The following is a 57671-nucleotide window of genomic DNA, read 5'->3' on the forward strand; positions in this document are numbered from 1 at the left end:
CGGCTATCGAATCCGCGCGCATTCTTCCCAAGTGGTTCTGGGCGACCATCGTCATTGATTTTCACGGGGAAGAGTTTGCGCTTGCCGGGTTGACGAGAAAAAATGCGTCCGCCCTGGTGAAGTCTGCGGCCAATCTCGAGCAGCAGCGGAAAACCGGTCTTGAAAGAGAGCTGCGAAGAAAATATGCGGAAGTTCTTCCGCATATGAGGGCACTCGACTCTGAACTCACAATTCTCACCCAGCGAAACCGCTATATCCGTGACTATGATGTGCACGTGCTTCTCGATACCGTTCGTTTACACGTGGCACATCTTCCGGTCACGTCAGCACTACTCGACAAATGGCCCTTCGCTGACGACGTCCGATACGACAAAACCAGGTCACGAGTTCTTGAAATTTCGGAGATGGTCAAACCACCGCACACGGGCGTCCATAAGTGGAACGCCGACTATGTCAAGCGCGAAATGGCCGATCCGCATTGGATCGACTTTTTCCAGCAGGTGGAGAAATCGGAACTAACAGAGGAACAGCAGGAGGCCGTGGTCATTCACGAGGATCGTAACCGGCTGGTGGCGGCCGCAGGTTCCGGCAAGAGCTCAACACTTGTCGCGAAGGTCGGATATGCGATACAAAAAGGCTATGTTGATTCGCAGGAAGTGCTCGCCCTTGCATTCAATGACAAAGCGGCGGAGGAGATCCGGATTCGACTCGCAGACCGGCTTGGTATTTCGATCAGGGCACAGACGTTCCACAGCCTTGGAAATTCGATTATTCGCGATGTGACCGGGCAGAAGACCCGTCCTGAAGTCGGTTCGCGGCAACTCATGCAAAAAGTGGTCACCGAACTCAGGACTAGCGACAGTTCGTTTCTGTCGCGCTGGCTCCTGTTCAAGGCAGTCCATTGGGAATCGGAGCCGGAGATGGAGTTCGACGATGTCGAATCCTATGAAGCCTTCATTCGAAGCAAGGGAAGGAACGAAGGTGAGCCGGAAAAATGGGGCATTCCGACGCTTCAGGGAGACCCTGTAAAGTCGTTCGAGGAACTCTCGATCGCTAACTGGCTTTACGTCCATGGGGTGCAGTACCGCTACGAATCGCCGTACGAACACAGCGTTACCGAGCATGGCTGGAGAAAATACGAGCCGGACTTCATGTATGTCCTGCCTGATGGCCGTCGGCTTTATCACGAGCATTTCGCGTTACGAGGGGACGGAACATCGCCGTTCGGCGAATCCTATGTCAGGTCGTCGGCAAGCAAGCGCCAATTGCACGCTGCTTGCGGAACCATTCTGATCGAAACGTCGAGCGCACAATTCAAGGATGGTTCCATATTCACGTATCTGCACGATACGCTCAGTTCATATGGGGTGGTTTTTTCGCCAAGATCGAGTGAAGAATTGCAGCAACGTCTGAAAGATCGCAATGATCTGGATTTGATAAAGCTTATGCTGACAATTATCTCGCACTCCAAGGAAAGCGGGCACAGCGAAGGTCACATAAAGAGGCAAGCGAAACACCAGACTAATCTGGTTCGCGCACTTGCATTTGTGGATCTGCTCGTTCCAGTTTGGCAAGCCTATGATTCCCGCCTTCACGATGAGCTTAACTCGATCGATTTCGCAGACATGATCGGCATGGCCGCAACTTACGTTGAAGAAAAGCGCTACCCGTCACGGGCGAAGCTCATTTTGGTGGATGAATTTCAGGACATCTCCCCCGGACGAGCAAGGCTGGTCAAGGCCTTGTTAGCCCAGCATCCTGATTCTGTCCTTTTTGCCGTAGGAGATGACTGGCAAGCGATTAACCGCTTTGCTGGTTCGGACCTGTCCATCATGCGTTCGTTTGATGAGCATTTCGGAAAGACTGAAACCCGTTATCTCAGCAAGACTTTTCGAAGCAATCAGGGAATCAGCACAGTAGCAGCGCGATTCGTGGCGAAAAATCTGACGCAGATTCCGAAGAAGGTGTTGGCGGACAACAAAGAAAGCCGGGGCGTGATCCGGATCGTCGAATATTCGGGCGACGCTGGCTTGCTGGAGTGTATCGAGACCAAGATTCGCGAACTTGCCGCACTTGCGGTTGAGCGCAAGCAGGTCATCACAATTCTTTTGCTCGGTCGCTACAGGTATGAAACAACTGGCCCGGTTACCGAAGCACAAGTAGATAAATGGAATCAGCAGTACAGCGGACGCATCGAGATAAAAAAGAAACTAACGAACAAGGAAAAGCCATCGGAGCCGCTTGATACAGTTCACAAGTCGAAGGGGCTCGAAGCCGATTTCGTCATTGTTCATAGTTTGCAGGCAAAGTGGTACGCGTTTCCTTCAGAGATGGAAGACGATCCACTTTTGGGCCTGTCTTTCACGGGCCGCGAGACTTTCGAATACGCGGAGGAGCGCAGACTGTTTTACGTGGCCCTCACACGGGCTCGCGAGCAGGTGACCTTGCTGATGTCATCGAAGGAGCCTTCGAGATTCGTGCTTGAGTTGCTCGACAAAGAGTATGACGGTGCCGTCGTTTTCGAGGGAAAGCATGACAAGCCCAGAAGATGTGACGTCTGCAAACAGGGCTACATGACACCGAGAATCGGGCGGCGGGGCCCATTCTTCGGTTGTACAAGATTTAGCTCGGCACAATGCTTCAATACGGCGGACACGATTTACTAAGCAATGCACACATATTCGTAGGATTCGCCGGAGCATCATACAAGGGCCGTGCAGTTGGTGACTGCCCTGCGGCCCGATGGCACCGATATTGTCCTTGATCAGTTGCATCTCGGCCTTGGCGACGGCCCGGGCACGTTTATGGTCCGTGGCGTCCGCGAAAGTGATCGCGTGCTTGTTATCTCGACCGAGCAATATGTCCGAAGGGGATACGAGCGGCAGGGGTCTGTCGAGTGTGGATGGCCGAAGGTTGGTTGCCAGGATCAAGGCGTCGCGCGCGGGGCGGACCTACGAAGGCAAATACCCATGCATTCGATAGTTGTCTGCCCCGCCGCAATGGCGCTACAGCAGCACCAGCGAACTACCAATGGGCGCCCGGGGTTCCATTATCGTCTTGGAGTAGCAGGTGACCGGGAAGCGGAGGCTGAGCTGAGTGCTCGCCGATCAGGTAAGTCGCTGTCGTCTCACTCATGGCTTGAGACTCGTTGCTGCTATTGGTATGCTCGGGGCGCATATAGTTTCCGTAGACCCACCTCAATTGCTTGCCCTTCGGGTCGAACGTCAGCATCTCCCGGTGATTGAGCATATGGCGCACGTCGTCAACAGCGTTGCCGCCAAACGATTCGTACCCTACGTGTACTACCGCAGGACAGTCTTCGGGAATTTGCTCGCATGCATCGGCAACGACCGATTTGAAATGACGGGCCTTACCCAGCTGCGCCTGCTTTGAAAGACTCATCCAGCAAACAACGCTCGCCTGATTCATTGCCGTGGCGAACAACGGTCTGTTCGGTGCGGGGTCCCATTGTGCGGCCACGCTATAGTCGGCATCAGGCGTGTGGTCTCCAAGGAGTAACTCGACCATTCTGCTCGATCCAAAGAACACATCGTCACTCTCGAGGACGGCTCGTGTGGCGCGTAGGTCGATGTCCTGAACGAAGCCGTTTGATATGCCGTCGTCCCACTGGAATGATGAAGGTTCCCGAAGAAATGCGTGCGCTTTCTCGACCAGATAGTCGTCCGGCACCTTTGACAATTCGACCTCGTAGCCAACGCCCACCACGAGAGAGCGCTCTCTGGCGCTACACAGTTCGTGCACCGGAGCCGCGAGCCGCTGGGCGTCCTTGTACTCCCTCGCCTCATAGCCGGCACCCGAGCGATTGATGCGCTTGCACTCTACGGCCCATTGGTTCTTTCCGGTCCCCACGAACAGGTCATGGCTTTTCTTGGTGCCGGGACTCTCCGGGTGAAAGCGGACATCGGACCATCCGCGCGTCTTGTAGGCGCCCGCGACAAGCAGTTCGAACAGGGCGTCATCGGCTTTGACCTGGCCGGTCGTCATCATCGCCTTGACGCGGTCCATCACACCGTCGATTTGCTCAAGCTGGGGAACGAGCTCGCCGATCCGATGAAATATCGGCGTAATTCTGAAGGCTTCTGGTTCGAACCAGTCATGGCGCTCCTCGGGCTTTGCATAGGCGTTCGCTTGGAAGATGTACCAGTCGATCAGATCGCGAGGCGCGAAGCGGGTAGTGAAATCGCCCTGACGCCAATCATGCTTTTCTGCTTCGAACTTGTCTTTCACAGCCTGGACGCGACGCGACCACGTGGAGCTGTCCATGACTGATGTCAAGAATTCAATTGCGCGAACGGTGTAATCATCGCGCCAGGATTGCACTCGCCGGTTGGCTAACCAAAATGCCTGACTTGAAGCCATTGATAGGAACTCGTCTTCAGGAGGGAGGAGATGGGTCATCCTAACACCGAGACGACGCGCACTTGAGGTTTGCACGCCTTATATTGTCAGTCGCGACTAGCTCGTCTTTGAATGCCCCCCGCGGAAGCATGGTAGTGCCCGCTCATGCCGACACAGGCAAGTCCAGCATGAGACACTGGGCTCCCTGCGCGCGAGTAACGTCGACGCGTTACCGAAAACGTTTTGGCGTCGAGCGTCTGCCGTGTGGAGCCCGTTTATGAGGTGGCGACCGCATCGGGGAACAGAGAATTTCTGGGACATGGGAATTTACCGTTCACGCGACGTGGCCTACTTCATGCAAGCCAGACTGGCAAGCCGTGTGCCTCGAGTTTTTCGTGGAAGGCGCGATTTTGTTCGAGACGTTCGATATGTCCGATATCGGGCACCAGATTCGAGACCGGGCAAGGAACGCTGTCGGCCGTGCCGACAAAGTGATGCAGAATCGCCGCATCGTCCGAACCGCACGTTACTGGGAAACGTTCAGCGCCGGCTACCAACAGCCAGATGGTGCGTGTGATTCCATTCGTGAAGCTAATGTATGGCTGTCGTTCTGGCTCGAGAGCGGTCGGTGTCCTACGTGGAAAAGCTCGCCAGATCCATCGTACAAAGCGGCCGGAAGCGGTAATGTGCTGATCCTGTACGCCGTCGATCCAATATCCTGCATTGACCTCGGCGAGAGGAACGGGATTCGACCAGCCTGGCCTGAATCCGTCCTCGGCCTGATGAAATTTGTAGTCGTTTTTCCAACCCGCCTTGTCCAAGTGGGCGATTTCCGGATGACTGCTCTTGGGGCCGCGCCAGGCATCAAGGAAGCGCTTCGCGTCGACCTCGACAACCGACCGCTGACGCTCGGATTCTGCTACCCGCATCCACACATCCCCACGTCCCTTTGTTGTCACACGGAAGATGGCGTAACGTCTCAGGCCACCCATAGTTTCGAGATGGGAAAAGGTTTTCATATCGGTTTGGCTTGGGGTTACCCGCCTACTCTTCGAGGTAGAAGGTTGCTCAGTTGAGCGGAAAATGGCGTCAATCGGTGCCTTGTAACCTCAGTTCTGCGGCGTAAAAGCAAGGCACGGGATCGTCGCGTTCGAAAATCTCACCTGAATGACTGGCCGCGAAAAGCGAGGAGGGTGATAGTTTCGCGAGATGCTAGCGTACGATATTTCCCGAACTCTGAAGCGACCGTTTGATGAGGAAACATGCCGATTGATCCAAAGAAACTTGCGGTTAGCCGTCTGGCTCAGCATCTGGCAGACGGTTACTATTCCTTTTTGACAGCGCACTATGTCGCGGTCAATCCTGTGTCGATCAACGCGCTGCCGCCCGTTGAGACCAAGGTTATCGGCCAGAATCCCGTAACAGTTGTTGGCCATGCTCCCACGGGCGAAATCAAGCGAAAGGACGGCACCGTACACACGATCGACCTCAGGCACTATCTCGACCTGCTGCGCGAGGATCAGAGCCTGCAAGACCGCTTCATCCGCAACTGGGCGATCGCCGCGCTCCTGACGCTTGGCGATGAACTCAACAGGAAGAGTAACAAGTATTTTGACCGGGCACCGATCCTTGAGTTCGTCTATCACCTGCGTAACGGCGTCGCTCATGGCAATCGATTCAACATCACCAAGGAGGGCCGCCAACGTCTGTCGAAATACCCAGCCCACAACCGAGACGCGGCCGTAAAGAGCACTCTTGGGACGGTGTTTGAGATTACGGCTGACCAGACGGGCACGGTCCTTTTTGATTTTATTGGTGCTGCCGACGTAATCGACGTTTTGCAGTCGGTGGAAATCCATCTATCGCAATAGTATCCCGTGCGACCAACCGATTTCGCCGCGCCACCCATGCGCTGTGCGTGGGCAAACCATCCGGCTAAGCGCACATCTGACACATTGTCGAATGACGCACGCCGGATTCGAAGAACTGCTCGATGAATTTGCGAGAACACTCAATGCATTACGCGCGCCGGGAGTCGATGCCCCCGCTGCGGTGCAGGCCGTCAGGCAACATGCTGCGCGTGTCAATCAGGCGTGGGATCTGTGCGCCGAGCATGCAGCACTGGCGACGCACTTTATGGACCGGTTCATTTTCAACCCGTGGCCAAACTTTTTTCACAGGTTGAGGATGAAGCTATGTCGGAACGATCTGGACAAGCGCTCGGCCTACCTTCTCAAAACCGGCTCGTTGCTGACGCCTCCCAACACAGGTGTGGCTCAGCTCGAAGAAGAAGATCCGGTGTGAACGATTCACGAACCGCGCCAGACGCCTTACGATGACGGAAACACAAGCAAGCTGGCGAAAGTGCCTGGAGTTGACATGAACAACGGTATCGCGCAATCCGTTGCGGTCAAGGCCGCGGACGATCTGATCAGCATCTGGAACAGGGTCTTCGGAACATTGGCGCTTGGCGATTGCGCTATTCTGGATAATTCGCTTCGGGACATTGCAGCGCGAGCCAATCGTGAGTTCGAGGCCTGCGGGGCACTGACCGACAGTCGCCGGCAGATGTTGTCCGACGCTCTCAGTGAGCTCGTAACTGCGCGTGAGGCGTCGAACAGACAGGACCTGATGAACATGACGAGCGCATTGAGAAGGGCCACTGGCCGCATCAATGCTCTGATCGTTGATGTCATGACAAATCTCGGATGACGCGCGGGGGGAGACGTCACACACGGATGTTGTGGGCACCTCTCGTTGTCGGCGTATGGCTCGGGTTGGAGCGTTTCATGGCATGGCGGACGGGGCAAGCCCTTCTCTCGTGAGCCCGATTGGCCGATGACATCGGCGCCGCTCATCAGCCTGGGTAGAATATTTCAATTATCAGCGCAGCGAAGAGGTGAGGGCACTGAAATGGGCTGCTCGGGCCTACGTCGTTGTTCGCTTGTTTTCAAGCACCGCGATTTGCTGACTGGAGATTGTCGTATGCCACAGGTTTCTGATGCCTTACGTAGTGTTTGGGCAGCGATTCAACACCCACAATGCGGCCGGACAATGCCGCAAGCAGTTGCCGATACGCGTCCATTTGCAGACAGGCGCGCCTTGGCGATCCTGCTTGCAGTTCCAAACCATCCGGAAGCGAGCGTCGAGCATAAACAGGACGCGGCTACGCTGCTTGCCACCTGGCAGCAAAAGTGCGGGCATTGGAAACTCGACCCGCTGAATGCTCACAACGCGTCGCCGGAGCTACCGTCCGGCTACCGGGAGTGGCAACCTTACCTCGACATCGCACTGAAGAGCGCTGACCACTAGTCAAAGCGCACGCGCGTCCAAAGGGAGAGTGAAGCCGACGAGTCGGATACCGCTGTATCCGTGAACCTGCCGCATGCGAGATCCAGCATTTTCACCGTGAAAACGCTGCTTGCCTTTGCGAATCGTTGATCAAGCATGCCAACGATGCGAAATCACGACTCAAGCAGTTGATTGAGCGCCGCCACGTACCAGCTCACATCCATAAATTGTCCGACGGGAAAGGTCCCCCGGATCATCATTCCGGCAAGGGCGAAAGTCGGTCCTTCGGGCCTCTTCCAGTGGAGGAAAACTGGCGCACCGCTCATACCATCCAGGTCCGACGGCTGGGTTTGCGCGTTATCGAATTCTATGCGCCAAGTGTGTGGATAGTCGCCCCGCCCCGTCACTCTTCCTCCGATTTTTACGCGCCCTAGCTCTACGTCTCCAGTTTCATAGTCGATTGAAGTGCCCTCGCAGGATCGTGGAAATCCGACTGCGACCAATCCTGCAATCTCTCCCTCACCGTTGGCAACAAACACCTGTTCAAGCCACTCGCCGGTTGGCGGTAACTTTGCTGACCGTGCCAGCAGCGATCTTGTAATTCGATCGTCCACGGCGGACACTTTCAGCACCGCCAGATCAAGATCACCATCGTTGAAGAAGGCTTCGTGGTTCCAGTTCACTCTGGGGATGGCGTACGTGTCGAATTTGACCCAGTCGCGGATTGAGCGCCCCACGGGCCGGTTGACGCCATGACGGGGAATTGCCAGCTGTCGCAGAACTTCGTGGTAGTCAGCGTCCGGCGCGCCAAGGCAATGCCTGCAGGTCACGAACGCTACGCTGCGTTGCCTGCGTACAAAGAAGCCAGTACCGTGGAGACCAGGTAGAGGTCGACGATCCGCGCCTTCAATCCAGGAGACCATAGCGTTGACGCAATCTGGAATACCTGAATGCCAAAAAGATGCCCGTTCGACCATCTCGGTTCCCCCCGTAACTTTAGACCGATGACCCATCGCTTCCAGTACCGACACTCGATCGTTTTACCTCAAAGGCCACGCGGGAGGCGTCACATCCGCCGGCAATTCCTGGCGGGAGATGCGACCAGCTCGCACGCTAGCTAGCCCCGGCGGTGCAGTCAAGTCCATAGCTGTTTTGCGAAGTGATTGGCTCATACGACCGTGGTGCAATTGATTGCATCTGCTGTAGCTCCGCGAGATCGGAAGCAGGTATGCTGTCCGTCCCAGACACCACCGAGCAGCAGCACAGGCTGCCCGTCGCGAGATGGCAAAATACGACTCCCTCGAAACTCACCTGCGCGAACTACCCGGTGATTCAGCCCGACTCACATTTGCAGAGATCAACCGTAGACCACATTAAAAGTGTCACCGACCAGACCTCGGAACATCGGGCCGCCGCGCCGTTGCAGTGACAGTTTTGCTTGCAGTCCGAACGAAATAAAAGCGTCAATTCGCATAAGTCCGAATTAAATTTGTCACTTCGCGTCCTACACTTCGAATCCCGTCCGTAAGGCATTGATCTTATGGAAAATTCCCTGCACATCACGGAGCCGGTCGCGCTTGTCCGTCCGCGTGGCGCGCACCGGTTCGAAGCCTTCAGCCCGAAGCTGGCCCGACGGCTAACGTTATACAGGCGCGCCTTGCTTGAGCAGTGGTTTCTGCTCGAAGCGGATCCCGCGGTGACCACCTTCTGCGAGCGGCCCGGCTATGTGCATGTCGAGGGGCTGCAGCGACTTGCCGACTTTTGGGTCCGTTATGCTGATCGGCAAGAGTTAGTTATCCTTGATGATTCACATGCTGATGAAAAGATGCCTAAACCCCACCGCGCTCTCGATGGAGCAGCGCTGCCCATCCGGAGCGTGTCTCCGGCTGACCTCGCGGCCGCACGGGTGTGGATCGACAACTGGCAGCGTATGCTTCCGTGCATTGTGGCCAACCGGGGTCTTGTTTCACCGTCCCTGCCACGAGCGATCGAGCGCGTCCTGACCCATCCCCAGAAGTTGCTTGCGATCGAGCGGGAGTTTTCGACCGGAGATCCGGTTCTGGTCCGCACGGCTGTATTCGGCCTGTTGCATGCCGGGCGGATCAGTGCGCCGGATCTGCACACGCAGGCGCTATCCCTGCTCACGTCGTTTGTCGCCACGGAGGCAATCTCATGAGCCGCCGCAAGCCGGAGTTTCAGGCAATCGATGTGGCGACGTGGCCTGACGTTGCTTACACCGAATTCGATCACGAAGCGCAGCGCGCGTTTGAAGCGCGCATGCAGGCGCTGGTACGCTACGCGCGCGGCGAATCGCTCAAACACATCGAACGGTCTACTGGTTTCAATCGACGCCAGTTGTATCGCTGGCTTGAACGGGCCTTGTCGCCGCATCCGGACGGGCGGCCTTTTGGGTTCCGCGCCCTGGTCAGCTATGTGCGGATCGCCGAGTATGTTCGTCTGAGTCCGGTGCAAATATGTGGTGAGCGCGGCAGTTGCGGCGCCGCGGGCGCGCTGTCGCAGCTTTTCGAGCGTTACCCGACGCTCGCCGCGTGGCTGCTGCTGCAGGTCAGACAGCGTCGCGTGCTGCTCGAACAGATCAATACCGATGGGCGATTGCGGACCCGCCTGCGAGGGCTGCAGCCGCTGCATGACGAATTCCTCCGCCAGTGTCGCGCGGTGGGCCTGACGGCAGCGGACTACCCATTCAACACGGCAGGACGTGCGATCCGTTCGCTGTCGCAGCGGCTGAAGGCAGAAATGCTGCGCAGTTTCGGTGCCGCCGCGCGCTCGGCGGGCGCTTCGCACCTGAAGGGGTTGCCGCGCCGGGATGACGGCGTGGAAAGTCCTGCGGCGACACGTCCCTATCAGGTGGTGGAGTTCGACGGTCACCGGCTCGATATCCGGTTAAAAGTGGTCGTGCGCGATCCGCTTGGCTTTGAACACGAATTCGAAATGGAGCGGGTGTGGCTGCTGGTGATCATCGACGTGTGCACGCGCGTCGTGCTGGCCTACCATCTCGTGCTGGCGCGTGAGTACAGTCGCTACGACGTGATCAAGAGCATCGAAAAGGCGCTGGAGCCGCATCGGACCCGCTCTTTTAGCATAGAGGGGCTCGGCTACGGACCGCAGGATGGTTTTGCATCGCAGCGGTTGCCGGAACTGGCGTACGTGACCTGGGAGTGGATGAAGCTCGACAACGCGAAAGCGAACCTCGCGAATGAAACGTTGACGGCGCTATGTGAATTCGTCGGCTGTCTCGCCGACGCGGGACCAAGGTACAGCCCGGATGAGCGGCCGTACATCGAGCGCTTCTTCGGTACGATCGCAAGCCGCCTGTCTTCGCGCCTGCCGGGCTACACGGGTTCGCATCCGCGCGATTTGCGCCGGGCGCTGGCCGATCCAAAGGGCAACCTGCGTCTGTATGTGTCGCTCGATGAACTGGAGGAGCTTGTCGAGTATGCGATTGCGGGCTACAACGGCACGCCGCATAGCGGTTTGAACAACGCCACGCCGCTCGAAGCGATGGAGTATTTCATCCGCGGCAAACAGATGGTGGTGACGTGGCTTGCCGAACATCATCGCCGCACGTTGTGTCTGATGCAATCGGCGCGCCGCTGCCCCGTGCGGGCCTACCTCGACCAGGGCGTGCGTCCCCACATCAATCTGCATGGTGTGCGCTATACAAACGACGTGCTGGCGACCAGCACGCACCTGATCGGCAAGCACCTGCTCGTCTACATGAATGCGGACGACCTGCGTTGTGTGCGGGGTTTCCTTTCTGACGGCACCGAACTGGGCGTGCTCGATGCACAAGGGGCGTGGCGTGTGGTGCCGCACAACCTCAAACTGCGCCAGGAAATTCGCAAGCATCAGGGCAAGCGCCGTAGCCGCACGGTGGTCGGCGCCAATCCGATCGAGGCTTACGTTCAGACGAAGCTTGCACAGGCGAAGAAGACCCGCAAGGCTGCCACGGAACTCGCGCACGCAGTGAAGCTGCTGGCGTCAGCACCGACTGTACGCACCCCAGTCGGTCCGGTACGGCCGGTGGAAACCGGGATGGCAGCGTCCCCAGCAATCCAGGCGGTGCCTGCGACACCGACGGGTACCACTGTCGAGCTTGCACCTCGCACGCCAGTCCGGCCGAAGAAACTCTCTATCGGTACCGGTCAGGTCTTTTAACCCTGTCGTCTGCATGGGAGGCATCATGTCACTTCAGATACCGCGTCCGATTGATCCATCGCTCCATCCGCTGGCAACCGGCAATTATCGGATCGCCACCCCGGCGATCCAGGCGTTCTACGAACTCGTGGTCCGATGTCTGCACTACCGGATCATGGGTGCGCTGATCTACGGACCATCGCGGATCGGCAAGACGCGTGCGATCGAGTACGTGCGGCTGCTGCTCGCCCGCAACCATCCCAGGATGACCAGCTATCACGCGCAGTGCGAGCACAAACCGCGGCACGCCGAAGGCCCGTTCTTTGCCAACCTGCTCGAGGCCGTCGGAGATCCCGATCCGAACGCCGGCTCCAATCCGTCCAAGCGCCTGCGACTGTCGTTGAGGATTCGCGAGGCAGCCGCCCGTGCTGGCAGCGGCACGGTGCTGCTCTTTTGCGACGAAGCGCAGCGCTACAACGAGAATGAATACGAGTGGTTGCGTGACGTGCACGATGCGCTCGACCGGCAGCAGATCAAGCTGTTTACCTTTCTCGTCGGTCAGCAGGAGTTGCTCTCGCAGAAGACCAGTCTGCAGATTGCGGGCAAGACGCAGATCGTGGCCCGCCTGATGGTCGACGAGCTGTCGTTTTACGGGATCCGGAACGCCGAGGATGTGGCGACGTGCCTGAACGGATACGACCAGACCGCCTACCCGGAGGGCAGCGAGTGGAGCTTCACGCGCTTTTATATTCCGCAGGCCTTCGATGCCGGGTATCGGCTGGTCAGCGACGCCGACTTGCTCTGGCATGCATTCGAGGCCGCGCACAACAGGGCCAACCTGCCGGGCCGACTTGAAATTCCGATGGAATCGTTCGCGAGAGTGGTCGAGATCGTCCTGAAGGAAAGCGAACTTAAGGATGGTCTGCAATACAGCCCTGAGCCTGCTTTGTGGGCATACGCCGTGCAGCACTGCGGCTATGTCCAGTCCCGTCATGCAACCGGCCGCGTGCTCGTCGCCGCATAAGGCGCGGCGGGTGATGCCGCCGCGTTTCCCGATCCTGACGCTTGACGAGCGGAAGCTGACACCGGCCCTGGGTTACCTTTTCAGCGCGAAGTGGATCGATCCGTGCGAATCGCTGGTGACGATCCTGTGGAAATTCGAGAAAGCGAACGCCTTGCCGGGCCATGTTGCCGCACTCCTCATGGGTGCGGACATCGATCCCTACGAAGGGGTGGTGCCGCAGGCCAGCGTCATCGACATCCGGCGGCTGCGCGACACGCTCAATGTGCCGCTCAAGATCCTGCACGGCTCGCTTCTGGTCCCGTCGCAACGACGCCGCTACAGCAAACTGTTTCGCTACTGCCGATGCTGTCTGGCGCGCGGGTATCACAGCGTGCTGCATCAGATTGACGGCGTGGATGTGTGCCCGGCGCATCGCCGGCCGCTGGAGACCGCATGCCGGCGATGTGGCTATGAGGCGCCGTACGTCCTGAGCGTGAGTTTTCTGGACGCGCCTTACCGTTGCGCCTATTGCCGCGCGGGCTACAGCCACAAGGTCTTTTCAATCCTGGGTTCGCAGCGGATGAAGAAGGACGAGCGCGTCGCGATGAACCGTCTGTACTTCGAGCGCTATTACGGATGAAGCGGTAGCGGTTCGCGGCTTGCCGACATCGCGTTCGCTCTCATCTTGCGCGAAATGCCGCACTGATCTGCCGCGCCCGTTTCACCTCGTCGCTGTGCAGATAGATCGACGTCGTTGAAATCGACGCGTGGCGCAGATTATCGCGAACAGTTGTGAGTTCCGCGCCGCGTGCCAGTGCATGCGAAGCGTGCGTGTGTCTCAGCCAGTGCGGGGTGGCGTGCCTCAACTTTTCGGCGGCAACCGGGTGGTCCTGCTGAATGATGTCGGCCGCCTGCGAGAAAAAACGTCGCATCACAACGCGCAGTCGCGCCGTGGTAAGACCGACGCCGTCCTCCGCGAGACTGCCGATCAGGGGGATGTCAGGCCGCCAACGTGCCCGTGTGACCGGCAGTCCGCGTTGCACCAGATATTGGGCGAGCGCCGTGCGTGCAAGAGGCGGCAACGCGACCTTGCCGGTCTTGCTGCCTTTGCCCGTCAGATACAGCCAGTGATCACCGTGAGCATCGCTCTGGACGCCGCTGAGGGTCGTGCCAACCAGTTCCCCGGCACGCAGTCCTGTTGCATACGCGAAGTCGAGCAGGAAGCGCAGGCGCTGGGCCGCGGGCGCCTCCCAGCCATACGACCATTCCAGACCGTCCGCCACCGTGCGAACCAGCAGCCACTCGCCTTCGGCGAAACCGCGGGACGCATCGAGCGGTGCTGCGCGCGCACTGCCCCGCACCCTGATGCCGGCAAACGGATTGGCCAGCAAATAGCGTTGCTCGATCAGCCACCTGAACAGTGCGCCGAGCACCGACAGCGCGTACGCCACCGAGCGCGCAGACAGGCCGCGTGCGAAGGGCCGCCATTCGGCAGAAGTGCGCGGCCGGGGCGGACCCACCCAGCGCTCGTGTGGTGTCGGCCGGCGCAGGAAGGCACGATAGGCGATCGCATCGTCCGTGGTGAGCGACGAGAGCGCCCGTTCGCGCTCGACGATGGCCCACAGGATCAGGCGTTCTGCCTCCTTGCGATAGGCCCGTTGCGTTGCCGGTGCTTCGTGCAGCGACAACCACGCCTGAACGGCTGCGTAGTCGTTCGTGGCATCGAGCGTGCATGTCGCTTGCGGCGCGCGGAAGGTGCCCTGCGAGCCGTCGACCTTTTCTGGCAGCCGTAGCGATTCCCACGGGACGACGATTGCCGGTTGGGTCATGGCGACCAGTTGCCGGGCCCGCTCCGTAAGTTGCGGGCAGGCGGCGAAGAAGGTTTCGATCTTCCGGGCGCTGGCGACACCCAGACCGGGAACCGCCACCCACCAGCGGCGCCGGCGCGGAATGCGCACCGTAAGGTCCGCCAGCGTATTGATGCCCTGTGCGCGCAGGGCGCCGACCGCCCGTGGCGGAAACCACCGGCCGACGTCGTCGGTGATGTGCGGCTCGGGTACGGGCTGTGACCGCAGGTACTCGATTGCGTGGCCAACCGCGGTCGCCCGCTTTAACCGCTCAGCAACGGGATGCTGAAACAGGACCGCCAGATCGTCGCGCTGGCGACTGTGCGCGAACGCAACCAGTTGGCGCCGGATTCGACCGAGGATACCGCGCGCGGACTGGCCGTCGCCTCTGGTGGAGGACAGGTAGCGGGCGACAGCCGCGCGGGCTGTCAGGCCAGCGTACCAGGCGCGCAGCGCAGCGAGCGACGCGACATCCGGGAAGTGCGGCGATGCGGGTGCAGTGAGCGCTGGCGCCGGAGACTGACGCGTTTTCATGCATTCCAGTTTAGGTCAGAAACGATGCCATTACGATAAGAATACTTATCGCAATAACATGCTTCTCTTTCTGTCTTGTGCCGCCGGTCGATTTCCTTGGTGACCATGCCACTGCACCGTTGCACCTCAAGCCACCCGCCCGACTACCGAAATCACGTGCCCTTTGCAAAGTTCAAAACTATTGACGCGACGCGCGGTGGCGTCAATTTTTCACCCGGGCACCGCGTGAACTAACAAGGCCCCAACGGTTGGCGCGTTCCGTACCGAAATGTTCGCCTACACGCATACAAGCCGAGATTGCTGAAGCGATGATTCCAGTGCCGGATCAGTTGGATCGGAAGTCACAGATTTTGTCCGAGACGGCTGATGGCAAGCTCGAGCTTTCACGGGATCGTCTGATTGCACGTCGTCAGCCAGAGATCCAACCAGATCAGATACGGAATAACTCGAGGGCTGAGTTAACAATTATAGAACCTCACTTGAAAGCGATGCGATGACAGGAAAATGTCACCCTATGGATGCAATTTGTAATATATACCCCTCTCTAAGGGCTATTGCCTACTTGAAAAATTAATAATTGTCGTATGTACTACGCATCAATATGTAACAAAATGTAATGTATGGTTTTGATTCTGTTTGATGGTTCTTCTTGGCTTGCGAACTGGGTGCAACGGTAAATCGCAATTTTTAGCACTTTCCGGGGATTGTTGGATCGATTGTTTGAGAAAGGCGGGAGTTTGCATCAGTGATACTAGTTCGCGAGTAGGCTAGTAAGAGTTATGGTGGATAGCGTCAGTTGATCTCCATGTCGGCCGGCAAGATATTTATCAATAGAATGTTGATGTGGAAAATAAAATGTTCGAATACGAAAAATTGGCAAAATCTTACGGCATAAAGGTCGATATAGGAAAGGGCCTGCAAATAATTTCAATTCCGACTGAGTCGAACGCTAGGGTGGATATTGGTTTCACCAGCGGTGAGCGAAATATTATTGAAAAATATTTTCCATGTTTTCAAAAATACAAGATTTATAGAAACTTGTCTGTTTATGGAGACTGCGCAAAGCCACTGTCTCAAGTTCTGGCCGACGACTACATTTTTTGCTCGAACCTATGCGTTATTTTTGACTATGCGTATAGCGCTTTATGGTCTGGAAGAGAATTTACGATCCGGATAAATGCACTTTCCCAAGGGTATCCGCAAGAAGATGGTACTGGGGGGGGAACGTTTGTTTGCGAGTCTAAAGAATTTGGCGGACCGCCTGAACGCCATTGATCCGGTCAAGTTGCATGGTCTCATAAATGGTCGTGGCGAGTGGGGGCCTATTAGAATTCGGAAAATTATATTGATATCGGCGGCCGCTTTGCCGGTAGTTTTGGCTTTGTTAATTCGATTTGTTTTGCCAAAATTGGTATCGCATCACTAGTCGTGAGTTTGCGCAAGCATAAGGAAAATATGCTGGCTTTTAAAATGGAGTATTTTGCATAACTAACCAATGATCAACGGGAGATGTCATGGCTGCACCCTTACCCGGATTTTCTATAGGTGCCACGACGCTTATTACGGGCCTCATAGGCGCTGCTGAATCGTACAATAGCTACCTCAACGACACTTCGTCCGCCACACCTTCGTCAACAAGCATTCAGGCGGATCTGACGGGAATTAATAACGGTCTGGCGGGGGCGGTTCAAGGCGCATTAATGATGGGGGGTACCGCGACTGAGGCATTCGCGGACAGTCTGACTCCGTTGGGAATCGCCGCGACTGTAGCGAATCTATCTCAACTCGCTCAGCTTCTTCCCGGGCAGATGGAGGAATTGGAAGCGGCAAGCACGCCGGAAGCTCAAGCCGCGGCGCTACAGGGATTGTTCGATTCTGGTATCGGAGCAGTGCAGGACCTCGGGGCATTGCTTACAGCATTCCCTCCAACTTCGGAAGTTGGACTTACAATTCTCGCAGCATCCACGATAACGCAAGCAATAGTGGATTCACCCGCAGGGTCAGTCGCTGAGAGCGCACTAGCAAACGCGCTCTCCGGTATCGTGCAAGGGTTAGACAACGCGTGGGTGACGATCGCGCCATACGCACAACAGATCGCTGCACTCTTCGGTTACTCTAAGACCGATCCGTTGGTTATCGACCTCTCGGGCAACGGCGTTCAGTTGACCCCACTTGCCCAGTCAGACGCTTACTTCGACCTGTACAACACGGGATATGCGGTCCATACCGGCTGGGTAGGTCCCGAGACTGGAATTCTCGTTGATGATGCGGGTGGTGGTCCGATTGACAGCATTACAAATCTGTTCGGCAGCTCGACCACCGATGGATTTACGGCATTGGAAGCTCTGGATGCAAACCATGATGGGGTAATCAACGCGTCAGATCCGGGCTTCGCAGATCTCGAGGTATGGACAGACACAAACGGCAATGGTGTCGTAGATCCGGGAGAGCTGCATTCGCTGTCAAGCCTCGGAATAGTTTCCATCAGCCTTACAACGGAGAACGTTAACCAATCTGTAGGCGGTAACGAAATCGAGGAAGTCGCAACGTATACGAAGTCGGACGGAACCACTGGCGAGATTGCCGAAGCGTACTTTAACAACAGCCAACTCGATTCGCAATATGAAGGTAACTATCAATTTAACCCTGCTGTTTTGACCTTGCCGAATCTTCGCGGTTACGGGACACTTCCGGATCTGTACGTCGCGATGAGTCTGGATCCAACGTTGCTGCAGATGGTACAGACGTTTTCAACCGAAACCCTCTCTGATGCAGCAAGCTTTGCTGCCCAGACAAAGGCAATACTTTATCAATGGGCAAGCGTCGAGAACGTTGCACCTGATAGTCAGGGTTCCTATATTGACGCCCAGGAGTTGGGTGTGCTCGAAGCGTTTTCGGGCGAGAGCTTTGTTTCCAGCTTCACCGGTGGTTCGGATCCATCGAACTGGCATCAGGGCGAGGTTCTCACGGATGCGTTTAACCAGTTACTGGCGGCTGTCGAAGTCCGCCTCATTGCGCAGGGACCGCTTGCATCACTTCTTCCGGGTGTTTGCTTTGACTACAACGCCGACTCCCTTGTTGGCACCCCGGACCTTTCAACGCTCGTTAGCGGACTGGTCGACGCCGCGCCAACTGGAACCGCGCAGGCAGAGCAATACTGGGCCAACGCGGCACCAGTGATTGGTACGCTCTGTAGCGCTTTGGGCCTGGTGCCTGACGCCTACACGAGCGCACTTCAAACGGCGTTCACTAGTCTCAGCCTCCCCTTTACTGCATCCGAGGCGGTACAAGGCAACGTCCTGGTAGGAGATGGGACCGTCGATCAACTCGTTACAAGCGCTTCGGGTCCACATTACTTTGACGGTGGCCCAAGTGTCAGGTTTGAACAGAGCGATGGCGGTGGCGACGTATTTGTCTTCAATCAGGGCTACGGGCAACTGGAGATCAACGAGTACGACTCCGGCGCGTCGCCGGACAACGTGCTGCAACTGGGAGCAGGTATCACGCCGGATGAAGTGAGCGTGGGTCTCGACAGCAACCAGGACATCATTCTGACTATCGGCACGAACGACGATCAGATCAAGCTCGACAACGAGGCCACAGGGAATCTGGCATATGGCGTTGACGAGGTGCAATTCGCTGATGGCACGGAATGGACACAAAGTCAGCTTATTGCGTGGGCGCGCAATATACAGGGCACTACTGGGAATGACACCCTGTACGGCACGAACGGCCCCGACCTCTTTGACGGTAAGGGAGGTAACGATCTGGAGGTCGGTCTCGGCGGGGGCGACACGTTCATCTTCAATGCCGGTTATGGTCACCTGGAAATCAACGAAGTCGACCACTCCAGTACGCCGGATAACATTCTTCAACTGGGTGCCGGGATCAGCGAGTCGGATGTAACGGTACGTGCGACGAGCGACGGAACAGGCCTCGTGCTGACCGACGGTGTAGCAGGCGATCAGATCACGCTCGACAACATGCTGTCTAATTCGCCCGGGTCTGGATCGACCTCTGGAGTCGAGCAGGTTCAATTCGCGGACGGTACGGTCTGGACCAGCCAGCAGTTAGTCCAGATGGAGACCACAGGTACCACCGGAAACGACACGTTGTATGGAACGCCCGGGCCGGATCTCTTTGATGGTAAGGGAGGTAACGATCTGGAGATCGGTCGCGGCGGAGGCGACACGTTCATCTTCAATGCCGGGTATGGTCACCTGGAAATCAGCGAAATGGACGACTCCAGTACGCCGGATAACATCCTTCAATTGGGTGCCGGAATCAGCGAGTCGGATATAACGGTACAAGCGACGAGCGACGGAACAGGACTCGTGTTGACCGATGGTGTGGCGGGGGATCAGATTACTCTTGACGGAATGCTGTCTATCCCAGGCTCTGGTGTCCAACAGATGCAGTTTGCAGATGGCACGGTATGGACGGCGCAGCAGCTCGTCGAGATGGAGATGACTGGCACCTCCGGGAACGACACGTTGTATGCTGGGCTGGAACCTGGCGTCTTCGACGGAAAGGGTGGTGATGACTATGAACAGGGTGACGGCAAAGGCGATACATTTATTTTCAATCAGGGTTACGGACACCTGGAGATCGAGGATGAGTACTTTACCGGCGCACCAGACAGTGTCCTGGAACTGGGTGCGGGGATCACGGCTTCGGGAATGGCAGTCACGGTAGATAGCAATCACGACATCCTGCTGACCGAGGGGATGCACCAGATCCAGATCGATGGCATGGCCGATGGATCAGGCGAGAACGGGGTGGGTCAGGTCCAGTTCTCGGACGGAACGATATTGACGGCAAGTCAGATCCTGGCTATGGCGAGCGATGTAACCGGCACGCCAGGCAACGACACGCTATACGGCGTCGTAGGCATGTCAAACATCTTCGATGGAGAGGGTGGCAACGACCTTGAGATCGGATCGGGTGACAACGACACGTTCATTTTCAACCAGGACTATGGCAATCTCGAAATCAACGAGAGCGAACGGTGGGGCGCGACCAACGTATTGCAACTGGGAGCAGGCATTACACCTTCGTCGGTCACGGCAACCACGGACGGTCAAAATAACGTCATCCTGACACTCGGTACGAACGGCGATCAGATCAAGCTTGATGGCATGGCTGACGGACGGGGGGACAAAGGCGTGCAAGAGGTGCAGTTCGCCGATGGGACGGTATGGACTGCAGCCCAGATCATCGCGACCGTAACCAATTTCGAAGGTGCGTCGGGCAATGATACGTTTTATGGAACCAGTGGAGCGGACTATTTCGACGGCAAAGGTGGTAACGACTATGAGGTTGGCAACGGTGGCAATGACACGTTCGTTTTCGACCAGGGATATGGGAAGCTGGAAATAAACGAAAATAACGGATGGTATGCACCCAGGGTCGGCACCCTGCTGTTTGGTGCAGGGATCACGCCTTCATCCGTGTCCGTGATGGCGGATCTCCAGGGCGACGTTCTGCTGACAATCGGCTCGAACGGTGATCAGGTGAAGCTGGACAATATGGACACCGATGAAGCTAGCTTTGGTATCGCGCAGGTGCAATTTGCGGACGGCACCGTGTGGACTGCGAGTCAGATTCTCGCACAAGTGAGCGTGGTCGAAGGGACTGGGGGCAACGACACGCTGCAAAGCTTGAACGATGGGGTCATCTTTGACGGCAAAGGTGGCGACGATGTCGAAACCGGCGACGGTCAAAATGACACGTATATCTACCAGCAGGGTTACGGACAGTTGGAAATAGATGACACGTCCTACCCTTCTTCCGGAGTACTGCTGTTAGGGCCCGGAATCGATCCGTCATCGTTGACCGTGACGGGAACGACCTCCGGCGCCATAGTAATGACCGACGGCGTACCTGGAGACCAGATAACGTTGGACAACGCGCTGCCCTATGGAGGCGGCGTAGGTCAGATCCAGTTTGCCGACGGTACGACCTGGTCCCAGACACAGTTGCTGCAGAGGCTAACGACAACCGGCACGACTGGAAACGACACACTTGTTGGAAGCGAATATGCGGCCGTGTTCGATGGTAAGGGCGGCGACGACTATGAACAGGGCGGCGGTAACGGTGACACGTTTATTTTCAACGCTGGGTATGGCCAACTGGAGGTCAACGAGACCTCATATTCGCGCTCCACTAATGTTCTTGCGTTGGGCGCGGGAATCAGCGAGTCGTCGGTGACCGCTGCAGCGACGAAAAGTGATGGAATCATTTTGACTGACGGCGTGACTGGCGACCAGATCACTCTGGATAACGAATTGGATGGCGGTAGCAATGGGGTTCAACAGATCCAGTTCTCGGATGGTACGACATGGTCTCAGCAGCACCTCATCCAGATGGCAGAGACAACGACTGGCAGTCCGGGCAACGACGTCCTCATCGGCGGATCTGTCGGCAGTGTCTTCGATGGCGAAGGAGGCAACGACTATGAGCAGGGAGGCGGAAACGGGGACACGTTCATATTCAATGCAGGTTACGGCCATCTCGAAATCAACGAGTCCGACAGCGCGGGCGCAACTAATGTACTCGAGCTAGGCGTTGGGATCATTGAATATTCATTAAGCGTCACAGCTACACCAAACGGAGCAGTGGTAATCACCGACGGCACATCCGGCGATCAGATTACTCTGGATGGCGAGCTGTGGGGCAATGGCATCCAGCAGGTCCAGTTCGCTGATGGCACAACCTGGTCAGACCAGCAGCTGCTTGAGCAGTTGACGACGACGGGCACGACCGGAAACGATGTCCTTGTAGGCGGGCAGTACCCAGCCATATTTGACGGCAAGGGGGGCGACGACTATGAACAGGGCGGAGGCAATGGTGATACGTTCATCTTCAACGCCGGATATGGCCACCTCGAGATCAACGAACCCAATTATTCGGGGGCGACCAATGTGCTGGAGCTTGGACCAGGAATCACTGAATCATCGGTGACAGCGTCGGTGGACAGCAATCAGGACATCATCCTGACAATTGGCACGAACGGAGACCAGATCCAGCTGGATCAAATGGGATTTATGACCGAATACGGAGTCGAGGTTCAGTTCGCTGACGGGACGGTTTGGACTCCGAGCCAGATCTTCGCAATGGCGAGCAATCATGTAGGCACGACTGGCAACGACACGCTGTATGGGACGAGCGGTGGCCCGAACACGTTCGATGGCAATGGAGGCAACGATCTCGAGATCGGCGAGGGCGACGATGACACCTTCATTTTTAACCATGGATATGGTCATCTGGAGATCAATGAAACCTATGATCCATCCGATTATCCAGGGGCGCTCAACGTGCTGCAGCTGGGAGCGGGGATTACACCCTCCGCAGTGACGGTGACGGGCGACAGCGGCTCCGACATCCTGTTGACCGATGGCACTGACCAGATCCAGATCGACGGGGAGGACTCCGGGAAAAACGCCCGCGTGCAGCAGGTACGTTTCGCGGACGGGACGGTATGGACAGTGAGTCAGGTCCTCGCCATGGCAGAGGATATTGACGGTACTACGGGAAACGACACGCTGTACGGTACAGCCGGTGCCAACGTCTTCGACGGTAAGGGCGGCAATGACCTCGAGGTTGGAAACGGCGGCGATGACACGTTTATCTTCAATCAGGGTTACGGTCACCTGGAAATCGACGAATCCGACCCAACAAACGGTACGGTGGGTAAAGTCCTGCAACTCGGCGCAGGAATTACGGCATCGGGCATGACCGTTACAGTCGACAGCAATCAGGACATCCTGTTGACTGAGGGAACTGACCAGATCCAGATCGATGGCATGGCTGACGGATCAGGACGGAATGGGGTCGGCGAGGTACAGTTTGCGGACGGGACCGTCTGGACAGCGAACCAGCTCATCGCAATGGCGCGCGACATCACGGGCACGACAGGCAACGATACCCTGTATGGGACAAACGGGGATGATATCTTCGACGGCAAAGGTGGCAACGACCTCGAAATCGGCAACGGCGGCAACGATACCTTCATATTTAACGCCGGTTACGGGAACCTCGAGATCAACGAGACAAACTTTGCTGCCGGCGCAACCAGCGTGTTGCAATTAGGGCAGGGTATCAGCGAGTCGTCGATGACTGTCGCCGGCACGAGCAACGGCGCGCTGGTGCTTACCGATGGGATAACAGGTGATCAGATCACACTGGATAATGGACTCTACGGAGACAACTACGGCGTCCAGCAGGTGCAGTTTGCTGACGGAACGACCTGGTCAGAGCAACAGTTGCTCCAGATGGCGACCACCGGCATCTCTGCGAATGAATCCTTGTACGGTACGCCATTGTCCGACGTGTTCGACAGCCAGGGCGGAGCCGATACAGAGTATGGTAACGGCGGTAACGATATCTATGTCCTGCAACCTGGCTACAGTCCGGTGACCGTCGTGAATGGCATCGCCAGTAACAACGTCGCGGCGGGTGATTTGTCCATCGAAGGAGTCAACCCGGACGACATCTGGCTGCAGCAGGTGGGCAATGACCTGCAGGTCGACATCATTGGTTCGACGACCGAAGCCACCATCAAAAACTGGTTCAGTAACACCTATAGCCAGTTGGGGGAGCTGACAGTAAGCGGCGGAACAGGTGGCAACATGACGCTCGACACGCAGATCAATCAGCTGATCCAGGCGATGGCGACGTTTTCGGCAAACAACCCAGGGTTCGATCCGACATCTTCTGGCAATCCTTTGATTACCGACCCAACGCTGCTGGCCGCAGTTAATTCAGCATGGCACCAGTAAGATTGTTTTTCGGCAGCAGGACCCCGTCACCTCCAGCGTGACGGGGTCTTTGCCGGCGAGTACAACGGGGAAGTTGTAAGGCAATTCAGAATCACAACAGTAGCCGTATAAACCAACAACAAGGCACTACCAGTGACAGCCAGACCAGAAGAGATTGCCGCGGATCCGGGGCTCTCGGCACTCGTCCTGATTGCACGCCTGCATGGCGTCGCAGCGGACGCAAACCAGCTTCGCCATGCGGCGGCGCTCAAGACGGAACGCTTTGGGGAACGGGATCTCATTCTCTCAGCCCGCTCGCTGGGCCTGAAAGCACGCGCCGTCACCGTGAGCGAAGCGCGGCTCGCAAAAACGCCGATTCCGGCCTTGCTGCTCGACAGCGCTGGTCAGCATTGTGTGCTGGCCGGTTGCGACGCAACGCGCGCCATGGTGCTCGAGTGCGGCGCGGCGACGCCTACGGTCAGCTCGCCGTCAGAGGTGATGACCCGCTCGGGCGGCCGTCTCCTGCTGTTTGCCTCGCGTGCCTCGCTCGCGGGCGAATTGGCCCGCTTCGACTTTTCGTGGTTCATCCCCGCCGTCGTCAAGTACCGTCGCCTGCTGCTGGAGGTGTTGCTGGTCTCGCTCGTGCTGCAGGTTTTCGGGCTGGTCTCGCCGCTGATGTTCCAGGTCGTGATGGACAAAGTTCTAGTCAATCGGGCCTACAACACGCTGAATGTCGTTTGCATAGCGCTTCTCGTCAGTTCGGTCTTTGAGATCCTGCTAACAGGGTTAAGAAACTACGTGTTTTCGCATACGACGAATCGCATTGACGTTGAACTCGGTGCACGCCTGTTTCGTCACCTGGTCAGCTTGCCGCTTGCCTACTTCGAGGCGAGGCGCGTAGGCGATACAGTGGCGCGTGTGCGTGAGCTGGAAAACATCCGCAGCTTCCTGACTGGTCAGGCGCTGACTGCCGTTATCGACATGATCTTTTCAGTGATCTTTCTCGGCGTGATGTGTATCTACAGCGTATGGCTGACGGTAATTGTCGCGATTTCGCTACCGGTCTACGCAACGATTTCCTTGACGCTGAACCCTCTCCTGCGTGACCGGCTGAACAACAAGTTTTCGCGTGGCGCTGATAACCAGTCATTCCTTGTCGAGGCCATTTCCGGTGTCCAGACTGTCAAGGCGATGGCGATCGAGCCACAATTCATCCGCCGCTGGGACAACCAGCTTGCGGCATATGTCACGGCGAGTTTTCGCGTCAATTCGTTAAGCAACGTTGGCCAGCAACTCATTCAACTCGTGGGCAAGCTGGTCACCCTTGCCACGTTGTTCTTCGGCGCAAAGCTGGTGATAGATGGCAGGCTTACCGTCGGCGAGCTGGTCGCCTTCAACATGATGTCACAGCGCGTTGCGGCCCCGGTGCTGCGGCTAGCGCAGTTGTGGCAGGATTTTCAGCAGATCGGTATTTCGATGTTGCGGCTGGGCGATATCCTGAATTCGCGCACGGAATTGCCGCAAAGCCGGCAGGCACTACCTGCGATAAAGGGCGAGGTATCCTTCGAGGATGTGCGCTTCCGTTACCGACCCGATGGTCATCCGGTTCTCAACGGTGTTGACCTGACCATCCGGGCGGGAGAGATCGTTGGTATCGTCGGCCGCTCCGGGTCCGGTAAAAGCACACTGACAAAGCTATTGCAGCGCCTGTACGTTCCGGAATATGGGCGTGTGCGGATCGACGGTATTGATCTCGCGCTGGCCGATCCGGCGTGGTTGCGTCGGCAGATCGGTGTCGTGCTTCAGGAGAATCTGCTCTTTAACCGGTCGATTCGCGACAACATCGCTGTGACGGATCCCGGTGCGACGCTGGAGATTGTGATCCATGCTGCGAAACTCGCCGGTGCACATGAGTTCATTTCAGAACTCCCTGAAGGCTACGACACGGTCGTCGGTGAGCACGGCTCAACGCTTTCCGGTGGGCAGCGGCAGCGCATTGCCATCGCGCGGGCTCTTCTCACGAACCCACGCATCCTGATCTTTGACGAGGCCACAAGCGCGCTTGATTTCGAAACCGAGCGTGTGATCCAGAACAATATGCGGGCCATGTGTCAGGGGCGCACGGTCATCATCATCGCACACAGGCTGACTGCAGTGCGTCACGCCCACCATATCATCGCGATGGACAAAGGTCAGATCGTCGAGCGGGGTAATCACGATCACCTGATTCAGCAGAACGGTTATTACGCTCACCTCGTTTCCCTTCAGAACCCGTAATCGTGATGAACTCTCTGAGGCTCCAGGCGCTAGGCGACCTTTGTCGACGTTACGGTGCAATTTTCGGGTCGGCGTGGGCGATACGGGACCAGCTCGACACGCAACCACGCCCCGTTCAGGAACTGCAGTTCCTGCCGGCCAATCTGGAACTGATCGAGACGCCGACGCACCCGGCGCCGCGCTGGACGATACGCGTCATCGTTGCGCTCGCCTGTGTAGTTTTGCTGATTGCGGTGTTCGGCAGGCTGGATATTGTGGCAACAGCCAAGGGGAAGCTGATTCCCGGCGCGCGCGTAAAAGTCATCCAGCCAGCAATCACTGGTGTAGTGCGACAGATTCTGGTTCACGACGGTCAGCGGGTGACGGCCGGACGGGCATTGCTGGTTCTCGACGCGACACAGGCGGCGGCTGACTCGGACAAAGCCCGCTCGGCGAAGATCGATGCCGCACTGGCATCTGCAAGGGCGCGTGCGCTATTGACCGCACAGCAAACCGGCTCTGCGCCCGTGATACCAACCATTGAAGGGGCATCTTCCGACAAGCAGACGGACGCGCAGCGCTTCGCGGAAGGTCTGTACCGCGAGTATGCGGACAAACTGGCAGGCGCAAAGGCAGAGCTCCTTAAACGACAGGCGGAACTTGGAACCACGTTGCAGGAGGTGGCAAAGCTAAGCGCCACAGCGCCGCTTGCGCGCAAGGAAGCCAACGATTACAAAGCGCTCGCCGTAGGCAGCTATGTGGCACAGCACGACTACCTCGAGAAGGAAAGGACCGCACTTGAGCAGGAACACGAGCTCGCAGCCCAGGAGAGTCACGCACAGGAGCTCAAGGACGGCATTGTCGAGCAGCAATCGGTGATTGAATCAACCACGTCGCAGTTCCGACGGGAGCAGCTCGATGCGCTCGACAAGGCGACACAGCAATTCGACCAGAACCGCGACGAGGAAACCAAGGCTGACACAAGGCAGCGCCTTTTGACGCTCTATTCGCCGGTTGCTGGAACAGTACAACAGTTGTCGGTCCATACGCTCGGCGGCGTTGTCACTACCGCTCAATCGCTCATGGAGATTGTGCCGGACGATGCAGTCGAGGTTGAGGCCAATATCGAGAACAAGGATATCGGCTTCATCAACGCCGGTCAGGATGCCATCGTCAAGATTGAGGCGTTCCCCTATACCCGGTACGGTTACCTGAGGGGCAAAGTGGTGGCCGTATCGAATGACGCGGTGCAGGACAAGGACAAGAAGCTCGGCCTGACCTTCGTGGCCCGGGTGCGCTTGTCGACAAGCCAGATGCATATCAATAACAAGTGGATTAATCTCACCCCGGGCATGGAAGTGACGGCGGAAATCAAAACTGGGCGTCGAAGCGTTGCGGGCTATTTTCTGGATCCTCTGATGCAGGATGCAGAGGAGAGCCTGCGTGAGCGTTGAACTCCTGGTTTGCAGGTGCTTGCGGCTATTGCCCGCAATGGGCCGTCAGCGGCAGCCCTCGCATGGCGAAACGCGCGCTGGCGTGCAGATCGTGTCTGTTGTATTGGCTGCATTGGTGAACCTGGCTGGGCCTACATCTGCCTGGGCTGTCGACGTTTTTGGCACCAACAGCGGGGTACCCGCAACGCCGGCCGCTGCGATTCTGGCGGCCAATACTGGTTCACCGTGCGAGTTTGGTCCGCCTGGCGCGCCGCTTCGACTCGAAGAGGCCGTTGATCGTGCGCTGTGCGAGAACCCCAAAACGCGTGAGGCCTGGGCAAACGTCAAGGTGCAGGCGGCGGGTGTGGGTGTTGCAAAGGCTGCATACCTTCCAACCGTATCGGGTACGTGGCAGGACGTACGCGATGACCAGGTGACCAACGTGACTGGATACCCGGCCTTGAGTTCGGCAAACCGCAGCACTGTCCAGAACGGTTCCGTTTCGCTTAACTGGGTCTTGTACGACTTCGGCGGGAGAAAGGCGGCGCTGGACAACGCGCGGGAACTGCTCGCGGCTGCCCGTGCCAATCAGGACGCTACGCTCGAGGACATCTTCTCGACGGTCGCGACGGATTACTACGCAGCTCAGGCTGCTGCCGGAAAGCTCACTGCGGCTGAGGAAACCGAGAGGACTGCGCATGACAGCTTTGCCGCAGCCTCCGTGCGCGTCAGTAAAGGCGTGGCCGCGATCACCGATCAGCTGCAGGCGCAGACATCCTACGCGCAGGCAACCTACAATCGGGCGAAGGCCGAAGGCGATCTTCAGACCTCGCTCGGTACGCTGGCATCGGACATGAGTCTGAACCCGAGCGAACATATCGTCCTGCCGGCGGTCGGGGACGGTGTTACGCCAGATCGGGATTTCACCGAGTCAGTTGAAGAGTTGATCGACGAAGCCGAGCGCACGCACCCTAGTGTGGCCGCCGCCCGGGCGCAACTCGATGCAGCCATTGCGAAGGAGCAGGAGACCCGCGCGGAAGGACTGCCGAGCATCAGTTTTGTGACCAAATACAGTCACAACAACCAGCCTGCCAGTCTGGGCTTGGGGGAGCCGCAATTCCCCGCGACTGGGCACGACTGGTACTTCGGGATTCAGGTACAGATTCCACTGTTCGAAGGCTTCGGCAGAACCTATCAGGTTCGTCAGGCGCATGCCCAGGTTGAGGTGCAGCAGTACACGCTTGACGAAGCAAGGCAGCAGGTTGGCCTCGATGTCTGGAAGAGCTACCAGTCCCTGCAAACCGACACCCAGAATCTGCAAAACACTGCTTCATTGCTGCAGATCGCCCAGCAATCATTCGACGCTGCGAAGCACCGGTATAACTCCGGAGTGGGCAACATCCTCGAGCTGCTCAACGCACAGTCCTCGTTGTCGGAAGCCAACCGGCAACGCATTCAGGCGTTGACAGACTGGCGCGCGGCGAGGCTGCAGCTTGCGGCGAAAATCGGCCGGCTCGATATTACAGGTCTGCGTCGGGTCGACGGCGATTGAGGAAGTGCATCCTGTGAGACACCGCTGATCTGCGAAGGGGGCCTTGTTGAAGATTCTATTCATTCACCAGAATTTGCCGGGACAGTTCAGGCACGTGATGACGCATTACGCTCGCGTCCCAGGTGTGGAGGTGTTCGGACTGGGGGACGCCGCGCGGATCCGGGAGAACTTCGTCCGGCCAATTGAAGGTGTAACGGTGTACGGTTACGCCTTCAATTCAAAGCACGAGAGTTCATCGTACCGGGCGCTACGTTCCACCGATCAGGCGGTGCGGCGTGGAACCGCCGTCGCGAAGAGCCTGAAAAGCCTGCGCGACCAGGGTCTCCGGCCGGATGTCATCTACGGCCACCCGGGATGGGGCGAGATGCTGTATGTGCGCGACCTGTTCCCGGATGCCCGGATCGCCAGCTATTGTGAGTTTTACTTCAACCGGTCCGGTCAGGACTATGGCTTCGACACGGAATTTTCGCCGGTGCAGGAGGATGACTTTCACGTCCGGACCGAGAACATGACGCATGCAGTTAGCCTGCTTGCGAGCGATCTTGGAATCAGCCCGACGAGGTGGCAACAGTCGCGCTATCCGGCCGAACTCCAGTCGAAGATTGCAACGGTTCACGATGGCGTCGATACCCGTGTTATCAAGCCCGACCCAACTACCACCGTGATATTACCAGCGAGGAATCTGGCATTGAGTTCCCGCGACGAAGTCGTCACATTTGCGAGCCGTAATCTCGAGCCCTATCGTGGGTTCCATATGTTCATGAGGGCGTTGCCTGAGTTGCTGCGGCGCAGACGAGCCGCCCACGTGTTGATCGTCGGTGGCGACCAGGTCTCATATGGCCGCCCGTTAAAAGGCAGGACGTATCGCGAGCACCTGCTCACCGAGGTGGGGGAGCGCCTCGATCTTTCGCGGGTTCATTTTCTTGGTCATCTGTCGCACCGGGACTATCTGCGCGTGCTGCAGATCTCCACCGCTCATGTATACCTCACCTATCCGTTCGTGCTGTCCTGGTCGATGCTCGAAGCAATGGCGTCCGGATGCGTCGTGATTGGCTCACACACCGCACCTGTCGAGGAAATCATCGAGGACGGAAGGAACGGATTGCTGGTCGATTTTTTCGACCGGCGACAGCTTGTCGAAACGGTCGCTCAGGTCTGCGCTGAGCGGGAAGCCTATGGCGCCATGCGGCTGGCCGCGCGTGCGACTGTGGCGGACCATTACGATCTCCAGACTGTCTGCTTGCCCCGACAGATTGCGCTTCTGGAGAACCAGTCTGGCGCATCGCACGCGCCTTATGAGGATATCGCCTCGCGTAAGACGCCTAAGAGCAATTCCAATCATTACCCGAGGGTCAGTCCATGAATCATGCCGAGCCGTCATGGGAACCAGGAAACGCGGATCTTGCCGGTCTGGACAGGGAACTCGGGAAGAGTGATCGCTACGAAATTGCGTACGGTTCGGGCATCTACCAGCGGCGCGACGAATATCTCGCCCGATCATTCAAGGCGGTCGGTGCGATAGCGGATATTCGTGACAGATCGCGTCGGAGCATAACCATGCCGTGTTCGTGCGGCGTGTTTGGTCGGTGCAAACGTATATGGTTACTGTTCGTACGGAGTATAGATACGTGACCATCGCACTTTCGATGGCAAACCACACATTGACGCTCCGGCCCACTCACTGATAGTGCTGCGGAGCAAATGTGTGAACGTCGAACGGGCCGGAACAGCCGAGTAGCAAACTTGTGAATGTGCGATTCAGGGGAGCAAATTTGTGAATATCGAAGGAAAGCCTGCCCGCATTCACACTTTAGCTCCGAAGCACTGATTTTGCAGCTTCCAGTACCCAAAAAGTCCGAAATTTAGTTCCCCGCGCTCCAGCGCAATGCAAATCTGTGAATGTCGAATGGGACTGAACGGTTGAGCAGCAAACTTGTGAATGTGCGATTCAGAGGAGCAAATTTGTGAATATTGGAGGAAAACCTGCCCGCGTTCACATTTTAGCTCCGAAGCACTCCCACTCATGGTACTTATGCAACCTTGCGGTCAAAAAGAAATGACGAAAAACTGCCAACGCAACGATGCATCCCAATAGCGAAATCGCCGAAATTTTCCATTTGAACGCAGCCTTGCATTGAAATCTGCCGAATTTGGATGGCCAGTTGCGTTGGAGCGCTGAAGGCAAACCGTGCAACACCTCTTTAGGCACCACTGAAGTTGATAATTTATATTATGTCAAATCACGAAAATTCGCAGGACCTGCTTCAGGGTGTGGCGGACCGGCCGCGTGTAGTGCTGCCAGCCGCTACGGTCCGGAGCGTCTCCACACGGCGATTGCGGGACGGTGGATTCCCGAGTAACCTAAGTCCATTGAACTAAGTTCATGGGTACAACAATCATGCAGATCTACAACATTCATGATGCCAAGACCAATCTGTCGCGGCTCATTGAGGAAACGGTGAATGGCGGCGAGCCGTTCGTGATCGCCAAAGCGGGCAAGCCGCTGGTCAAGGTCGTGCGCATTGATGTGGAAACCGGGAAGCCACCCCGGCGCATCGGCTTTATGAAGGGGCAAATCACGGTTCCGGCTGACTTCGACACCATGGGAGCCGACGAGATTGCCAGCATGTTTGAGGGCAAGGCGACGTGAAGCTGCTGCTCGACACCCATCTGCTGCTCTGGGCGGCCGCCGATGATCCTGCCTTGCCCGGCGAAGCGCGCACCGTCATCGAGGACACCGAAAACATCCTGTATTTCAGCGTTGCGAGCCTGTGGGAAATCGTGATCAAGAGCGCGCTGGGACGTGACGATTTTCAGGTCGATGCACGCGTGCTCCGCAGAAACCTGCTTGACGCCGGCTACGAAGAGTTGCCCATTGAAGCGCAGCACGCATTCGAAGTCGCGGCTCTCCCGCCGCTGCATAAAGATCCATTTGACCGGCTCCTTGTCGGCCAGGCGATTGCTGAAGGCATCGTGTTGCTCACCCACGATGAACAGATAAAGCGATATGACTTCGCCCCGGTCCGGTACCTCTAGTATTCGCAAGCCAACTGCCGTCCAGCTTCGGATGAACCTGCCAAAGGCTACGAAGCCCCCGTCGCAATTGCGATGACTCTGCCGATCAGCGCACGGTCCTCCGCATCGAGTGTGTCCGCATGGTAGATCACCAGGTCGCGCAGCGTCGAAGTCAAACGATCGATCAATTGAGGCGACGCTCCGGCAATCGGCCACGTATGCATCAGGTACGCGAGCGGCACCATGCATCTTCTTTCGCACCATCGATCAAACAGCGCAATACACAGGTCCTCGATCTCCTCAGCGGCGTCCGACCGCTCTTCCAACGCGCTGGCCATAGCGGGTTCCCAACATATTGCTTTCAAGTCGTTGACTTCCACTAGTTATTAGAGCCGTCGTGCCGCGCAGACGCAACCACCGCACGAATGGGCCCGCTCGGGCGCTCCCCGGCGATCACCAGACACTATCCGCACAAGAAATACCTCGTCCTGATACAGGTCAAAGCGTGAAGCGCGGCACTGAGTCACCGGCTCCCGCCTCGACCGCGGTGCGGGACGGCATCGGTTTGATGCTGGTCAAGATCTATACAAGGGCTTGCCGATACAGTCAGCGCATCTCAAAAACTGACCGACGGTCGCCCCGGTTTCCACTATGTCCGATCACACGCTGGATGTCGAAATTGGACGACTGGTTTCGGGTCCAATGCTTGAATGCCCACCCGACACGTCCGTCACCGGCGCGGCCAGACTCATGGCCGAGCGCCGCTGCAGCGCGATTGTCGTGACGGCCGGGCGCGGCACGATCGAAAACCTCCTGCGGGAAATCGCCGGGCGTGGCATCAGTCTCGCCGTCGACGACTTCGGCACCGGCTATTCATCCTTCCGGTATTTGCAGGCATTGCCTGTGGATACGCTGAAGGTCGACCGCTCGTTCCTCGCCGGCGTCGGACCGGCCGGAAGCGACGGTACGATCGTACGGGCCATCGTCGCAATGGCAAAGTCGCTCGGCATCATGGTCGTCGCCGAGGGCGTCGAGACCGCATCGCAACTGGCGTTCCTGCGGCAGATCTGCTGCGACCGGGCCCAGGGCTACCTGCTGGCCGTCCCGTCACCGCCCCAGGCGATGCCACGCGTGGCGCTTGCCGTCTGAGCGAGCCGAGGCACGCCTGGGTTGCCCTCCCCGGCTGCTAACCCTTAACCCCCTACCCGCTTTACGCGTCTTTCGCGACAGGCTCCAGACATGCAAGAAGATCCTCCAGTCACCGACGACGAATACGTCCTGTCCGAGCAGGACGTCATCATCACCTGCACCGACACCGCTGGGCGGATCGTCTACGCCAACGACGCTTTCCTCAGGAGCAGCGGCTACCGGCGCGAGGACGTGATGGGCGAGCCGCAGAGCATCGTGCGCCACCCCGACATGCCGTCCGAGGCTTTCCGCGACATGTGGGCGACCATCGAAGAGAACCAGCCTTGGGCCGGCGTTGTGAAGAATCGCCGTATCGACGGCGGCTTCTATTGGGTGGTGGCCAACGTCACACCGGTGTTCGAACGCGGCCAGAAAGTCGGCTACATGTCCGTGCGCACGAAACCCTCGCGGGAGCAGATCGCCAAAGCCGAGCGCCTGTACGCCAGGCTGCACGCCACGGGACGCAACCGCCTGCGTCTCGCCGCCGGCGAACCGGTGCGCACGGGCATGCGAGGCCTGGCCGACTGGCTGCTGGGCCTGCCGGTGCTGCTGCGCCTGTGGCTCATCATGGCGACCTTGATAGCGGTGTTGCTCCTGCAGGCGTTCGGTATGAACCGGGTCTTGCTGCCGGGTCTGCCTGCGCTATGGCAGACATGGCTTCTGGCAGGTGTGGGCGCCGGCCTCGCCATGGCAAGCGGCATTTATCTCTCGCGGAAGATTCTTTGTCCCCTGCGAGCCATCAATGCGAGTGCGATCGGCGTCCTGTGCGGCCATATCCAGCAGCGTTTTCCTGAACAGGGCGATGCGCAGACCCGGACGCTCGGACGCATGCTCAACCAGATGAATGCCAAACTGGTAGGCATCCTGATCGATGCGAAGATTTCGATCGACGTGATTCGCGATGCCGCCAACGCGTTCGCCGACGGCAATGCCGAGCTTGCCAACCGCACCGACGAACAGGCGAGCGCAATCGAGCAAACCACCGCAAGCCTGGGTGAAATCACCGAGACGTCGGAACAGAACGCGCTCGGCGCGCAACGCGCCAACCTCTCCGGCCGGGAAACCGCGGAATCCGCCGAAGTGGCGGCTCAGGAGGTGCATCGCACGGTCGGCGTGATGGCGCAGGTACGTGACCATTCGCGCAAGATCAGCGATATCACGTCGGTGATCGACGGCATCGCGTTCCAGACCAATATCATCGCGCTCAATGCATCGGTGGAAGCGGCGCGGGCCGGGCAGTACGGGCGTGGCTTCGCCGTTGTTGCAGCCGAGGTGCGCAGCCTTGCCCAACGGGCCGCGAGTGCTGCGAAGGAAATCAAGACCTTGATCGAGACTTCGCTGGATACAGTCGCGCTCGCCACCCAGGCGGCGACACGCGCCGGCGAAACCATGAACGCCGTCGAGCAGGCCGTGACACGGTTGACTCATACGGTGCATGACATCGCGCTTGCCAGCCAGGGGCAAAGCGCGCAAATCGCGCAGATCAACGAGGCAGTCGGACAGGTCGCCGGCTTGACACAGCGAAACGCGATTCTGGTGCAGCGCTCGGCCACGGCGTCGCTCGGGCTGCAACAGCAAACGCAGTTACTCGAGACCGCGCTAAGCGTGTTTCAGATCGGCGACACCCACGAAACCGAGACGTCGCATAGCGCCCGCGCGACGGCGCAGGAGCGCAACGAGTTGCCAGCGTTCTCCGCGCAAACGCTGCGCCACGCTGATCAACCGGACGGTCCTGCCGCACATCGTGTGCCGATCGTAACGCGCTCGAGCGGTTCAGCGATCGGTCAGGCGACACTAAGCACAAAGTAGCCCTCCTCCAGACTGGATCCATCGACTTTAGCCGTGACGACCGCATTTGCATTGGCGGTCTGCACGGTATCCGTCCTAGCCGACTTTTCCGGTAAAAAGCTGCAAGGGATGATCGGCCGCCGGGCCGGGAGAAACACAGAGGCTGTGAGCTGCGGTCCCTTCGCCCCCTTCCCTAAGCCCCGCCCTCGCGCTCCAGCACCGAAACCAGCCGCTTAAACCCACGTACCGCAAAGCTTTCACGCGCTCCCCCGAGCGTCGCCGTCCCATCGATCTGCCGCGCAAGCGTCTTATCCCCCTTGCACTGATCGATCCGCACACGATAGATCGCCACCAGCGGCACAAGCTGTTTCGTCCCCGGCTGCTGCTCAGCCGGCACTGGCCCGCCATACACACTCGCAAGTGCCGGCTCATCGAGCGTCGCGACATTCACGCGGTCGACCGCGCTCACGCGGCAATGCAGCGTCCCCATCTCCGCCACCGAGGCGACGAACTGCGCCGTGTCACCAGGCTCAATACGTCCGGCATCGTCCTCGCCGACATAAGCGTCGCCCTTCACCCCAACAGGCCCGATCACGTCGAACAAGCGCTCACCGCGCGCAAGCCACGTACCGGGCGCGAGCTCCTCATCGGTTTGCACGGTGCCGTCGAACGGCGCACGCAGCGTCAACTGCGCGACCTGCGCCTCGAGGCCCGCCACGGTCTCGCGTGCGGCGTCCCATTGTTTCGTCAGTGCGACGCCCTGCTCCAGCAGCCGCGGGTCGAATGACTGCTGCTGGACTTCCCAGCGCAACTGCGCCTCCTCCGCCTGCGCGGTCTTCAGACGATGCTCGAGATCGGGCGACGCGAGCACGGCGAGCACATCGCCTGCACGGACGCGCTGGCCATCGTGCGCGAGCGCCGTTTCCGCCAGCACATACCCCGCTTCCGGCGCATAGAGCCCTTGTGCCGCAAGCGGCCCGAATACGGCGGGCGCGTTGACGCCGCCATGCCACGGCAGCACCGCGAAGACGAACAGCAACGCGCCGAGCGCCGAGCTGCGCACGGTCTGCCGGCACCAGCGCAATTCGTGGCGGCGCCGCCAGCACGTCGTCGCTTCGCGCACGACGGGCCGCACGATGAACCAGCCGAACTCGACGCAAAACAGCATCACGCCGAGCGCCTTGAAGAACGCGTGATAAACGACCAGCGCGATCGAGAAGAACACCACGAGCCGGTAGAGCCACGTCACCAACGAAAACGCGATCAGAAAGCGTCGCCGCCCGGGCGAACAAGGCTCGGGTTGCGGATCGGGAAAGCCAAAGAGCCATTCGCGCATGCGCCAGCGGCCGAAGGCGAACGCGCGATCGTGCAGGTTCGGTATGTCGAGCCAGTCCGAGAGCAGGAAGTAGCCGTCGAAGCGCATGAACGGGCTCGCGTTGATGGTGAGCGTGCCGATCCAGGTCGTCGTCGCGAGCAGGAACGCGCCCGCGCGCATGGGCCCGTCCGGCAAGAGGCTCCACGCAAGCGTTGCGAACGCGGCGAGCGCGAGCTCGGAGAGCATCCCCGCCGCACCGATCCGTAGACGATCGACCCGGTCAGGGACTTTCCAGGCCTCGGTGGTGTCGGTGTAGAGCACGGGCAGCATCACCAGCAGCGCGACGCCCATCGTCGGCACGCGGCAGCCATAGCGGTACGCGGTGAACGCGTGCCCGAACTCGTGCAGGACCTTCGCGAAGGCGAGCGCGAGCCCGATGGCAAGCAGGCCCCGCAAGTCGGCATAGCCATGGAACGTGTGCACGAACTTGTCCCACTGGCGCGAGACTAGTGCGAGGCCGAGGAGTGCCGCGAGCGCCACGCCGATCCAGAACGCCGGCCGGTAGGCGAGCTCCGCGTAGCGCGCAAAGCGCCGCAAGAATGCCATCGGGTGCCAGAGCGGAACGCGGATCATCAGGTAGTGCTTGAGCAGCCACATCGCATGCGAGAGCCGGCTGGCGGCCGCCGTGGCAGCGAGCCGCCCCGTGTCCGACGCGCTCGCCGAGACCAGCAGGTTCTGCTGGCGCAGCATCTTCACGAGCGCCTCGAGATCGGCGACGGCGACCTTCAGCGTGGTTTGCGTATTGATCGACTCGGCGATCGCCTGCGGATCGTCGAGCGCCCAGCGCGAGAGCATCTCAAACGCGGGCCAGCCGATCTGGAAAAAGCGGTTGCCCGCCGGATCGTGCAGCATCCATGTCGGCGCGCCATCAGGCGTCGCGGCGCCGCGCGTCAAGGTCAGTTCCTGGCGCAGTTGGGGAAGGCGTGGCATCGGGGGTGCGCTCCTACCAGCCGAGCCACTGACGCGCGGTCGTCAGCGGACGGCGCAGCACGTAGTACGCGAGCGGTACCCAACGGCCGTGAATGCGCGCCGTGCCCATCACGCCGAGCACCGGACGGGGCCCGCTGCCGCTGAAGGTCGCTTTCACGCGATAGGCGAGCACGCCCTCCGGCGTCGGCTCGGCGCGATAGGCGACGGTATCGATGCGTGCGTCGTATGAGGAGAGCGGCGAGCTCTTCGGATAGAGCGTCAGCGTCGTGCCGGGCTTCACGTCGACGTTGTCGGCCACCGGCAAATACGCGGTGAGCTCGACATTTGCCGGGTCGGCGAGCAGCATCACCTTCTCGCCCACCGAGACGGCCTTGCCGTTCCAGTCGTTCGGATCGGCGAATACCGCGACGCCGGCGCGCGCGGCCGTGACGCGCACGCGCGCGAGCTCGCGTGCCGTGTAGTCGAGCTCCACCCTGCTCTCGTCGAGCTTGCCGCGGCGCAACGCCATGTCGAGCCGGTCCTTGTCGTCGGTGACGGCAAGCTGCGCGGTCTGACGGTACTCCTCGGCGGCCGTGTCGAAGTTCTTGCTCGCCACCGCGTAGCGCGAGGCAAGCGTCGTCGAATCGAGCGCGAAGAGCGGCGTGCCCGGCGTGACGCGCTGGTTCGGCTGCGTATAGAGCCGCTCGATCACGCCGTCGAGCGGCGCGCGTACGACAAACGGGTCGTTTGCCGTCACTTCCGCCGGCGCAAGCACGGTGAGCGGCACCGGCACCACGCACAGGAGCGCGAGCCCCGCCAGCACGCGGCGCTGCACCTTGCCTGGACGCAGCAGGAGTCGCGCGCGCGTCGCCAGCGTCGCGCGCGGCGCGAAGGCGGCAAGCGCGTGTGCCCAGACTTGCGCGAGCTCGCCGAGCATCACCTCTTCGGTGCGCGTCCACGCGTTGTCGCGTACGAACACCACACCGCCTAACGAGCGGCCCGTGCGGTCGGCCAGCGGCACCCACAGCGCGTGCATCGGCCACCACGCGCTCCACTCGGCGGCGACCTCCGCGGGCAGATGGGCGGAGGTGAAGGCGAACGGTCTGGTGGATACCGATGCATGCGGCTCATTCGCTTGCGTGGCATCCGCGCTCCTGCCTTCGGTCTGCGCTTCGGTTCGCGAAGCAGCGCCGGCGCTCGTGCCATCGGCGGCGCCCGGCGCGTGGTTCGCCGCGAGCCGCACGAGCGCGCGGAACGCCGCACCGAGCCATTGCACGTAGGGCGCGCCCGGATCGCTTTGCGGCAGGCCCGAAACGGCAGCCACGGCGCCCGGCGCATGCAACGGCGCGCGCCACCATGCGGCCTGCCGATACGGAATGAACGACAGCGTCTCGTTGACCATCGTGAAGCCGAGCGTCTGTTCGCTCTCGGCCTCTCTCGCGCGCGCCGCGAGCTGCCACAATAGCGCGAGATCGCCCGCTTCGATGCGTACTGGGGCGTTCATGCCGGTACGCTTCGCGCGCAGCGAACGCAGTGAGCGTCGGAGTTGTTCATCATTTCAGCGATTCGCGAAGCGGGCCCAGCCGCTCATGCCGGGCAGGAGTTCGGGGGCACGGCCGTCGAGCGCGGCGGTCACGTCGACGGTCTGCGTAACCGGATCCACGCGTGCGCCGACGCGTGCGACGCTCGCCGGATACGTCTTGCCGACCTCGTCGACCTGCACCGTCAGCGGATGCCCGGGCTTGAGCCATGCGAGCCACTTCGACGGCACGATCATCCTGAGTTCGAGATGGCTCGTATCGAGGATCGTCATGATCGGCTTGCCGGCTTCGGCGAACTGCTGTGCCGCGGCGCTGCGCTTTTCGACGCGTCCGTCGAACGGGGCCGCGATCACGCACTTGTGGACCGTCGCCTGCATATAGGCGACTTCAGCCGCGCCCGCCTTCGCCTTGGCCTCGGCCTCTTCCACGTCGATCTCGCCGATCGAATGCAACTGTGAGAGCTTCTCGTTGACCTGCTTCAGTTGCGTCGCCGCCTCGGCCTCGGCCTGCGCCTTGCGCAATTGCGCCGTGTAGAGCGAGCAGTCGAGCGACACGAGCGTCTGACCCGCGCGAAATGCGTCGCCGTCGCGAAACGGCAGCGACGCGATCTTCGCGCCGATTTCGCTCGAGATCTCGACCTCGTCACGCGACACGAGCTGAATCCGGATGCGCCCGTCGTCGCTGCCAGCAGCGGGCGAGGCACCCGGCGCGACTGCCGTCGCCGGCACTACCGCCGTGGACACACCTTGTGACGCACTCCAGACCGGTTGCATACACAACAAAACCGCCAACACCCCTGCCCCTGCTGTCCAGCATGACTTCATTGCGTCTTTGCTCCGCTTGGCTGGCCGAGATCGGCCCAGTGCTTCTCTTCTATCGCAATTGACTGCTCCACCGACGCAAGATCGCCACCGTCGACTTTCCCCGGCACCGGGTCGAGCCCGAGCGACGCGAGCAATTGCCCATACGCGCTTTCGAGTTGGCCGTAGCTCTGATACATGCGCAACTGCGACATCATCGCGCTGGTGGCCGCGCGAATCTCTTCGAGCTTGCCCTGCGCATTCGCGACGGTCGCGTTGTGCGTGTGCTGGAGAATCTGCTGGTCGACGTCGTTCATTTGCCTGAATAGCTCGAACTGCCGTTGCCGCGCGCCGAGGTCCGCGCGTGCGACGTGCACTTGCGTGAGCACCGCCATCGACAGCGCGAGCTGCTGTGCCTGCGCAACGTCGAGCTGCGCGTTCGCCTGGCCTCGGATGTTCTTGGCGTTCAGCACGTTGAGCAGGTTCCAGCTCACGTTGATGCCGGCCGCTTCCCACCAGTGGTAGACGAGGAAGCTGTTGCTGTCGTAGTGGCTGCCGAGCTGCAGCTCGACGCCCGGCAAAAGCTTCGCCATGGCCTTGTGCGTTTCGTTGACGCTGATGCGCTGGTTGTAGCTCGCCTCGACGAGTTCAGGCCGGCGTTCGAGCGCGGTCTCCTCCATCTGGTCGATGGGCATGCCAAACGACGGCACCGTGAACCCCTGCGGCGGCGCCAAGGTAAAGTCGCTACCCGGCGAGACGTTCATCAGCGACGCGAGGCGCGGCTTTGCTTCCTCGAGCTGATCACGCACCTCCTCGAGCTGGCGCATGATGTCGAGCAGCGCGTGCTGATAGTTGAGCGTATCGAGCGGCGAGCGCAGGCCTTCCTGCTGCGATTTGCGCGAGTCGTCGAGCGCCTGCTTCGCCTGATCGAGCAGCGGGCCGATCCGGTCGTGCAACTGTTGCGCGCCGGCCGCTTCCCAATAGGCCTCGCGCACCTGCTGCATCATGAGCTGCACGACCTTGCGGCGCCGTTGTTCGAGCACGAGCACGCGGTCGGCCTGCTCCTTCGCCTCGAAGTAGCTGACGCCGAAATCTAGCACGTTCCACGAGAAGCCGACGTCGAAGGTTTTATCCACCTTGTCGCTCGAATACGACGGCGGCACCACCTGCGAATTCGTGTAGAGCCCTTCCGACGACGATGCCAGCGGCACATTGCGCGCGGTATAGCCAGCCTGCGTGGTGAGTTGCGGCAGCATGTCGAAGTTGTCGATGCTGAGTTGCTGCTGGGCCAGCGCCTCTTCCATCATCTTCAGACGATGATCGAGGTTGTAGCGGATGGCGCGCGCCATCGCCTCGTCGAGCGTGACGGGGCCGGCCAGCGGCGGCTGGTTCGCGAACATTGCGGTGCGCTCGGCTTGCACGGACTGCGCGCGCTCGGCATCGGTAAACGGTGTGGGGTGAATCGCACAGCCCGATAGCCACAGCGCGGCGACGGAGAGCGCGATGAGCGACGGACGTGGCAAACGCCGCAGGCGCGGCGTGCGCGGAAACTCGGTCGAAGGGTTCACTTCGGCAACTCCGTTGTTCAGGTTTTTATGGTGTTGGAAAAGTGTGTAGCTCATGCACGGTGCTCCGGTACCGCAGCCGCAGTCGTCGCGGCCGGACGCATCACGTGCAACACGGCACGCGCCTGGGCGAACTGCTGGGCCAGCGAGGGCTTGCCGGCAGGCAGCGGCGCCTGCGGCGTGGCGCGTTCGACCAGGTGCGTGAGTGCGTTGTGCGCGGCGTGTTGCGCGTTGTGCTGCACCGCATGGGCGTGCGCATGCCGCGCGTGCTGGCCGCTCGGCGCCAGTACGATCTCGTTGCGCATCAGGTTGCCCGCCGCATTGCGTTGCAGCACGACAATGCGGACGTCGTGCACCCGCGCCGGCATGATCCCGGAGAGCGTGCCGGTGGACGCGTCGTAGTGCAGCCATGCCGGCAGCGGCCGGCCGTCGGCAAGCTGCAGGGACACGTCGGAACTCGCATTCAGGCTCAGGCCGTCGGCCGTCGGCAGCACGTTCGACAGATCCAGCGAGAACAGGCGGTCCGGCGCGGCATCGAAGTCCACGACAACCGGGATCTGTTCGAACATCAAGGAGTCTGCTACGGACGAGTCGAATACAGACGCCGGCGAGACCGCCGAGACGCTCGTATAGTCGACAGGGAAATGCGCAGGCGGCGCGTTCGGATCCGTGAACGTGAACGTCAGCGGGCCAGGTATCGCGCCGATAGGCGGCGCCCGATCCAGTGCGTCGAGCACGATCAACGAACTCGACACGGGATTGCCCATCGGCTCCGCCAGCAGCGGGCCCGGTGACCCTTCGCTCGTTGGAAGCAGCACAGCGGCCGGTCGGTCCGTCGAAGGGGCCGTGGCGACCACGACATCGACCGTGGTCGTGATCGGCGAGCTCGTCTTGATGCCGTCGCTGACGGTGAAAGAGAGGGTGCGCGGTCCCGAGACACCGGGTCCGCTCTCCGAAAACGACACCGATTCCAACGCTGCTTGCCATTGCGCAAGCGTCGCGGCGCTGCCGTTCGAACTCAGTGTCAGCACGCCCGTGCTCGCGTTGAACGATCCCGTGATGCTGCCCGTTGCCGCGCTGCCGGTGAACGACAACACGTCCTCCCCCTGCACGAAACCGTTGCTCACCGAGACCGTTGCGCTCGTGAGCGCAGCGTTGCCGCGGTCGCTCAACGTCACGCCGGGATCGAGCGGCACCGGCGCGCCGCCGCTGCTCTGGTCGGTATAGGTAACGGTCGTGCCGCCGCCGGTGGCGACCGGCGTCTGGTCGGTGGCGCTCACGTTGATGTCTTTCGTGACGGGCGCCGAGGACTCGATGCCGTCGCTTACCGTAAAGCTGATCGTGCGCGTCGCGGTGCTCGGCGTGATCGCCGTGTTGGTATACAGGATCGAATCGAGTGCCGCCTGCCATTGCGCGAGCGTCGCGCTTGAGCCCGCCGAACTCAGCGAGAGCACGCCTGTCGCAGCGGTGTAGGTTCCGGTGATGTTGCCCATCGTCGCGGCGTCTGCGTTGAAGGTCAACTCGTCATAGCCGTTCTGGAAGCCGCTTGTGATCGCGACAGTGGCTGAAGCGAGGGTCGCGTTGCCGCGATCCGACACGTCGATACCCGAATCGATCACCACCGGTGTCGAGGTCGTGTTGTCGCCGGAGGAGAACGTGGTCATGCCCGTTGTCGTGGTGACGATTGGCGTCTGATCCGTGTCCGCCACCGTCACCGTACGCGTTGCCGTGTTACTCGCGTTGCTGTTGGCGTCGGTCACGGTGAAGCTGATCGTGCGCGTCGCGTTGTTCGGCGTGACCGCCGTGTCGGTGTAGGTCACCGCATCGAGTGCCGCCTGCCATTGTGCGAGCGTGGCGCTCGAACCCGCCGAGGTCAGCGAGAGCACGCCAGTTGCCGCGTTGTACGACCCGGTGATGTTGCCCATCGTCGAGCCGTTGTTGGCGAACCCCAGCACGTCCTCGCCGCTGTGGAAGTTGCCGGTGATCGCCACCGTCGCCGTTGCGAGCGTCGACGCGCTGCCGTCCGTCACGCTCAGGCCCGAATCGATCGTCACCGGCGTCGAGGCAACGTTGTCGCCCGCGGTGAACGCCGCCGAGCCCGAGTCGGTGGTCACGCTCGGCGGACCGAGTACATCGACCGTCCTGGTTGCCGCCGCGCTGTTCTCCGTGCCGTCGTTGACCACGAACGAAACGGTGCGGTCGCCCGGCGTCGCACTCGATCCCGCCGAAAAAGTCACTGCGTCGAATGCATTCGCCCATTGCGTGTCGGTGGCCGTGGCGCCGGACGAGTTCAGCGTCAGCACGCCCGTCCCGGCGTTAAACGACGCGATGATATTGCCGTACAGCGTCGAGCTCGTATTCGTGAACGACAGCGTGTCGCCACTATGGAAGCCGCTCGCGATCGAAACGGTGCCGGACGCCTGCGTGGTGTTGTCACGGTCGCTGAGCGTCACGCCACCGTCGATTGCCGTCGCGCTCGTACCGCCGACATAGGTCGTCGTGCCGCCCGTGGTCGTGACAATCGGCGTTTGATCCGTGTCCACCACCGTCACCGTGCGCGTTGCCGTGTTGCTTATGTCGCTGTTGGCGTCGGTCACGGTGAAGCTGATCGTGCGCGTCGCGTTGTTCGGCGTGACCGCCGTGTCGGTGTAGGTCACCGAATCGAGCGCTGCCTGCCATTGCGCGAGCGTCGCGCTCGCCGATGTCAGCGTGAGCACCCCGGTCGTCGCGTCGTACGAACCGGTGATGCTGCCGGTATTGGCGAACCCCAGCACGTCCTCGCCGCTGTGGAAGTTGCCGGTGATCGCCACCGTCGCCGTCGCGAGCGTTGAGGCGCTGCCGTCGGTCACGCTCAGGCCTGAGTCGGCCGTCACCGGCGTCGAGGACACGTTGTCCCCGGCCACGAACGCCGCCGAGCCAGAATCCGTCGTGACGGTCGGTGGACCGAGCACGTCGACCGTTTTCGTCGCCGCCGCACTGTTATCCGTGCCGTCGTTGACCACGAACGAAACGGTGCGGTTTCCCGGTGTCGCACTCGATCCCGCCGAAAACGTCACCGCCTCGAGTGCATTCGCCCATTGCGCGTCGGTGGCCGTGGCGCCGGCCGAGGTCAGCGTCATCACGCCAGTCGCCGAGTTATACGATTCAGTGATATTGCCGAAGAGCGTCGAGCTTGTATTCGTGAACGTCAGCGTGTCGCCGCTATGGAAACCACTGGCGATCGAGACGGTGCCGAACGCCTGTGTGGTGTTGTCGAGGTCGCTGACCGTCACGCCGCTATCGATCGCCGTTGCGCTCGTACCGCCGACATAGTTCGTCGTACCGCCCGTGGTGGTGACGATCGGCGTTTGATCCGTGTCCACCACCGTCACCGTACGCGGTGCCGTATTGCTCGTGTTGCTGGCGGTGTCAGTCACGCTGAAGCTGATCATGCGCGTCGCGCTGTTCGGCGTGACCGCCGTATCGGTGTAGGTCACCGCATCGAGCGCCGCCTGCCATTGGGCGAGTGTCGCGCTCGAGCCCGCCGAGGTCAGCGAAAGCACGCCGGTCGCCGCGTTGTACGACCCGCTGATGTTGCCCATCGTCGAGCCGTTGTTGGTGAACCCCAGCACGTCCTCGCCGCTGTGGAAGTTGCCGCTGATCGCCACCGTCGCCGTTGCGAGCGTCGATGCGCTGCCGTCCGTCACCGTCAGGCCCGAATCGATCGTCACCGGCGTCGAGGCAACGTTGTCGCCGGCCACAAACGCCGCCGACCCCGAATCCGTCGTCACAGTCGGCGGACCGAGCACATCGACCGTCCTGGTTGCCGCCGCGCTGTTCTCCGTGCCGTCGTTGACCACGAACGAAACGGTGCGGTCGCCCGGCGTCGCACTCGATCCCGCCGAAAAAGTCACTGCGTCGAATGCATTCGCCCATTGCGCGTCGGTGGCCGTGGCGCCGGACGAGTTCAGCGTCAGCACGCCCGTCCCAGAGTTAAACGACGCGATGATATTGCCGTACAGCGTCGAGCTCGTATTCGTGAACGACAGCGTGTCGCCGCTATGGAAGCCGCTCGCGATCGACACGGTGCCGAACGCCTGGGTGGTGTTGTCGCGGTCGCTGAGCGTCACGCCGCTATCGATCGTCGTCGCGCTCGCACCGCCGACATAGTTCGTCGTGCCGCCCGTGGTGGTGACGATCGGTGTTTGATCGACATCGGTCACCGTCACCGTGCGCGTTGCCGTGTTGCTCGTGTTGTTGTCGGCGTCAGTCACGGTGAAGCTGATCGTGCGCGTCGCGTTGTTCGGCGTGACCGCCGTGTCGCTGTAGGTCACCGAGTCAAGCGCCGCCTGCCATTGCGCGAGCGTCGCACTCGCCGATGTCAGCGTGAGCACCCCGGTCGTCCCATCGTACGAGCCGGTGATGCTGCCGGTATTGGAGAACCCCAGCGTGTCCTCGCTGGCGTGGAAGTTGCCGGTGATCGCCACCGTGGCCGTTGCCATCGTCGAGGTGATCGTGTCCGTCACCGTCAGGCCCGGATCGACCGTCACCGGTGTCGAGGTCACGTTGTCCCCGGCCACGAACGCCGCCGAGCCAGAATCGGTGGTGACCGAGACCGGGTTCGTCACGTCGACCGTCTTCGTCGCCGTCGCGCTGTTGACGCTGCCGTCGTTGACGACGAACGAAATGGTCCGGTTACCCGTCGTGGTGCTGGAGGTCGAAAACGTCACCGCTTCGAGTGCGTTGGTCCATTGCGCGGTGGTCGCGCTCGCGCCGCTCGAGGTCAGCGTCAGCACGCTGCCGCTAAACGACGCGCTGATATTGCCGTACAGCGTGGCGCTCGTATTCGTGAACGACAGCAGGTCGCCGCTCGCGTCGCCGCTGCTGATCGTCGCCGTCGCCGACGCTTCGGTGCTGTGGCTCCCGTCGCTCAGCGCCACGCCGGTATCGACGGCCGTCGCGCTCGCGCCGGTTTCGTAACTGGTGATCCCGCCCGAAGTCGTGACGACCGGCGGCGCGGTCACATCGACGGTCTTCGTCGCCACAGCACTCGTGACGGTGCCGTCGTTGACGGCGAACGAAATGGTCCGGTCGCCCGTCGTGCTGCTGGTGGTCGAAAAATCGACCGCATCGAGCGCATGCGTCCATTGCGCAGTGGTCGCGCTCGCGCCGTTCGACGTCAGGGTCAGCACGTCGCCGCTGAACGACGCGCTGATATTGCCGTACAGCGTCGCGCTCGTATTCGTAAACGCTAGCGTGTCGCCGCTTGCGGCGCCGCTGCTGATCGTCACCGTCGCCGACGCTTCGGTGCTGTGGCTGCCGTCGCTCAGCGTCGCGCCGGAATCGGCGGCCGTCGCGCTCGCGCCGACTTCGTAACCGGTGGCGCCACCCGTGGTCGTCACGACCGGCGGCGCCGTCACGTTGACGATATCGCTCTCCACCGCGCTGCTGAGGGTGCCGTCGTTGGTGCTGAAGGAGATAATCCGGTTGCCGGTGGTGCTGCTGGTGCTGGTGAACGTGATGGCGTCGAGCGCCGCTTGCCACTGCGCGTTGGTGGCCGAGGCGCCGGACGAGCTCAGCGTCAGCACGCTGCCGCTAAACGACGCGCTGATGTTGCCGTAAGTCGTAGAACTGGTGTTCGTGAACGACAGCGTATCGCCGGTCTGGAAGCCACTACTGATCGATACCGTGCCCGACGCCTGGGTCGCGGACCCGCTGTCGCTCAACGTCACGCCGCTGTCGATCACGGTGGCGGGTGCGCCGACCTCATGGGTCGTGGTGGTGCCACTGGTGGTGACGACCGGCGGGCTGAGTTCGGTGTAAACGATGTTGCCGATGTTCAGCGCTGGCCCGTCGTTGGGAAACACCAGCTTGACGCTGGTGACGTCGCCGAAGGTCGACGACGACAAGGCTTCGTTGACGACGGTTTCACCGCCGTTCGCGGCGTCGTAGGCCAACGCGACTTCGCCGGTGGCGCTGCCGTTGGCCTGGATATAGGCGGTGTCGCCCGGGTTGAAGAGCGTGATGTCCAGCGCGATGCTCGACAGCGAAAACGCCTTGCCGTCCTGCATCGTGATCGTGACGGAGGTGAAGTTCGCGACGCTGTCGTTATTGACGACCAGCGAGTTATACGGCGAGCTTTCGCCCGATATGCCCGCGAAGTTCGGATCGGATGCCACGATGTTGCTATTGGCGACATTGAACGTATAGGTGATGCCGTCGAGCGAAAACGAGGTCACGTCACCGGTGTTGAGACTTTCTGCCGCTGCACTGGTGAAGTTCTCGGTCGTCTGCCCGAGCAGTGCGTCGTAATTCCGTTCGGCCGCGGCCGAAAAGATCACCGGTGTCGTCACATTGCCGACGTCGTAATTCAGCGTCCAGTCGCCGCCGAGCGACGCGGCGCCGATCGGCGTGGTCGCCGCGGCAACGTTGAGTCCGGAGAGCGAGGCGATCTGCTGCACGAGCGCCTGACCGTCGGCGTTTTCCGCCACATCGCAGCCGTAAATCAGCAGATCGCCGCCCGGCTTCATCGCCGCGCCGATCTGCGCGAGTTCCGCGCTGTACTGGCCGAGGTCGGCCGTATCCAGCAGCGTCGAGCCGACTTCGATCTGCGCATCGGAGCCGTGCGACACCAGATGCACTGCGTCAATGCCGGGATGCTGTTGCAGATACTGCGCAATCTGTTCGAGCCCGTCCGTGTTCGGATTCAGCACCACGTATGCGGTGCCGGACGGCAGCCCGGCGATCAGCGTCTGATAGTCGGTTACGTTAGGGTCGATGAAGACCACCTGCTTTTCGGGCTGCGCGCCGGGCAGCAGCGTGGTCGCCAGCGCGCGATTCGTCTTGTCCTTGTCGCCCGTGTGATGGCCCTGATCGGCCCGTGCGTTGCTGCCGGGCGTCACGCCCTCGCCCGGCACCGCATTCGAGTGCGCCTCGGAGAAATGATCCGCATGGTGATGGCTCGCCGCGGCATGGGCAACGGGTACGACCGAGGCCTCGTAGACGATGCGCGGCTCGAGCGCGAGCAGGAGCGGCGCCGGCGCGACGGCCGTGAAACGCGGCGCCGGCTGCGCGGCGAACAGTTTGAACAGCTTATGGGCGAACTTCATTGTTTAATCTCTCCGAGGCCGCCCGCCCGCGCCCCGCGCGCAGGCGGCATCCACAGCGTTACCCGCGCGTGGGATAAACGCCTTGCAGCGCGATGATGCAGGTCAGACCCAGATAGGGATTGCGCAGCGGCGTCGGCAGGCTGTTGCCGGTCGAGCTGTTCTGGATCGCCGGCGCGCTCCCCTGCAGCGACACGTTGATGGGCGCCAGCGACGTATTGGCCGTGTTCGAGCTGTAGAGCGACACGTCGTGGCCGGAATAGGTCGGCGCACCCAGTACCGTGGTCGAGCTCGGCGTGTTCGACGTACCGGTGGTCTCGTTGTTCGCCGGAATCGACACCGTGCCGGACACCGTCACCCCACCCGCGGAACTGGCGACGTGCGTGTGCGAGGGCAACTGGTTGAGCGTCAGGGTGAAGTTCTCTTGCCCGCCCTCGTCGCCCGGCTCGATCGGCGTCAGGTTCAAGCCGTTGCCGGTGCCGACCGGGCTGCGGCCTTGCAGGTCCGGCAGGTTGAAGTTGGTCGTGCCATTGCCGCCGTAAGTGGTGCCGAGCAGCGCGAACAGCGCCTGGTTCTGCGTGACGGGCACCGTCTGACCCTGGCAAAGAGCCCAGCCGTAAGGTGCGAAGGTGAAGCCGACCATACGGATTTCGCCGAGAAACGGATCGCTCATCAAAGCCTCCTGTGGGAAAGGTGGAACTACGCCGCGCGCTGCACGCCGCCTGCTCGCTCTACCGGCTCGGGCGAGCGCAGGCAATGCATCACCGCAGTCAGCGTCGCGCGGCCGCGCACGGGCGCCGTGGGCGTGACGAGCAGATCCCATGCGTCGCCGCCGGGCGCGGTGATGCGAAACACGTCTTGAGGAAGATGAACGCCGGCCGGCAGTTCGAAGACCGCCGAATAGCAGACGTAGGAGTCGTCCATGGGAACGCCCGACGGTGCAGCGCTCAGGTGCGCTTCGACAGAACGGCCGTCCGGCAAACCGAGCAGGAACGGCTGCCCGAGTGCCGCGACGAGCGCGGCGTGGGTAGGTACGGACATCTCGATGGCCCCCTCAAAGCCGCCGGAAACGGCTCCGGCGATATTGGTCTTGGTTGTTCACTGCTTGCTGTACCCAGGCCGCGCTTGCCGACCACCACCGCCTGAACTGCACCGCTATGCCGCTGCGGCTATCAGCCCGGCTAGCGGCGGCACAGCTCCTTCGCCATCGAACCGCACGGCATCCCGGCGCATCACCTCGTAGACGCCGTTCTCGCCGGCCGGCACAAACCCAAGCCTTCGATACAGCGAGCGCACGGGGTTGCCGGACTCCACATACAGGCGCATCGGCATCGCACGGCGCGCCGCCTCGGCCACGAGCGCCTGCATGAGCCGCGTGCCGATGCCGGCGCCACGATGCTCGGGCAGGAGCGCGATATCGATCAGGCGCGCCTCGCTGCTGCTCCAGTCGTGGTAGAGACGTCCAACCGGCAGCGCGCCGAGCAGGACGACGTCGAAGCACCCACGCGGGTAATGACGGCGGTAATAGGCGTCCTGCATCGCGAACTGTCCGGCGAGCAACGTGTCGATCTGGACAGCGCTCCAGCCCGCATTGGAGAATTCCGCGGCACGCGTGCTGATATAGACGGCGCGCAGGAATTCCCGGTCCGATTCCAGCGATGCCCGCAAGCCGATTTCGGCGCGCGCATCATTAATGGAAAATCCGGATCGGACAATCGGCGAAACGATGGAGTCGACTGTGCAATGGTTCATTTCAATTGCACGCTAATCCAGCGCGCCGGATATTATTTCAATGATTATTTCGTATGATGTTAGCCGAGCGGATATGACTATGCAATGACGCTTGCTTAAATCACGCTACGGACTTTCCCGCATTCTGTTTACAGACCGATTGCAATGTAATGATTATCGGCGCTGACTCCTGGAGCGGAAGCCCGGACAGCGGCCAATTTCCGCGGGCTTGCCGATGAGATATCAGGCAATTCGAAAGTATTTCGAAAGAAATATATGCCGCTAACGTGCATTTTTTACCGCATGTAGCGATAATGCGCCTTGCCTGTTTTTAAAACGACCGTGCGCCTGAATCGTTTTTTGCTAAAACGTGAGAGGCTGAATCGGCGGAAAAGGACAACAGTTAAGCCCGAAGTGGGAGTTTGGCGAGCCATTAAAACGTATGCGATGGCTCGCCACGGCGTACATCCGGCGTTCAATTGCCGGCAGTCTGGTTATAGTGCCGAAGCCGCATTCGTCATGCTCTCGCAGCCTTCATTGCGACGCACCTTCAATTGTGATGTTCCGGATCACGGCCTCGGTTCGCCCATCCTCGTCGTCAATCGAGTCGGTCCACAGAATGCCGTATTCGGGAAGCCAGGTCGTGTGCCAACGGGCCATCGCGCCGCCCTTTTTGGCTCGGGCGCATTGCAGGCCGATGGCAGCGCCTTTCAGCGACGGAAAGATCTGCGAGGCTGGCGACGACTGACCGACCACACAGTCTGTCGACTTACCGCCCTCGGAGGGCTGCGGGGCGGCGATGTGAATGCTTTCGCCTGGCACGAGCGCACCGTTGGCTACAGCGATAGCACCAAGATCCTCGAGCGTGCCCATCTGGGTGGTCGCCATGCCGGTCCCAACGGTCTGAATGCGCAAACTTGCCAGACGGTAGCTCAAGGTGAAATCAGACCAGCCGTCGGCCGTGACGAGTTCCCCGATAACGCCGTTGTTGCGGCGATTGACGAATACGTCCTTGAACACGGCGTCATCGCCTGGCGTCGTCTTGTTCACCCACTGAGCGTCCACCGTAATCCGTGAATACGGCAATGGGCGGCTGCCATCTGCCGGCAAGCTGCGGCGCATGGCTTCGGGTAAGCGGCGCTCATCGAAGTGCTCATCGAAATACGCCACCGAATCGTCAAGTACCGACTGGAAGGCCGCTTTGCCGTGGCTCATCACTTGAAGAAAATCGTATGAGCCGCGTTCTCGCGTCGGCTCCGGAGATTTGTCGAGTGCGTCTATCGCATAGACGAGCTGGCCGCACGGCCCGGGCGGGTATCCAGGCGTACCGGGTGGGAGCGGCGGGGTCGCGTTTAGACAAGCCTCCGCGTCCAGCAAGTCGGCCAGGCTGTAATGGTCAGCTGCGCGCCCGGACTTCGAGCTATCCATCGCGATCTGAAGCATCTCCATCCCATCTTCAAACGTGCGAGGCGAGGCTTTCTTCGCGAACGCCATAAAGTCCGTCTCCTGCAACGGAGACGTGCGGCAGTCATTCGCCGGGTCGGTTGCGATATCTTTCAGCAGCCGCATCACTTTTAGCCGATCATCCGGCGAGAGCCCGATAGCCCAGAACGCGCTCAATTTAGGCATTTGCCCCGCGCCGACAGGCCGCCATGCAGGATCGCGCGCGATCTTGACGACCCAGTAGGTAATGACGCGCCCTTGCTCAGAATCAGGATCGATCCCATTAGCGATCAGTTTTTGGCGAAAATAATCGGGGTTTGGCGTCGAGAAATAACCTGTTGCCGGACTTCCTTGCACCGTGGCTGACGCTGGGGGCGATTCCGGCTCTGCCGGCGCTACGTCCAGGCCAACTCCAAAGGCCGTCGACGTCAAAAGCGCCAGCAACAGCCCGGATAATCTGGTTTTGCAATTCATCATTGGTATTTTTTTAATCGTCAAGCGGAAATGCTCTGCCAGCTTCGGAGCAAACCCGAAGCTCAATTGTCGGCAGTTTCGGTGTTGACATACATCGATTGAATGCCCACGCGTCCCGGTCCCGTGAAGCGGTTGACGATGAAATTCATGCCGGCTCCAAAGAACCCGCTCGTGAGCCTGTCAACCACGGTTTCCATTTTGACGCCCGGCGTCTTGTACAGCCACCCACCCGGTTCGATGTCGATGGTCTCGCCGGCCGCGAGTTCCTTCTCGAACACGTTCCCGTAGCCGTGTAGCCAGAGCACGCCTTCGTTCGACTCGCTGCGGAACTTATCGATGAAGAAGCCCGTTTGGCCGAACAGCATGTTGCTGATACCGCGCACGCGTTCGAAGGTGTATTCGATGTTCGCGGTTGCAGCGAGGAACTGATGTTCGCGGACATGCAGTTCCTCGCCTCTTCCGAGGTGAATCGGAACGATGTGCCCTGCCCCATCCCGGCTGAAAGCGATGACGCCATTGCCGCTCGCCTCCGTGACGAAAATCTGCATGCCCGCCATCATGCGCTTCAAGGCGCCTTTCATCGGGCGCAAGCCGATCTTCACGTTTGAATTCTTCCAGAGCAGGATGTGGTGCTCGAAGAAGACCGACTGACGCGACACATCGACCGAGAGCACCGGCACAAGCTCGCCGCCAATGTGATAGGTGACGCCGCCATAGGTTTCGTCGGTGGCGCTGGTGGGCATGAGGGTCGGTAACTGGTTCATTCTTGAGTGGCCTCGTTGTACACACGTGATGTGATAGTTTTCTCGCTCTGCACACGCGAGAATCGCCTTGCGCTTTTCCTGGTAGTGTTAAGCACTTTCGCTGCGATTCTCGAGAATCTCCTGCACAAACTTCCACGCCATGTCAGGCATGTTTCGATACTCGCTTGACTCGGGCGACAGTAACCAGTTATCCAAAGTCCGCTTCTTCGTGCCGATCCGCTCGGCGAACTGCTCACGCGTCATGCCCAGCTCACTCATCGCATGACGCAGAAACTCTTGCTGCGGTTGAGGCGCGCCTTTTTTCACGCTGCGCCCCCCGGCTTGTGCCCACTCACCTCGTCATACATCGCATCAGGCGCGATATCGACGCCGTTGGGCCACACCACCACTCCATCGCGGATCGTAGCGAGCGCAAAGTAGGACTCGTCGGCGAGCGGGGCAAACACGCCGCTGAAATCGTCTTTCGACATATCCACTACACCGCGCAGTCCATCGGCGAAACCTACTTCGAGCCGATGGCCGGGCAATACCTTCAACGCTGTCACGTTCCACGCAATCATGATGTTCACTCCAGTGGAGCGATCGGTTTCGGTGTCGCAAGCGCGCGGCACAGTTCCCAATCCTCGTTGAGTTCGGCCCGGTGTTCCGATGCCCATTCGAGGACCAGCGCCAGCGCCCGCTTTGGCAACGATCCCCGGATGACTTCGAGCGTATCGATGCGGATCAAGGCCTCAAAATCCCCGTAGCGCGCATGAAAATGGGCAGGGTTGTGATCTCGCCAGTACATGCTGATGATAATTCCGAAAACACGCTAATGGTCGGCACACGGACCTCCTAAAATATACTCAACGAGTATATTAGTGCAGGTTGTCTGGAGCGTCGAGCCATCTTCGACCTCACTCTGTATATCGGCCGGTGTGAGCTCGCTCTTGAATGGAGGCGCCTCGTCCTATGACAGGCGCCGTCTGCCGCCCGGCAATGACAATGAACGCGACGGATAGCAGCGCGCAGACGGCGCCGAGCATGATCGAGGCGGCATAGCTCTGATAGACGTCGAACAGCAGCCCGCCGAGGCTCCCTCCCGCGATGGCGGCAATGCCCACTGAGATATAGAGCGCACCGAGAATCGCCCCGAGATTGGCAGTACCGAACCAGCTGGCTGCGACCGACGGATAGAGAGAGATGCAGCCACCATTCGCCACGCCGAAGAGCACCGCGAACACGGCGAGCGATGCGAAGCCGTGAGCGCCGAGCCAGAAGCCATTCAGGACGGCAAGTGCCAAGGTCAGGCAGACCAGCAGGCGCTTTGCACCAATCCGGTCGCCGATGCTGCCCAGGAAGAGCCGCCCCGCCACATTGCCGACACCGATCAACCCAATCAGCAGATTGGCTTGGGTTGCCGAGATACCGAGTTGCCGCGCATACGGATTGATGTGCACGAGCGCGAGAAAGAGGCCCACGGAGCCGAGCAAAATCGCCCCGAAGTACCACCAGAACCGCCCGCTGCGAATTGCCTCGGCAAGTCGCACGCCGGTCTGCTGCATAGAGCGAGGCATCGTGCCAGCAGCGCTGACGGTGCCGGGTTGCCGGTCTCCGTCGGGAAGCAGCCCGAGCGCTTGCGGGCTGCCCCGGATCAGCATCGCGGCAGCGATGCCAACCACCGCGATCGCCGCTGCAAAGATCCGCATGGTCGCTTCCCACGATACATGCTGCATCAGCAGTCCGGCGAGCGTCGGCCCGGCGAATGTGCCGAGCCCGGTGCCCGCGAGAGCGATACCGGAGGCCTTGCTGCGCTTCCTCACGAACCAGCGTTGGACCGCCGTCACGGAAGGAACATAGACAAGCCCCACGCCCAGCCCGACCAGCGAACAGAACGATACGAGAAAGAGCCGCAGGGAACCTGTCGCGACGCTGCTGACAAAGAAGCCGAGTGCGAGCAAGACGATGCCCGCGCTGACGACCCGCCTCGTCGAAATGCGGTCAGCAAGGGAACCAGAAAAAACACCGACCGTGTAGTAGATGAACGCCGTGAGCGAGAACACCGACGCCACGGAAAAACGTCCTGCGTCGAAGTTCGCCTGGATATGCGAGAAGAATGCGCCGAAGGAATACGCGGCGCCGAAGATAAGTGCGAGCAGCAGATGCGCCGCGCATACGACATACCAGCCTGGAAACACTTGGCCTTTCATAGACGATCCTTTGCGGTTAGCCTGCGCCATCGACGACGCCCGGCCTCTTGCCCATGGCCCCCACTCGAACGAGCGAGATGTCTATACATATCGCCCATCCAATGACCGCACAACCGGGTAACCACCTATTTGTGCAAAATTGTCTATACAAGTAAATTCTTAGCCAAATTGAATCAATTTCGACATGACCGGTTACCGATAACCCCGGCTGCCAGGCGCAGTGAATCGTGACCGGCAGCATCCGAATGAAGCGTTCTGGAGAATGTTCCGTGGCAATTCCCAGCGAAAACCCCGCTAGCGGCGCGTTGATCGAATCCCGCTCAATCGACTACATCCCCGATACGGAACGGCATGGCAGCCTGTTGAGCCAGTTCACACTCTGGCTATCGGCCAACCTGCAGGTCACCGCCATCGTGACCGGTGCGCTCGCCGTGGTCCTCGGCGGGGACGTGTTCTGGTCGCTCGTCGCCTTGCTGATCGGGCAGGTGGTTGGCGGCGCGGTGATGGCGCTGCATGGCGCACAGGGGCCTCAACTCGGCCTCCCGCAAATGATCTCGAGCCGTGTGCAGTTCGGCGTCTATGGTGCGATGATCCCCATCGTCCTCGTGTGCCTGATGTATGTCGGGTTTTCGGCGAGCGGTTCGGTGCTGGCGGGCCAGGCGGTCGCCCAGTTGTTCAACGTGGACGATTCGCTGGGTATCGTGATTTTCGCCGTGGTGATCGTATTCCTGACGATCTTCGGCTACCGCTCGATTCACTTTGTTGGACGCATTGCGAGCGTGGTGGGTGTGGCAGCCTTTGTTTTCATGTTTGCGCAACTCTTCACGCATCACGACATCGCTGCGCTGCTTGCCAACCGGCACTTTACGCTCCCGAGCTTCCTGCTCGCGATGTCGCTGTCGGCGTCGTGGCAGATCGCGTTTGGACCGTACGTTGCGGATTATTCGCGTTATCTACCGCGCTCGACCTCGTCGGTGCGGACGTTTTTCGCCGTGGGACTCGGCTCGGTGATTGGCGCCCAGGCTGCCATGACCTTCGGCGTATTCGCCGCGGCGCTGGCCGGAAGCCAGTTCTCGCATCACGAGGTGTCGTACATCGTCGGGCTCGGCGCGAGCGGTGCAGTCGCCGCGCTGCTGTACTTCAGCATCGCCTTTGGCAAGGTGACGGTGACGACGCTCAACGCCTACGGCAGCTTCATGTCGATGGCGACGATCGTCAGTGGCTTTCGCGGTCAACGCACCATCTCGACCCGTCACCGTCTGTTTTATATCCTCGGCATGGTGGGCCTGTCGACCTTGCTGGCGCTCGCTGGCCGCCACTCGTTCCTGAAGGAATTCTCCGCGTTTATCCTGTTCCTGCTTGCGTTTTTCACGCCGTGGAGTGCGATCAACCTGGTGGACTACTACTGCTTTACCAAATCGCGCTATGACGTCCCTGCCCTGTCGAATCCGGACGGTCGTTACGGCCGCTGGAATGGCATGGCGATCGCCATCTATGTGGCGGGTGTGCTGGTGCAACTGCCGTTCATCTCCACCAGTTTCTACACAGGGCCGCTCGTCGATGCGCTCGGCGGAACGGACATCTCATGGATTCTCGGTCTGGTCGCACCAGCGGTGCTCTACTACGTATGTGCTCGCGCTTCGTCACGCAGCATCCCTGAGCGTCTGATTCTTCCTGTCGAGCAAGGGCAGGCACGTAGCTGACGCTGCCCAAGCAATCGGCGAGGCGCTACGCCACCACGCCGGACTGATGCACCACCAGCCGCGCATAGGCGCCGCCTGCAGCCAGCAGTTCGTCATGACTGCCGGCCTCGACTATCCGCCCGGCATCCATGACAAGAATCGTGTCCGCATTCTGGATGGTGGACAGGCGATGCGCGATGATGATCGAGGTGCGCGTCGCCATCAACTCGTCAAGGGCGGTGCGGATCTGCTGCTCGCTGATCGTATCCAGATGCGAGGTCGCCTCATCGAGAACCAGGATTGGCGCGTCCTTCAGAAACGCGCGGGCAATCGCGACCCGCTGACGCTGGCCGCCCGACAACTGCACGCCACGCTCGCCCACCCGGGTGGCGAGCCCGTCCGGCAGGCGTTCGACAAACTCGCTTAGCGCGGCCCGCTCCAGCGCGCGGCGCACATCCGCGTCGGAGACGTCGCGCCCGGCGAGACGGATATTCGCCTCAAGCGTGTCGTTGAACAGGTACGTGTCCTGCGCCACTAGCGCGATATGGCTGCGCAGGTCGTCCAGTCGCAGCCGGCGCAAGTCGATACCGCCTAGCGTGATGGCGCCTTGCTGCGGATCCCAGAAGCGCAACAGCAGATTGGCCACCGTCGACTTGCCTGCGCCGGAGGCACCGACCAGCGCGACGGTGCTGCCGGGACGCACCGCAAAGCTCACCCGCTCCAGTGCCGGTGTGCTGCGTCCGGGGTAAGCGAAGCTCACCGAGTCGAGCCGCACTTGCGGGTTCGCGGGTACCGGAAGGTCTCCATCGGTCACCGGTTCGGGTTCCGCTTCGACGACATGCAGCCGGCGCGTGGAGGCGATCGTATCCGCCAGTTGGCGGGCCACCTGGCCAATCTCGGCCACGGGCATGAAGGCCGCTACGGACACCA

The 57671-nt window shown here is 60.2% G+C and carries 40 protein-coding genes (2 of these 40 running past the window's edge); 20 read left to right on the plus strand and 20 right to left on the minus strand.

Features of this window, described 5'->3' with window-relative positions; all coding sequences use genetic code 11:
* Window positions 1–2666: the 3' portion of a UvrD-helicase domain-containing protein gene (locus BLQ92_RS08715; protein ID WP_090683460.1), read on the plus strand. 127 nt of this gene lie to the left of the window's left edge; the window shows 2666 of its 2793 coding nt (coding positions 128–2793); its start codon lies off the left edge, out of view; its stop codon occupies window positions 2664–2666.
* A gap of 358 nt (window positions 2667–3024) precedes the next feature.
* On the opposite strand, the gene BLQ92_RS08720 is transcribed toward BLQ92_RS08715, so the two are convergent.
* Both BLQ92_RS08720 and BLQ92_RS08725 read right to left on the minus strand, forming a co-directional pair.
* On the minus strand, window positions 3025–4419 hold the full coding sequence (locus BLQ92_RS08720) for a hypothetical protein (RefSeq protein ID WP_143016540.1): 1395 nt from the start codon (window positions 4417–4419) through the stop codon (window positions 3025–3027).
* A 293-nt stretch (window positions 4420–4712) separates the two neighbouring features.
* Window positions 4713–5378 carry a plasmid fertility inhibition factor family protein gene (locus BLQ92_RS08725; protein WP_143016541.1) on the minus strand — a complete coding sequence of 222 codons (666 nt, stop codon included), beginning with the start codon at window positions 5376–5378 and terminating at the stop codon, window positions 4713–4715.
* A gap of 243 nt (window positions 5379–5621) precedes the next feature.
* Between BLQ92_RS08725 and BLQ92_RS08730 the strand changes: the two genes are divergently transcribed.
* The 4 genes from BLQ92_RS08730 (at window position 5622) to BLQ92_RS08745 (ending at window position 7671) form a co-directional block, all read left to right on the plus strand.
* The gene (locus tag BLQ92_RS08730; protein WP_090683465.1) at window positions 5622–6230 is read left to right on the plus strand and encodes a hypothetical protein; all 609 of its coding nucleotides are present in this window, start codon (window positions 5622–5624) and stop codon (window positions 6228–6230) included.
* Between the two features lie 91 nt (window positions 6231–6321).
* A complete protein-coding gene (locus tag BLQ92_RS08735; RefSeq protein ID WP_090683467.1) occupies window positions 6322–6663 on the plus strand; it encodes a hypothetical protein in 342 nt (113 codons plus the stop codon).
* A gap of 75 nt (window positions 6664–6738) precedes the next feature.
* Entirely contained in the window at window positions 6739–7071 is a 333-nt protein-coding gene (locus tag BLQ92_RS08740) for a hypothetical protein (protein ID WP_090683468.1), read from the plus strand.
* 273 nt (window positions 7072–7344) lie between these two features.
* Complete coding sequence (locus BLQ92_RS08745) at window positions 7345–7671, plus strand: hypothetical protein (RefSeq protein ID WP_218133031.1); 327 nt, start codon at window positions 7345–7347, stop codon at window positions 7669–7671.
* A gap of 152 nt (window positions 7672–7823) precedes the next feature.
* On the opposite strand, the gene BLQ92_RS08750 is transcribed toward BLQ92_RS08745, so the two are convergent.
* Window positions 7824–8627 (minus strand): trypsin-like peptidase domain-containing protein, encoded by an 804-nt coding sequence (locus tag BLQ92_RS08750; RefSeq protein WP_175772237.1) that lies wholly within the window; start codon window positions 8625–8627, stop codon window positions 7824–7826.
* Window positions 8628–9190: 563 nt separating this feature from the next.
* Between BLQ92_RS08750 and BLQ92_RS08760 the strand changes: the two genes are divergently transcribed.
* From BLQ92_RS08760 to BLQ92_RS08775, 4 genes are read left to right on the plus strand one after another with little or no spacing between them, the layout of a single operon-like run.
* Entirely contained in the window at window positions 9191–9826 is a 636-nt protein-coding gene (locus BLQ92_RS08760) for a hypothetical protein (protein ID WP_090683474.1), read from the plus strand.
* Window positions 9823–11829 carry an integrase gene (locus BLQ92_RS08765; RefSeq protein ID WP_090683475.1) on the plus strand — a complete coding sequence of 669 codons (2007 nt, stop codon included), beginning with the start codon at window positions 9823–9825 and terminating at the stop codon, window positions 11827–11829. Before BLQ92_RS08760 ends, BLQ92_RS08765 begins: the two co-directional genes overlap by 4 nt.
* Window positions 11830–11854: 25 nt before the next feature.
* The gene (locus BLQ92_RS08770; RefSeq protein WP_090683477.1) at window positions 11855–12832 is read left to right on the plus strand and encodes an AAA family ATPase; all 978 of its coding nucleotides are present in this window, start codon (window positions 11855–11857) and stop codon (window positions 12830–12832) included.
* The gene (locus tag BLQ92_RS08775) at window positions 12786–13451 is read left to right on the plus strand and encodes a TniQ family protein (RefSeq protein WP_425194911.1); all 666 of its coding nucleotides are present in this window, start codon (window positions 12786–12788) and stop codon (window positions 13449–13451) included. Before BLQ92_RS08770 ends, BLQ92_RS08775 begins: the two co-directional genes overlap by 47 nt.
* A gap of 40 nt (window positions 13452–13491) precedes the next feature.
* Here the strand turns inward: BLQ92_RS08775 and BLQ92_RS08780 are convergent, their stop codons facing one another.
* Window positions 13492–15192, minus strand: a complete 1701-nt coding sequence (locus tag BLQ92_RS08780) for a site-specific integrase (RefSeq protein ID WP_090683480.1) — start codon at window positions 15190–15192, stop codon at window positions 13492–13494.
* A gap of 855 nt (window positions 15193–16047) precedes the next feature.
* Between BLQ92_RS08780 and BLQ92_RS39280 the strand changes: the two genes are divergently transcribed.
* The 8 genes from BLQ92_RS39280 (at window position 16048) to BLQ92_RS08820 (ending at window position 32228) form a co-directional block, all read left to right on the plus strand.
* Window positions 16048–16467 (plus strand): hypothetical protein, encoded by a 420-nt coding sequence (locus BLQ92_RS39280; RefSeq protein WP_143016543.1) that lies wholly within the window; start codon window positions 16048–16050, stop codon window positions 16465–16467.
* A gap of 239 nt (window positions 16468–16706) precedes the next feature.
* Window positions 16707–23972 (plus strand): calcium-binding protein, encoded by a 7266-nt coding sequence (locus tag BLQ92_RS08790; protein ID WP_090683483.1) that lies wholly within the window; start codon window positions 16707–16709, stop codon window positions 23970–23972.
* Between the two features lie 132 nt (window positions 23973–24104).
* A complete protein-coding gene (locus BLQ92_RS08795) occupies window positions 24105–26228 on the plus strand; it encodes a type I secretion system permease/ATPase (RefSeq protein WP_175772239.1) in 2124 nt (707 codons plus the stop codon).
* A 5-nt stretch (window positions 26229–26233) separates the two neighbouring features.
* Window positions 26234–27661, plus strand: a complete 1428-nt coding sequence (locus tag BLQ92_RS08800; protein WP_090683485.1) for an HlyD family type I secretion periplasmic adaptor subunit — start codon at window positions 26234–26236, stop codon at window positions 27659–27661.
* Complete coding sequence (locus BLQ92_RS08805; RefSeq protein WP_244106165.1) at window positions 27651–29192, plus strand: TolC family protein; 1542 nt, start codon at window positions 27651–27653, stop codon at window positions 29190–29192. The genes BLQ92_RS08800 and BLQ92_RS08805 overlap by 11 nt, the downstream gene beginning before the upstream one ends.
* A 43-nt stretch (window positions 29193–29235) precedes the next feature.
* Window positions 29236–30555: a glycosyltransferase gene (locus tag BLQ92_RS08810; RefSeq protein ID WP_218133032.1), complete on the plus strand. Its 1320-nt coding sequence runs from the start codon at window positions 29236–29238 to the stop codon at window positions 30553–30555.
* A gap of 1035 nt (window positions 30556–31590) precedes the next feature.
* On the plus strand, window positions 31591–31842 hold the full coding sequence (locus BLQ92_RS08815) for a type II toxin-antitoxin system Phd/YefM family antitoxin (RefSeq protein ID WP_090684027.1): 252 nt from the start codon (window positions 31591–31593) through the stop codon (window positions 31840–31842).
* Window positions 31839–32228 (plus strand): type II toxin-antitoxin system VapC family toxin, encoded by a 390-nt coding sequence (locus BLQ92_RS08820; protein WP_090683488.1) that lies wholly within the window; start codon window positions 31839–31841, stop codon window positions 32226–32228. Before BLQ92_RS08815 ends, BLQ92_RS08820 begins: the two co-directional genes overlap by 4 nt.
* Before the next feature lie 47 nt (window positions 32229–32275).
* Here the strand turns inward: BLQ92_RS08820 and BLQ92_RS08825 are convergent, their stop codons facing one another.
* Window positions 32276–32545 carry a hypothetical protein gene (locus tag BLQ92_RS08825; protein ID WP_090683490.1) on the minus strand — a complete coding sequence of 90 codons (270 nt, stop codon included), beginning with the start codon at window positions 32543–32545 and terminating at the stop codon, window positions 32276–32278.
* A gap of 313 nt (window positions 32546–32858) precedes the next feature.
* On the opposite strand from BLQ92_RS08825, the gene BLQ92_RS08830 reads away from it, so the two are divergent.
* Together BLQ92_RS08830 and BLQ92_RS08835 are read left to right on the plus strand one after the other, a co-directional pair.
* Window positions 32859–33356: an EAL domain-containing protein gene (locus tag BLQ92_RS08830; protein ID WP_090683492.1), complete on the plus strand. Its 498-nt coding sequence runs from the start codon at window positions 32859–32861 to the stop codon at window positions 33354–33356.
* Between the two features lie 90 nt (window positions 33357–33446).
* Complete coding sequence (locus BLQ92_RS08835; protein ID WP_090683494.1) at window positions 33447–35204, plus strand: methyl-accepting chemotaxis protein; 1758 nt, start codon at window positions 33447–33449, stop codon at window positions 35202–35204.
* 172 nt (window positions 35205–35376) lie between these two features.
* On the opposite strand, the gene BLQ92_RS08840 is transcribed toward BLQ92_RS08835, so the two are convergent.
* The 14 genes from BLQ92_RS08840 to BLQ92_RS08905 form a co-directional block, all read right to left on the minus strand.
* Complete coding sequence (locus BLQ92_RS08840) at window positions 35377–37488, minus strand: HlyD family efflux transporter periplasmic adaptor subunit (RefSeq protein WP_090683496.1); 2112 nt, start codon at window positions 37486–37488, stop codon at window positions 35377–35379.
* A gap of 13 nt (window positions 37489–37501) precedes the next feature.
* Window positions 37502–38971 carry an efflux RND transporter periplasmic adaptor subunit gene (locus BLQ92_RS08845; RefSeq protein WP_090683497.1) on the minus strand — a complete coding sequence of 490 codons (1470 nt, stop codon included), beginning with the start codon at window positions 38969–38971 and terminating at the stop codon, window positions 37502–37504.
* Between the two features lie 54 nt (window positions 38972–39025).
* On the minus strand, window positions 39026–39832 hold the full coding sequence (locus BLQ92_RS08850) for an efflux RND transporter periplasmic adaptor subunit (RefSeq protein WP_244896629.1): 807 nt from the start codon (window positions 39830–39832) through the stop codon (window positions 39026–39028).
* Window positions 39829–41430, minus strand: a complete 1602-nt coding sequence (locus BLQ92_RS08855; RefSeq protein WP_090683501.1) for a TolC family protein — start codon at window positions 41428–41430, stop codon at window positions 39829–39831. The genes BLQ92_RS08850 and BLQ92_RS08855 overlap by 4 nt, the downstream gene beginning before the upstream one ends.
* Window positions 41427–48461 (minus strand): DUF4347 domain-containing protein, encoded by a 7035-nt coding sequence (locus BLQ92_RS08860; RefSeq protein WP_090683502.1) that lies wholly within the window; start codon window positions 48459–48461, stop codon window positions 41427–41429. Before BLQ92_RS08860 ends, BLQ92_RS08855 begins: the two co-directional genes overlap by 4 nt.
* Window positions 48462–48519: 58 nt before the next feature.
* Window positions 48520–49131, minus strand: coding sequence for a phage tail protein (locus tag BLQ92_RS08865; protein ID WP_090683504.1), 612 nt, complete (start codon window positions 49129–49131; stop codon window positions 48520–48522).
* Between the two features lie 26 nt (window positions 49132–49157).
* Window positions 49158–49499 carry a DUF6916 family protein gene (locus BLQ92_RS08870; RefSeq protein ID WP_090683505.1) on the minus strand — a complete coding sequence of 114 codons (342 nt, stop codon included), beginning with the start codon at window positions 49497–49499 and terminating at the stop codon, window positions 49158–49160.
* A gap of 114 nt (window positions 49500–49613) precedes the next feature.
* Window positions 49614–50210, minus strand: coding sequence for a GNAT family N-acetyltransferase (locus BLQ92_RS08875; protein ID WP_090683507.1), 597 nt, complete (start codon window positions 50208–50210; stop codon window positions 49614–49616).
* 513 nt (window positions 50211–50723) lie between these two features.
* Window positions 50724–52172 carry a hypothetical protein gene (locus BLQ92_RS08880; protein WP_143016544.1) on the minus strand — a complete coding sequence of 483 codons (1449 nt, stop codon included), beginning with the start codon at window positions 52170–52172 and terminating at the stop codon, window positions 50724–50726.
* A complete protein-coding gene (locus BLQ92_RS08885; protein WP_090683510.1) occupies window positions 52169–52870 on the minus strand; it encodes an AIM24 family protein in 702 nt (233 codons plus the stop codon). The genes BLQ92_RS08880 and BLQ92_RS08885 overlap by 4 nt, the downstream gene beginning before the upstream one ends.
* An 87-nt stretch (window positions 52871–52957) precedes the next feature.
* The gene (locus BLQ92_RS08890) at window positions 52958–53176 is read right to left on the minus strand and encodes a transcriptional regulator (protein WP_090683511.1); all 219 of its coding nucleotides are present in this window, start codon (window positions 53174–53176) and stop codon (window positions 52958–52960) included.
* Window positions 53173–53430, minus strand: coding sequence for a DUF2442 domain-containing protein (locus BLQ92_RS08895; protein WP_090683513.1), 258 nt, complete (start codon window positions 53428–53430; stop codon window positions 53173–53175). Before BLQ92_RS08895 ends, BLQ92_RS08890 begins: the two co-directional genes overlap by 4 nt.
* A 5-nt stretch (window positions 53431–53435) precedes the next feature.
* Window positions 53436–53669, minus strand: a complete 234-nt coding sequence (locus tag BLQ92_RS08900) for a DUF4160 domain-containing protein (protein ID WP_425194913.1) — start codon at window positions 53667–53669, stop codon at window positions 53436–53438.
* Between the two features lie 97 nt (window positions 53670–53766).
* A complete protein-coding gene (locus BLQ92_RS08905) occupies window positions 53767–55059 on the minus strand; it encodes an MFS transporter (protein WP_090683514.1) in 1293 nt (430 codons plus the stop codon).
* Window positions 55060–55304: 245 nt separating this feature from the next.
* Here BLQ92_RS08905 and BLQ92_RS08910 point away from each other — a divergent pair, with 245 nt between their 5' ends.
* Window positions 55305–56762, plus strand: a complete 1458-nt coding sequence (locus BLQ92_RS08910) for a purine-cytosine permease family protein (RefSeq protein ID WP_090683516.1) — start codon at window positions 55305–55307, stop codon at window positions 56760–56762.
* Between the two features lie 25 nt (window positions 56763–56787).
* Here the strand turns inward: BLQ92_RS08910 and BLQ92_RS08915 are convergent, their stop codons facing one another.
* Window positions 56788–57671, minus strand: the 3' end of a protein-coding gene (locus BLQ92_RS08915) for an ABC transporter ATP-binding protein (protein WP_090683518.1). The gene runs 2650 nt beyond the window's last position; the window shows 884 of its 3534 coding nt (coding positions 2651–3534); its start codon lies beyond the right edge, outside the window — the gene reads right to left on this strand; the stop codon is at window positions 56788–56790.

It is taken from the genome of Paraburkholderia phenazinium (genome assembly GCF_900100735.1).
GTDB classification, from domain to species: Bacteria; Pseudomonadota; Gammaproteobacteria; order Burkholderiales; family Burkholderiaceae; genus Paraburkholderia; species Paraburkholderia phenazinia.

Bases quoted from the DNA above. Each gene is read 5' to 3' on its own strand.
- BLQ92_RS08720 (WP_143016540.1), bottom strand. From the start codon at position 4,419: ATGACCCATCTCCTCCCTCCTGAAGACGAGTTCCTATCAATGGCTTCA.
- BLQ92_RS08725 (WP_143016541.1), bottom strand. From the start codon at position 5,378: ATGAAAACCTTTTCCCATCTCGAAACTATGGGTGGCCTGAGACGTTAC.
- BLQ92_RS08730 (WP_090683465.1), top strand. From the start codon at position 5,622: ATGCCGATTGATCCAAAGAAACTTGCGGTTAGCCGTCTGGCTCAGCAT.
- BLQ92_RS08735 (WP_090683467.1), top strand. From the start codon at position 6,322: ATGACGCACGCCGGATTCGAAGAACTGCTCGATGAATTTGCGAGAACA.
- BLQ92_RS08740 (WP_090683468.1), top strand. From the start codon at position 6,739: ATGAACAACGGTATCGCGCAATCCGTTGCGGTCAAGGCCGCGGACGAT.
- BLQ92_RS08745 (WP_218133031.1), top strand. From the start codon at position 7,345: ATGCCACAGGTTTCTGATGCCTTACGTAGTGTTTGGGCAGCGATTCAA.
- BLQ92_RS08750 (WP_175772237.1), bottom strand. From the start codon at position 8,627: ATGGTCGAACGGGCATCTTTTTGGCATTCAGGTATTCCAGATTGCGTC.
- BLQ92_RS08760 (WP_090683474.1), top strand. From the start codon at position 9,191: ATGGAAAATTCCCTGCACATCACGGAGCCGGTCGCGCTTGTCCGTCCG.
- BLQ92_RS08765 (WP_090683475.1), top strand. From the start codon at position 9,823: ATGAGCCGCCGCAAGCCGGAGTTTCAGGCAATCGATGTGGCGACGTGG.
- BLQ92_RS08770 (WP_090683477.1), top strand. From the start codon at position 11,855: ATGTCACTTCAGATACCGCGTCCGATTGATCCATCGCTCCATCCGCTG.
- BLQ92_RS08775 (WP_425194911.1), top strand. From the start codon at position 12,786: ATGTCCAGTCCCGTCATGCAACCGGCCGCGTGCTCGTCGCCGCATAAG.
- BLQ92_RS08780 (WP_090683480.1), bottom strand. From the start codon at position 15,192: ATGAAAACGCGTCAGTCTCCGGCGCCAGCGCTCACTGCACCCGCATCG.
- BLQ92_RS39280 (WP_143016543.1), top strand. From the start codon at position 16,048: ATGTTCGAATACGAAAAATTGGCAAAATCTTACGGCATAAAGGTCGAT.
- BLQ92_RS08790 (WP_090683483.1), top strand. From the start codon at position 16,707: ATGGCTGCACCCTTACCCGGATTTTCTATAGGTGCCACGACGCTTATT.
- BLQ92_RS08800 (WP_090683485.1), top strand. From the start codon at position 26,234: ATGAACTCTCTGAGGCTCCAGGCGCTAGGCGACCTTTGTCGACGTTAC.
- BLQ92_RS08815 (WP_090684027.1), top strand. From the start codon at position 31,591: ATGCAGATCTACAACATTCATGATGCCAAGACCAATCTGTCGCGGCTC.
- BLQ92_RS08825 (WP_090683490.1), bottom strand. From the start codon at position 32,545: ATGGCCAGCGCGTTGGAAGAGCGGTCGGACGCCGCTGAGGAGATCGAG.
- BLQ92_RS08830 (WP_090683492.1), top strand. From the start codon at position 32,859: ATGTCCGATCACACGCTGGATGTCGAAATTGGACGACTGGTTTCGGGT.
- BLQ92_RS08835 (WP_090683494.1), top strand. From the start codon at position 33,447: ATGCAAGAAGATCCTCCAGTCACCGACGACGAATACGTCCTGTCCGAG.
- BLQ92_RS08840 (WP_090683496.1), bottom strand. From the start codon at position 37,488: ATGCCACGCCTTCCCCAACTGCGCCAGGAACTGACCTTGACGCGCGGC.
- BLQ92_RS08845 (WP_090683497.1), bottom strand. From the start codon at position 38,971: ATGAACGCCCCAGTACGCATCGAAGCGGGCGATCTCGCGCTATTGTGG.
- BLQ92_RS08850 (WP_244896629.1), bottom strand. From the start codon at position 39,832: ATGAAGTCATGCTGGACAGCAGGGGCAGGGGTGTTGGCGGTTTTGTTG.
- BLQ92_RS08855 (WP_090683501.1), bottom strand. From the start codon at position 41,430: ATGAGCTACACACTTTTCCAACACCATAAAAACCTGAACAACGGAGTT.
- BLQ92_RS08860 (WP_090683502.1), bottom strand. From the start codon at position 48,461: ATGAAGTTCGCCCATAAGCTGTTCAAACTGTTCGCCGCGCAGCCGGCG.
- BLQ92_RS08865 (WP_090683504.1), bottom strand. From the start codon at position 49,131: ATGAGCGATCCGTTTCTCGGCGAAATCCGTATGGTCGGCTTCACCTTC.
- BLQ92_RS08870 (WP_090683505.1), bottom strand. From the start codon at position 49,499: ATGTCCGTACCTACCCACGCCGCGCTCGTCGCGGCACTCGGGCAGCCG.
- BLQ92_RS08875 (WP_090683507.1), bottom strand. From the start codon at position 50,210: ATGAACCATTGCACAGTCGACTCCATCGTTTCGCCGATTGTCCGATCC.
- BLQ92_RS08885 (WP_090683510.1), bottom strand. From the start codon at position 52,870: ATGAACCAGTTACCGACCCTCATGCCCACCAGCGCCACCGACGAAACC.
- BLQ92_RS08895 (WP_090683513.1), bottom strand. From the start codon at position 53,430: ATGATTGCGTGGAACGTGACAGCGTTGAAGGTATTGCCCGGCCATCGG.
- BLQ92_RS08905 (WP_090683514.1), bottom strand. From the start codon at position 55,059: ATGAAAGGCCAAGTGTTTCCAGGCTGGTATGTCGTATGCGCGGCGCAT.
- BLQ92_RS08910 (WP_090683516.1), top strand. From the start codon at position 55,305: ATGAAGCGTTCTGGAGAATGTTCCGTGGCAATTCCCAGCGAAAACCCC.